This window comes from Paraburkholderia sp. C35 (assembly GCF_003121405.1).
In the GTDB taxonomy this organism is placed as follows: domain Bacteria; phylum Pseudomonadota; class Gammaproteobacteria; order Burkholderiales; family Burkholderiaceae; genus Paraburkholderia.
On sequence record NZ_QBUY01000058.1, the window covers coordinates 1 to 50,776 of the forward strand.

General features: G+C 61.5%; 48 protein-coding genes. 25 read left to right on the plus strand and 23 right to left on the minus strand.

Annotated elements, in window-relative coordinates; all coding sequences use genetic code 11:
* Positions 1 to 902: 902 nt before the first annotated feature.
* Positions 903 to 2,183: a DUF445 family protein gene (locus tag DK391_RS27405; protein ID WP_109481148.1), complete on the plus strand. Its 1,281-nt coding sequence runs from the start codon at positions 903 to 905 to the stop codon at positions 2,181 to 2,183.
* Positions 2,184 to 2,214: 31 nt separating this feature from the next.
* Here the strand turns inward: DK391_RS27405 and DK391_RS27410 are convergent, their stop codons facing one another.
* Positions 2,215 to 2,535 carry a hypothetical protein gene (locus tag DK391_RS27410; protein WP_109481149.1) on the minus strand — a complete coding sequence of 107 codons (321 nt, stop codon included), beginning with the start codon at positions 2,533 to 2,535 and terminating at the stop codon, positions 2,215 to 2,217.
* Between the two features lie 114 nt (positions 2,536 to 2,649).
* Between DK391_RS27410 and DK391_RS27415 the strand changes: the two genes are divergently transcribed.
* Positions 2,650 to 3,153: an MOSC domain-containing protein gene (locus tag DK391_RS27415; RefSeq protein ID WP_109481150.1), complete on the plus strand. Its 504-nt coding sequence runs from the start codon at positions 2,650 to 2,652 to the stop codon at positions 3,151 to 3,153.
* A gap of 30 nt (positions 3,154 to 3,183) precedes the next feature.
* On the opposite strand, the gene msrB is transcribed toward DK391_RS27415, so the two are convergent.
* The 3 genes from msrB to DK391_RS27430 all read right to left on the minus strand — a co-directional run bounded on the left by msrB (position 3,184) and on the right by DK391_RS27430 (position 5,626).
* The gene (msrB, locus tag DK391_RS27420) at positions 3,184 to 3,636 is read right to left on the minus strand and encodes a peptide-methionine (R)-S-oxide reductase MsrB (protein WP_109481151.1); all 453 of its coding nucleotides are present in this window, start codon (positions 3,634 to 3,636) and stop codon (positions 3,184 to 3,186) included.
* 398 nt (positions 3,637 to 4,034) lie between these two features.
* Complete coding sequence (locus DK391_RS27425) at positions 4,035 to 4,676, minus strand: glutathione S-transferase family protein (protein WP_109481152.1); 642 nt, start codon at positions 4,674 to 4,676, stop codon at positions 4,035 to 4,037.
* A gap of 287 nt (positions 4,677 to 4,963) precedes the next feature.
* Positions 4,964 to 5,626 (minus strand): gamma-glutamylcyclotransferase, encoded by a 663-nt coding sequence (locus tag DK391_RS27430; RefSeq protein WP_109481153.1) that lies wholly within the window; start codon positions 5,624 to 5,626, stop codon positions 4,964 to 4,966.
* A gap of 337 nt (positions 5,627 to 5,963) precedes the next feature.
* On the opposite strand from DK391_RS27430, the gene DK391_RS27435 reads away from it, so the two are divergent.
* Together DK391_RS27435 and DK391_RS27440 are read left to right on the plus strand one after the other, a co-directional pair.
* Positions 5,964 to 7,538 (plus strand): MFS transporter, encoded by a 1,575-nt coding sequence (locus DK391_RS27435; RefSeq protein WP_109481154.1) that lies wholly within the window; start codon positions 5,964 to 5,966, stop codon positions 7,536 to 7,538.
* A 39-nt stretch (positions 7,539 to 7,577) separates the two neighbouring features.
* Positions 7,578 to 8,540 carry a LysR family transcriptional regulator gene (locus DK391_RS27440; RefSeq protein ID WP_109481155.1) on the plus strand — a complete coding sequence of 321 codons (963 nt, stop codon included), beginning with the start codon at positions 7,578 to 7,580 and terminating at the stop codon, positions 8,538 to 8,540.
* A 62-nt stretch (positions 8,541 to 8,602) separates the two neighbouring features.
* On the opposite strand, the gene DK391_RS27445 is transcribed toward DK391_RS27440, so the two are convergent.
* The 7 genes from DK391_RS27445 to DK391_RS27475 form a co-directional block, all read right to left on the minus strand.
* Complete coding sequence (locus tag DK391_RS27445; RefSeq protein WP_109481156.1) at positions 8,603 to 8,821, minus strand: hypothetical protein; 219 nt, start codon at positions 8,819 to 8,821, stop codon at positions 8,603 to 8,605.
* Positions 8,822 to 8,894: 73 nt separating this feature from the next.
* Positions 8,895 to 10,439 (minus strand): efflux transporter outer membrane subunit, encoded by a 1,545-nt coding sequence (locus DK391_RS27450; protein WP_109481157.1) that lies wholly within the window; start codon positions 10,437 to 10,439, stop codon positions 8,895 to 8,897.
* 11 nt (positions 10,440 to 10,450) lie between these two features.
* A complete protein-coding gene (locus DK391_RS27455) occupies positions 10,451 to 13,723 on the minus strand; it encodes a multidrug efflux RND transporter permease subunit (protein ID WP_109481158.1) in 3,273 nt (1,090 codons plus the stop codon).
* An 18-nt stretch (positions 13,724 to 13,741) separates the two neighbouring features.
* Positions 13,742 to 14,917 carry an efflux RND transporter periplasmic adaptor subunit gene (locus DK391_RS27460; RefSeq protein ID WP_109481159.1) on the minus strand — a complete coding sequence of 392 codons (1,176 nt, stop codon included), beginning with the start codon at positions 14,915 to 14,917 and terminating at the stop codon, positions 13,742 to 13,744.
* A gap of 192 nt (positions 14,918 to 15,109) precedes the next feature.
* Positions 15,110 to 15,898: an alpha/beta hydrolase fold domain-containing protein gene (locus DK391_RS27465; RefSeq protein WP_109481187.1), complete on the minus strand. Its 789-nt coding sequence runs from the start codon at positions 15,896 to 15,898 to the stop codon at positions 15,110 to 15,112.
* 129 nt (positions 15,899 to 16,027) lie between these two features.
* The gene (locus DK391_RS27470) at positions 16,028 to 17,059 is read right to left on the minus strand and encodes a LysR family transcriptional regulator (protein WP_109481160.1); all 1,032 of its coding nucleotides are present in this window, start codon (positions 17,057 to 17,059) and stop codon (positions 16,028 to 16,030) included.
* A 9-nt stretch (positions 17,060 to 17,068) separates the two neighbouring features.
* Entirely contained in the window at positions 17,069 to 17,332 is a 264-nt protein-coding gene (locus tag DK391_RS27475; RefSeq protein ID WP_109481161.1) for a gamma-glutamylcyclotransferase, read from the minus strand.
* A gap of 850 nt (positions 17,333 to 18,182) precedes the next feature.
* On the opposite strand from DK391_RS27475, the gene DK391_RS27480 reads away from it, so the two are divergent.
* A complete protein-coding gene (locus DK391_RS27480; RefSeq protein ID WP_275426835.1) occupies positions 18,183 to 19,976 on the plus strand; it encodes an ATP-binding protein in 1,794 nt (597 codons plus the stop codon).
* A gap of 30 nt (positions 19,977 to 20,006) precedes the next feature.
* The gene (locus tag DK391_RS27485; protein WP_239482969.1) at positions 20,007 to 20,492 is read left to right on the plus strand and encodes a response regulator; all 486 of its coding nucleotides are present in this window, start codon (positions 20,007 to 20,009) and stop codon (positions 20,490 to 20,492) included.
* Between the two features lie 23 nt (positions 20,493 to 20,515).
* On the opposite strand, the gene DK391_RS27490 is transcribed toward DK391_RS27485, so the two are convergent.
* Positions 20,516 to 21,202, minus strand: a complete 687-nt coding sequence (locus tag DK391_RS27490; RefSeq protein ID WP_109481163.1) for a response regulator transcription factor — start codon at positions 21,200 to 21,202, stop codon at positions 20,516 to 20,518.
* Between the two features lie 249 nt (positions 21,203 to 21,451).
* Here DK391_RS27490 and DK391_RS27495 point away from each other — a divergent pair, with 249 nt between their 5' ends.
* The 7 genes from DK391_RS27495 to DK391_RS27525 all read left to right on the plus strand — a co-directional run bounded on the left by DK391_RS27495 (position 21,452) and on the right by DK391_RS27525 (position 30,338).
* The gene (locus tag DK391_RS27495) at positions 21,452 to 22,579 is read left to right on the plus strand and encodes an NADH:flavin oxidoreductase/NADH oxidase (protein ID WP_162600919.1); all 1,128 of its coding nucleotides are present in this window, start codon (positions 21,452 to 21,454) and stop codon (positions 22,577 to 22,579) included.
* Positions 22,580 to 22,839: 260 nt separating this feature from the next.
* Complete coding sequence (gene fliD / locus DK391_RS27500; RefSeq protein WP_109481165.1) at positions 22,840 to 24,336, plus strand: flagellar filament capping protein FliD; 1,497 nt, start codon at positions 22,840 to 22,842, stop codon at positions 24,334 to 24,336.
* A 124-nt stretch (positions 24,337 to 24,460) separates the two neighbouring features.
* The gene (flgK, locus tag DK391_RS27505) at positions 24,461 to 26,446 is read left to right on the plus strand and encodes a flagellar hook-associated protein FlgK (RefSeq protein WP_109481166.1); all 1,986 of its coding nucleotides are present in this window, start codon (positions 24,461 to 24,463) and stop codon (positions 26,444 to 26,446) included.
* A gap of 23 nt (positions 26,447 to 26,469) precedes the next feature.
* Positions 26,470 to 27,165 (plus strand): flagellar hook assembly protein FlgD, encoded by a 696-nt coding sequence (locus DK391_RS27510; protein ID WP_109481167.1) that lies wholly within the window; start codon positions 26,470 to 26,472, stop codon positions 27,163 to 27,165.
* Positions 27,166 to 27,191: 26 nt separating this feature from the next.
* Positions 27,192 to 28,427 (plus strand): flagellar hook protein FlgE, encoded by a 1,236-nt coding sequence (flgE, locus tag DK391_RS27515; protein ID WP_109481168.1) that lies wholly within the window; start codon positions 27,192 to 27,194, stop codon positions 28,425 to 28,427.
* Positions 28,428 to 29,122: 695 nt separating this feature from the next.
* A complete protein-coding gene (locus tag DK391_RS27520) occupies positions 29,123 to 29,455 on the plus strand; it encodes a transposase (RefSeq protein WP_109481169.1) in 333 nt (110 codons plus the stop codon).
* A gap of 172 nt (positions 29,456 to 29,627) precedes the next feature.
* Positions 29,628 to 30,338, plus strand: a complete 711-nt coding sequence (locus DK391_RS27525) for a DNA-3-methyladenine glycosylase I (RefSeq protein WP_109481170.1) — start codon at positions 29,628 to 29,630, stop codon at positions 30,336 to 30,338.
* A 20-nt stretch (positions 30,339 to 30,358) separates the two neighbouring features.
* Here the strand turns inward: DK391_RS27525 and DK391_RS27530 are convergent, their stop codons facing one another.
* A complete protein-coding gene (locus DK391_RS27530) occupies positions 30,359 to 30,799 on the minus strand; it encodes a zinc-finger-containing protein (RefSeq protein ID WP_109481171.1) in 441 nt (146 codons plus the stop codon).
* 240 nt (positions 30,800 to 31,039) lie between these two features.
* On the opposite strand from DK391_RS27530, the gene DK391_RS27535 reads away from it, so the two are divergent.
* On the plus strand, positions 31,040 to 31,984 hold the full coding sequence (locus tag DK391_RS27535) for an alpha/beta fold hydrolase (protein ID WP_109481172.1): 945 nt from the start codon (positions 31,040 to 31,042) through the stop codon (positions 31,982 to 31,984).
* 7 nt (positions 31,985 to 31,991) lie between these two features.
* On the opposite strand, the gene DK391_RS27540 is transcribed toward DK391_RS27535, so the two are convergent.
* From DK391_RS27540 to DK391_RS27555, 4 genes are all read right to left on the minus strand, one after another.
* Positions 31,992 to 32,276, minus strand: a complete 285-nt coding sequence (locus DK391_RS27540; RefSeq protein ID WP_109481173.1) for a hypothetical protein — start codon at positions 32,274 to 32,276, stop codon at positions 31,992 to 31,994.
* 153 nt (positions 32,277 to 32,429) lie between these two features.
* Positions 32,430 to 32,717, minus strand: a complete 288-nt coding sequence (locus tag DK391_RS27545; protein ID WP_109481174.1) for a hypothetical protein — start codon at positions 32,715 to 32,717, stop codon at positions 32,430 to 32,432.
* 131 nt (positions 32,718 to 32,848) lie between these two features.
* Complete coding sequence (locus tag DK391_RS27550; protein ID WP_109481175.1) at positions 32,849 to 33,556, minus strand: glycine zipper 2TM domain-containing protein; 708 nt, start codon at positions 33,554 to 33,556, stop codon at positions 32,849 to 32,851.
* 150 nt (positions 33,557 to 33,706) lie between these two features.
* On the minus strand, positions 33,707 to 34,051 hold the full coding sequence (locus DK391_RS27555) for a cupin domain-containing protein (RefSeq protein ID WP_109481176.1): 345 nt from the start codon (positions 34,049 to 34,051) through the stop codon (positions 33,707 to 33,709).
* Between the two features lie 240 nt (positions 34,052 to 34,291).
* On the opposite strand from DK391_RS27555, the gene DK391_RS27560 reads away from it, so the two are divergent.
* The gene (locus tag DK391_RS27560) at positions 34,292 to 34,609 is read left to right on the plus strand and encodes a DUF4148 domain-containing protein (RefSeq protein ID WP_109481189.1); all 318 of its coding nucleotides are present in this window, start codon (positions 34,292 to 34,294) and stop codon (positions 34,607 to 34,609) included.
* A 259-nt stretch (positions 34,610 to 34,868) separates the two neighbouring features.
* Positions 34,869 to 36,692, plus strand: coding sequence for an FAD-dependent oxidoreductase (locus DK391_RS27565; protein WP_109481177.1), 1,824 nt, complete (start codon positions 34,869 to 34,871; stop codon positions 36,690 to 36,692).
* A gap of 6 nt (positions 36,693 to 36,698) precedes the next feature.
* Here the strand turns inward: DK391_RS27565 and DK391_RS27570 are convergent, their stop codons facing one another.
* A complete protein-coding gene (locus tag DK391_RS27570; RefSeq protein WP_109481178.1) occupies positions 36,699 to 37,301 on the minus strand; it encodes a phosphatase PAP2 family protein in 603 nt (200 codons plus the stop codon).
* Between the two features lie 233 nt (positions 37,302 to 37,534).
* Between DK391_RS27570 and DK391_RS27575 the strand changes: the two genes are divergently transcribed.
* The gene (locus DK391_RS27575) at positions 37,535 to 38,542 is read left to right on the plus strand and encodes an AraC family transcriptional regulator (protein WP_109481179.1); all 1,008 of its coding nucleotides are present in this window, start codon (positions 37,535 to 37,537) and stop codon (positions 38,540 to 38,542) included.
* Here the strand turns inward: DK391_RS27575 and DK391_RS27580 are convergent.
* Positions 38,497 to 39,006, minus strand: coding sequence for a hypothetical protein (locus DK391_RS27580; RefSeq protein ID WP_239482971.1), 510 nt, complete (start codon positions 39,004 to 39,006; stop codon positions 38,497 to 38,499). The genes DK391_RS27575 and DK391_RS27580 overlap by 46 nt on opposite strands.
* A gap of 332 nt (positions 39,007 to 39,338) precedes the next feature.
* On the opposite strand from DK391_RS27580, the gene DK391_RS27585 reads away from it, so the two are divergent.
* Both DK391_RS27585 and DK391_RS27590 read left to right on the plus strand, forming a co-directional pair.
* Complete coding sequence (locus DK391_RS27585; protein WP_109481191.1) at positions 39,339 to 40,040, plus strand: SDR family NAD(P)-dependent oxidoreductase; 702 nt, start codon at positions 39,339 to 39,341, stop codon at positions 40,038 to 40,040.
* Between the two features lie 166 nt (positions 40,041 to 40,206).
* The gene (locus DK391_RS27590; RefSeq protein ID WP_109481180.1) at positions 40,207 to 42,183 is read left to right on the plus strand and encodes an alkaline phosphatase PhoX; all 1,977 of its coding nucleotides are present in this window, start codon (positions 40,207 to 40,209) and stop codon (positions 42,181 to 42,183) included.
* Positions 42,184 to 42,285: 102 nt separating this feature from the next.
* Here the strand turns inward: DK391_RS27590 and DK391_RS44435 are convergent, their stop codons facing one another.
* Positions 42,286 to 42,711, minus strand: coding sequence for a hypothetical protein (locus DK391_RS44435; protein WP_162600918.1), 426 nt, complete (start codon positions 42,709 to 42,711; stop codon positions 42,286 to 42,288).
* 79 nt (positions 42,712 to 42,790) lie between these two features.
* On the opposite strand from DK391_RS44435, the gene DK391_RS27595 reads away from it, so the two are divergent.
* The 3 genes from DK391_RS27595 (at position 42,791) to DK391_RS27605 (ending at position 46,418) form a co-directional block, all read left to right on the plus strand.
* The gene (locus tag DK391_RS27595; protein ID WP_109481181.1) at positions 42,791 to 43,024 is read left to right on the plus strand and encodes a hypothetical protein; all 234 of its coding nucleotides are present in this window, start codon (positions 42,791 to 42,793) and stop codon (positions 43,022 to 43,024) included.
* A gap of 220 nt (positions 43,025 to 43,244) precedes the next feature.
* Positions 43,245 to 45,329 carry a bifunctional diguanylate cyclase/phosphodiesterase gene (locus tag DK391_RS27600; protein WP_109481182.1) on the plus strand — a complete coding sequence of 695 codons (2,085 nt, stop codon included), beginning with the start codon at positions 43,245 to 43,247 and terminating at the stop codon, positions 45,327 to 45,329.
* A 378-nt stretch (positions 45,330 to 45,707) separates the two neighbouring features.
* Positions 45,708 to 46,418: a lysophospholipid acyltransferase family protein gene (locus DK391_RS27605; protein ID WP_109481192.1), complete on the plus strand. Its 711-nt coding sequence runs from the start codon at positions 45,708 to 45,710 to the stop codon at positions 46,416 to 46,418.
* Between the two features lie 20 nt (positions 46,419 to 46,438).
* Here the strand turns inward: DK391_RS27605 and DK391_RS27610 are convergent, their stop codons facing one another.
* Together DK391_RS27610 and DK391_RS27615 are read right to left on the minus strand one after the other, a co-directional pair.
* Entirely contained in the window at positions 46,439 to 46,915 is a 477-nt protein-coding gene (locus DK391_RS27610; protein WP_109481183.1) for a hypothetical protein, read from the minus strand.
* 198 nt (positions 46,916 to 47,113) lie between these two features.
* Complete coding sequence (locus DK391_RS27615; RefSeq protein WP_109481193.1) at positions 47,114 to 47,353, minus strand: hypothetical protein; 240 nt, start codon at positions 47,351 to 47,353, stop codon at positions 47,114 to 47,116.
* A 277-nt stretch (positions 47,354 to 47,630) separates the two neighbouring features.
* Here DK391_RS27615 and DK391_RS27620 point away from each other — a divergent pair, with 277 nt between their 5' ends.
* Positions 47,631 to 48,683, plus strand: a complete 1,053-nt coding sequence (locus DK391_RS27620) for an FUSC family protein (RefSeq protein WP_109481184.1) — start codon at positions 47,631 to 47,633, stop codon at positions 48,681 to 48,683.
* Positions 48,684 to 48,873: 190 nt separating this feature from the next.
* Positions 48,874 to 49,074, plus strand: a complete 201-nt coding sequence (locus DK391_RS27625; protein WP_109481185.1) for a hypothetical protein — start codon at positions 48,874 to 48,876, stop codon at positions 49,072 to 49,074.
* A 34-nt stretch (positions 49,075 to 49,108) separates the two neighbouring features.
* Here DK391_RS27625 and DK391_RS27630 read toward each other — a convergent pair whose 3' ends face one another.
* A complete protein-coding gene (locus DK391_RS27630) occupies positions 49,109 to 49,363 on the minus strand; it encodes an IclR family transcriptional regulator C-terminal domain-containing protein (protein ID WP_109481186.1) in 255 nt (84 codons plus the stop codon).
* Positions 49,364 to 49,773: 410 nt separating this feature from the next.
* Here DK391_RS27630 and DK391_RS45395 point away from each other — a divergent pair, with 410 nt between their 5' ends.
* Positions 49,774 to 50,193, plus strand: coding sequence for a rubredoxin (locus DK391_RS45395; RefSeq protein ID WP_109481194.1), 420 nt, complete (start codon positions 49,774 to 49,776; stop codon positions 50,191 to 50,193).
* Positions 50,194 to 50,776: the final 583 nt, after the last annotated feature.

The following is a 50,776-nucleotide window of genomic DNA, read 5'->3' on the forward strand; positions in this document are numbered from 1 at the left end:
TCTAAGGACAGCAGATCACAGCAGTTGAGAGCGGAGTCGATGAGTTCGGAGCAGAGCAGAGCAGAGCAGAGCAGAGCAGAGCAGAGCAGAGGCGTCCAGGACTGCGCCGACCACAGGCACACGCCGCGTGTCGTCGACCAAATTCCAAGATTGATAGCCCGACAGTTTCTCTGCACCCCAGCGCTGAATAAATCACACCAGATACGCGAAAGTCCCACCGTCCCCCATCCGTCACGCGCGATGCGAACGCCGAAGTTGAACCCATACAGCATTCCAGTGTCCATCTCAAAATTCAATCAGTAATACTGAAAAATAACGCTCCGCTACAATTTCAGCGCTCCGCGCCATCACCCCGATTCACCCACAGAAACCCGCTCCCAGCCGCCCAACCGCCTTGCGACGTCCAAAGGCATACCCACCGCCCAACAACCCGCCTATCGCCCCTAAAAACCGTCCAAAGCATTTGTTTACCCAAAAACCATTTGCTAGCAAAGACTTGCAGCGCAATCCGTGAAACAACCTTAAGAAATCCACGCAAGCGAAGAAACCTTTATAATGCAATGAGTTAGCAGATCCTTCGACGAATGTTTCACGCATTACCAGCCTCGGAGTGAGATATTTCGCGTCCAGCGCCGGTTTTGCCGCTTTTCCAAACGAAACGCATCAATCCGTATCATTCGATACGTAGCGTGTCGTATTTGCTACGGTTTCACGTCGAAAAAGACGTCGATCCAGCATAAACACCGACAAACAGCCATGTCGGCTATCTTCAAGCTGGAGCCGCGCCGCAAAACCCCATCGTTTTTCACCTGACGACGAAGGCATCGCGCCCAGTCAACGCGTCAGGCATAAAACGCACTGCACTGCGTCAACACGCTGATCCTCAATCACGCAACCTCGCAATGAACAAGGAAGTCGAACTTAAACGCGCCAAACGCCGCGCGACGCTCCTTCTGCTGATCGCCACGGCCGTTTTCGTTGCAACGGTGCTCATGCGGCAGGATGCCTGGATCGGCGCCATCAAGGCCGTGGCCGAAGCCGCGATGGTCGGCGCGCTCGCCGACTGGTTCGCCGTCGTCGCGTTGTTCCGTCGTGTGCCGATTCCCGGCGTCGCCGCGCACACGGCGATCATCCCGCAGAACAAGGACAAGATCGCCGACAACCTCGCGCTGTTCGTGCGCGAGAAGTTTCTCGACGAATCGTCGATCGCCGGCCTGATCCGCAAGCACGATCCGGCACAGAGCATCACCAACTGGTTGAGCGTCGAAGCGAACACGCAGCGACTCGGCGGCTATGTGGTGAAACTGACGGGCGGCATCCTCGGATTGCTGGACGATGCCCGCATTCAGAGCTTCATGAAGGATGCATTGGATGCCATGCTCGACAAGGTCGATCTGTCGAAGGCGACGGGTTCCGTCCTCGATACGCTGACGCGCGACGGTCGTCACCAGCAATTGCTCGACGAAGGCATCGACCATCTGATGGCGCTGCTGCGCGAACCGGGCGTGCGCACCTTCATTGCCGAACAGATCGTCGACTGGTTCAAGCGCGAATATCCGACGCTCGAAAAGTTCATGCCGTCCGACATGCTCGGCGAAACCGGCGCGAATATCGTCGCGGACACGGTGAACAACATGCTGCTGCGCGTGAGCGAGGATCCCGGCCACAAGCTGCGGCACAAGTTCGACGACGCAGCCGCGCGTCTGGTCGTCAAACTGAAGTCCGACCCGGCATTCCTGCAGAAAGGCGAGGAGATCAAGCGCTACATCAAGGACAGCGAGAACCTGTCGCTGTACGTGAAAGATTTATGGGGCCAACTGCGTGACTGGCTGCGGCGCGATCTCGAGCGCGACGATTCCGTGCTGCGCGCAAAGGTGGCCGCGATGGGGCAGTGGATCGGCCGGGAACTGGCTCAGGACGAATCGCTGCGCCGCTCGCTGAACCAGCACATGGAAGACGCGGCGCGCGCCATGGCGCCGGATGTTTCGGGCTACCTCACGCGCCACATCAGCGATACCGTCAAAAACTGGGACTCGCGCGACATGTCGCAGCAGATCGAACTGAATATCGGCAAGGATTTGCAGTACATCCGCATCAACGTGACGATCGTCGGCGGATGCATCGGTTTGCTGCTCTACGCAAGCTCGAAGCTTTTCGCGCTCGTGCCCTTGCATATCTGGTAGCAGGACATGAACGCCAGCGCGAACGCGGCGACTATTGCGCGCCCGTCGGCTGCTTCTGCTGCGCGCACTCGCGCGTGAACATCATTTCGGCCTGATCCGGCGTCATCGGAGCGCCGCTGTACACGCGATCGATCACCGCCGTGACCGCCTGACGATCCGATGCATCCTTGTAATACGTCTGCGCCTGCGCGAGCGCCTGCTCTTTGGTCTTCTTGTGACGTCGCCATGAGGCGACCTGTCCCGCTATATCGCCGATCGCAAAACACTGGTCGGCGACCGTCTGCGCAAACGTCGGCATGGACGGTTGCGCGAGGCAGACGGCGAGTGCCGCCGCGGCTACTGCTCGTTTCATTTCCGGTTCCTGTGATCAGATGGGCGATAGTATAAAGACGGACGCGGCCGCGACCCATCCAGACGCGCACGGCTGTCGGCTCGAATCCACTCCACACGAATTCGCGGGACACCTATGCCGCTCAACCCTTCGTCGCCGCTCGCGCGCCTCCTCAACGGGCCGGTTCATCCCGGCAAGGTCGTCTGGATCGGTGTCCGGCCGCGGCGAAAAGTCGCGATGTCGGCCGTCGAGCGCGCGCTGATCGACGCTGGGAGCGGGCTGATCGGCGATCATTACACGAGCCGCGCCGGCGCGCGCCAGGTGACGCTGATTCAGGCGGAGAGCCTGCGCAGCATCGCCAGCCATCTGGGCCGCAGCGATGTCGCCGCGCTGGACTTGCGGCGCAACATCGTCACGGAAGGAATCAATCTGATGGCGCTGAAAGACCGCCAGTTTCGAATCGGCGATGCCGTGCTGCAAACCACTGGCGAATGTCACCCATGTTCGCGCATGGAGGAAGTGCTGGGCGTGGGTGGATACAACGCGGTGCGCGGCTTCGGCGGCATTACGGCGCGAGTCGTGACGGGCGGCACGATCGGGATTGGCGACGTGATCGAAGCGCTGCCCGTGGCGGGCTAGCGCTTTCGATATCGTCAGAAGTGACGTGCGTTATTTCTTTGCTACTTCGAACAGGCTGCGGTATTGGCCGTAGCCTTCCGCCTCCAGCTGCGACACAGGAATGAAGCGCAGCGACGCCGAGTTGATGCAATAACGCAAGCCGCCCGTTTCACGCGGACCGTCCGGAAACACGTGGCCGAGATGGCTATCGCCATGCTTCGAGCGGACTTCCGTGCGGATCATGCCGTGGGTCATGTCGCGCAATTCGACGACGTGTTGGTCTTCGAGCGGTTTTGTGAAGCTCGGCCAGCCGCAGCCGCTGTCGAATTTGTCCAGCGAGGTGAACAGCGGCTCGCCCGACACGACGTCGACATACAGGCCTGCGTCTTTGCTGTCCCAGAACTCGTTGTAGAACGGACGTTCCGTCCCGCTTTCCTGGGTCACCCGACGCTGTTCGGCGGTGAGTCGGGCCAATGCTTCCGGTGTTTTTTCATACGCGGCCATGTGTGCATCTCTCCTTGATTGGCGCAGCCAGCGATGACGCTGGCCGAACAAGTCTGACGGCCCGTTTCCAGCGCTGCCGGTGACGGGCACTCGTATATATGGGCGGTGTCGACAGGCACAAGGATACGCAAATGTTCCGCTGTTTGCAGCGGGCGCGAGCGGAGAGAATCGGGTTGCAGGTCGGGTGCTGCTTTCAACCCGCCGACGTGCACAGATCCGGCTCAATTGGACAAGGCAAGATTCGATTTGCCATCGTGGTTTTTAGTCGCTGAACGGTAGCGTTAAAAATTAGTTCGGATTGCAAAGCGAATGTATAAACCTATACGTCAATAAAAATCGAGCATAAAAAAAGCCGCAATTGCTTTCGGCCTCGATGTCGAGCGATATCCAGCCTGCGATTACGCCGCGAGCAGTTCCTCATGGCGAGCCACAACTTCAGCTTCGTCCTTGAGCGCTTTCTGCGCAGACGGACGCGCTTCGACGCGCGCAACATACGCCATCAGATTCTTCAGATGATCGAGCTTGACGCCTGAGCGCTCGTGCCACATCGTCGCCCACACGTAGGCATCGGCGACCGTGAACTGGTTACCCGTCAGATACGGTCGGCCGTCGGCGAGGCGTTTGTCCAGCACGCCATATGCAGTCAACAGCTTGTTCGTGTGGAACGCGATGCCTTCCGGCGTCATCAGCTTGCGCATCAGCGGAATGTGCTTCTGTGCGATTTCGGTTGCGAGGAACGTCAGCAACTGATCCATGAACACGCGTTCCATGGTCCCGCGAAGGGGAATCAGATTCGCGTCGGGATGCTGGTCGGCGAGGTAAGACGTGATCGTCACCGTCTCCGTCAGGATGTCATCGTCCGCGTTCTCCAGCGCCAGCGCCGGAACGTAGAGCAGTTCGTTCACATCGGCGAACGTCGAGCCGTTCGACGTGGACTTGCCGAAGACATCGAAATGGATCAGTTCGGGCGTGAGGCCGAGTTCGTTCGCAATGGTCTGGGCTGCAAGCGAGCACGTTGCTTTGGCAATGTAGAGCTTCATGGTTATCGTTCCTTGAAAGTGGGCGAATCAGGCCGGCGGTGAATCGAGGCATCGTTTCCGCCACCGTTGAACGAAGTATGTTGATTTTCTGTGGCGCGATAAACGCTCGCTCCGGCGTCAATCCGTCGCTTCAGCGGAGACAATTGGCGCGAGCTTTTTGAGCGTGAGGAAGCAAGCGAGCCGACAGACGCAAGCAGGCCGCGTCAACGCGGCCCGAGTCGAAGTTGGCAATTGCTACGGTTTCGGGGAGGAAGGGAGTGCGGTGTCAGTCCGACGCGGATCGACGCTCAGGCTTCGCGACACTGCAGCCCAAGTTCTGCAACGATCTCGTCGATGTAAGGGTCTTGCATCTGGCAGTCGAGAAGCGCCTGCTGCAGCTTGAACACATAATCGGCATTCGATCCGATCGACCCGTGCGCGAGCGCGATAACAGGCGCGATGTCCGATGCCCGCGAGTTTCGCTCGTATTGCGATTGCGCCGGATCGGCGACGAAAGCGAGCGCCGTCTTTTGTTCCCCCGTGCGCAGTGTGACGGTTTGCCATGTGGGCGTATAAGCGCCCGTGACCATTTCGCGCGTCCAGAGAATCCGGAGTTCTTCGTCGAGCGTCGCGGCCGGCAGGCGCAGCGCCACACCTTCCGTGGTTCCGCCGGGTTCGAGCGAAAGCATGCGGCCGGGCTGAGACTCGCTTCCTCTGCCCGCAATCAGCCGGATGCAGAAGCTGCGGTGCCAACCCGACAGCGTAGCCGCGACGCGCTCGTCGAAAGCGGAAATGGGATTCCACATCAGCGAACCGTAAGCAAAGACCCACACATCGCCCGAGTCGGGCCGCTTCGCCATCGTCGACGCAAGCGACGCGTCGATCTGGGCCTGTGTCCAGAGAATGTCGCGCGGCAGCGAATTGAAGCTTTCGAGGTAAGCCCCTGAACAGATCGCTTCGCGGTTTAGCATGGGTGTTTCCCGGTGCGAGTGAGCCACGTTTCACGCTGGACTGAACCAGTCAACGAAGGCTCGAACATAAATGCTGGAATATCCAGTCCGATAGTTCGAGTATGGGCCGGTCTGCGCGCGGGATAAACCCGCGGTTTGGAAACTGAGCGTCCGTTAAACAGCGACAATCGGCGACGCCACAGCCGTGGCCGCATTGTCGCCCGATGGGAGACGCACTGAACACTGGAGCGCTGTTTATCGAGAGGTTTGCCGGCGACACAATGGCGCACCCACTCAATCTGATGAGGGCGTCCGCTATGGCGCCCTCGGTTCTCCTGTTCACGGAAACGGCTTACCCATGAATCTCGCAAGTCCAAACGGCGCGCAGAGCAACAAGCTGCCTATCCTCGCAGCGGTGTGTCTTGCCGCACTCGTATTGCCGCTATCATTTTCGGGCGGCGCTGTCGCCACACCCGCCATCGGACGCGACCTCGGCGGCGATGCCACGTCGCTCACCTGGATCACGAACGCGTTCATGCTGACCTTCGGCAGTCTGCTGATGGCAGCCGGCGCACTCGCCGACCAGTTTGGCCGCAAGAAGCTGTTCGTCTATGGCCTGGGCGGATTCATTCTCACTTCGGCGGCGATGAGCTTCGCGCCTTCCGTCTTCTGGCTCGACATACTGCGTGGCGCGCAAGGCGTCGTCGCGGCTGCCTCACTGTCGAGTGGCGCTGCTTCCCTTGCTCAGGAATTCGACGGTCATGCGCGCACGCGCGCGTTCAGCATGCTCGGCACCAGCTTCGGCATTGGCCTCGCGTTTGGTCCGCTGATGGCAGGCGCGCTCATCGAACACTTCGGCTGGCGCTCGATTTTCATGGTCATCGCGGCCATCGGCGTGGTCGCGTTCGTGTTCGGCGTGCCGCGCATGCGTGAAACGCGCGACCCTGGCGCGACGGGTCTCGACTATCCCGGCACGATCACTTTCACGGCAACGCTCGTGTTGTTCACGTTCGGCGTCATTCAGGCGCCCGGTAGCGGCTGGGGAAGCCCGCTCGTGGTGACGCTGCTGGTCTTGTCGGCGGTGTTTCTGGTCGCGTTCGTGGTGATCGAGAGTCGCGTCAAACGCCCGATGCTCGAACTCAGCCTGTTTCGCTATCCTCGCTTTGTCGGCGTGCAGATGCTGCCGGTTGGAACCTGCTATTGCTACATCGTGTTGATCATCATGCTGCCGCTCCGGTTCATCGGCGCTGAAGGCTTGAGCGAAATCGATGCGGGCCTGTTGATGATCGCGCTGTCGGCGCCGATGCTCGTCGTCCCGATGCTGGTGGCTTCCTTTACGCGCTGGCTGTCAGCAGGCGTGCTATCGGGTATCGGTTTTCTGATTGCGGCAGCAGGACTCTACTGGCTGAGCCTTGTCGACTTTGGCGGCCCGAGAGTCGCCCTCATCCTGCCGATGCTGGTGATCGGCGTCGGTGCAGGCATGCCTTGGGGGCTGATGGATGGATTGTCGGTCAGCGTCGTGCCGAAAGAACGCGCAGGCATGGCGGCGGGCATTTTCAGCACGACGCGCGTAGCCGGTGAAGGCATTGCGCTCGCCATTGCGACGGCGGTGCTCGCTGCGCTGGCACACACCAGCCTGCAACGCGTCGTGACGGATAGCAGCACGGAGGTTAGCGCGCGAATTGCCCAGGCGGCGCAGCACATCACGGCAGGCGATATGACGCACGCCGCAGCGATTCTGCCCGAAGCCTCGAGCCGAGCGATCTCGTTGAGCTATGCACAAGCTTTCACGAGCCTGCTGCATGTGCTGATCGTCATCACCTTGTTGTCGGCGGTCGCGACGTTCGCATTTCTCAGCCGCACACCGAATCACGATGACGACCAGGATGCCGGCGCCGGCAACAAAAAGGTCATGGACGCCGTCAACGCGTAGCGGGAGCGTTCGCGCACGTCTACCGTGAGGACACGAAAAATGTCTGATTCACCCATCCCCGGCCAATACGGCCGTCCGACAAGCGAGCGCACCGATGCGCCCATCAACGAGATCGCGGTCTTCGTTGCCGTCGCACAAGCCGGAAGCTTCACGCGTGCTGCCGAGGAAATCGGCAGCAGCAAGTCCAACGTCGGGAAAGCGGTGCAGAGGCTGGAAGCCCGCCTGGGAACCAGGCTCTTTCAGCGCACAACGCGCGCGGTCCGCCTCACCGAAGATGGCGAGACCTATCTGCACGCTGCACGACAGGCAATCGATGGTCTTCGTGAGGCGGAGCAGCAGCTTGCGACGCGGCGCTCCGAGCCGGTTGGACGCGTGAAGATCGATCTGCCGGCGGGGTTTGGCCGGCTTCTTCTGCCCAGCTTCATCGAGCTGCGAGAGAAGTACCCGAAGATCACACTGGAAGTCGCGCTGACTGACCGCATGTCGGATCCGATCGGCGAAGGCTGGGATGTCGTGGTGCGGATCGGCGCGCTTCCGGATGACAGTGAATTGACTGTTCGCAAGCTGTGCGATCTTCGTCTCGGTCTGTATGCGTCGCCCGACTACCTTCGACGTCGAGGCGACGTAAAAGACATCGGCGCACTGGCTGCGCACGATGCCATTGTCTTTCGTGGTCCGACGGGCCGCTTGCGTTCGTGGTCGCTGCAGGACGGCGATGCCGTGCGCGAATATTCTCCGCAGCCTGTGCTTGCATTGACCGACGGGCAGGCACTCGTCGAAGCGGCCGTGGCAGGCTTTGGCATCGCCCAGATTCACGACAGGGTCGCGCTTCCCTACGTGCAAAGCGGCAGGCTCGTTCATGTGTTGCCGGGTACGGATGTCGACGGGCCGCCCGTTCACGCGATCATCTCGCTAGGTCAGAAGATGGCCGCGAAAACACGGGCCGTCGTCAATCATCTTGCAGAAACGTTGCAGCGAAACGATCGCAAGGCGCACGCCTGATGCGGGTCTAGAAATCCATTCGACTGATCTTCCTTTAACGCCTTGCGTTCGCGCAGGCGCCGCTAAAAGAAGCACATCCTGCCCAGTGCGGTCGTCAGCGATAGCGCAACAGCAATGACGACACCGACAAACGCCAATCCAAAGTAAGCAAGAGAAGCGAGAAACGCGACGCGTGCAATATGCGCGATGCTGCTCTCTTCGAAGTCGAGCAACTGTCTGCTGACAACGCGATAAAACCAGCTGATCAACGCCGTGAGAGCTTCGTTTAACGCGCGGTTCATCGTACTTCCCTGAAAAAAGCCCGCCCAAAAGTTCTTTTGGAGCGGGCTTTTTGATTGCTTGCAAACGATGCCGTTACTTTTGCAGTGCCGCTGTTGGTGTCGCATTCGACGATGAAGATTCGCCGATAGCAGGCACTGCGGTCTGAGGCACGACGTCACCCCACCCACCACCCAGCGCACGAATCAGATTGACGGTCGCAGCAGCCTGCACGCCCTGGAGTTGCACCGCAGACCGTTTCGCCTGCAAGACGGTGCGCTGCGCGTCCAGCACATCGAGATAGTTGATCGCGCCTTCCGCGTACTGTCGGCTGGAAAGGTCGGCAGCACGCTGGGAAGCCTTCACGGCGTCGTCTTGTGTCCGGGTTTGCGTCTCCAGGATGCGCATGTCGGACAGGTTGTCCTCCACTTCCTGAAACGCGACGAGTACCTGCTGACGATACTTCGCGACATCTTCCTCGTAGATCGCGCGCGCATTCGCGAGGTTGCCCTTGCGTCGGCCGCCATCGAAGATGGGGATGTTCAGCGCAGTGCCGGCAAGCGGCCCCAGCAGAAATGCCCGGCTGCTCCACTTGAAAAGATCGCCGATCGTCGCCGATTCAAACCCGCCTGTGCCCGTGAGCGTCAGCGAAGGGAAGAAGGCCGCTTTCGCGACGCCAATGCGCGAGTTGGCGGCGGCCATGGCCCGCTCGGCTGCGGCAATATCGGGACGGCGTTCGAGCAGCGCAGACGGCAATCCCGGCGGCACGCGCAGATTGACCGGCCGCAACGGATCGGCCGTCATCGAAAACTCGGCTGGTGCCTTGCCGAGCAGCACCGCGAGGCTGTGCTCGGACGCCGCGCGCAGGCGCTCGACCGTCATCGCGTCCGAACGCGCGGAGGCGAGGTCGGCCGTCGCGCGTTGCACGTCGAGTTCCGTGATTTCGCCTTCCGTAAATCGGCGGCTCACGAGTTTGAGCGCCTGTTCGCGCAGTGAGATGGCCTGAGCGAATACATCGGCCTCGGCATCGAGCTCGCGCAGCGCGAAGTAGTTCTGCGCGACGTCGGCCTGCAGCGCGAGCAACACCGAGCGATACAGCGCCTCGCTTTGCTGCGTGTCGGCTTTCGCTGCATCGACGCTGGATGCCACCCGGCCAAACAGATCCACTTCGTACGATGCACTTGCCTGCGCACGCCAGAAGGTCTGCTGCGGCACACTCGTGCCATCCGGCTCGAACAGCGAGGCCGCCGATACACGCTGGCGCGTCGGACCGAAGCCCGCGTCGAGACTCGGGAACAACCCGGCGCGCGCCGCCTGGTTGAGCGCGCGCGCTTCCTTCACGCGCGCGGCGGCCGCCTTGAGGTTCTGGTTGGCGTCGAGCGCCTGCCGTTCGAGATCGTTGCGCTGGGCATCGTCGAACACTTTCCACCATTCGCCGCGTGCCATATCTTCGGACGGCTGTGCCGTCTTCCACGTGCCCAGTTCTTCGCCCGTGAGCGGCAGTAACGGTGTTTCCTTGAAGGCTGTCGCCGGTGTCGTCGGCACTTCGTACTTCGGCGCCAGCGAGCAGCCGGCGAGCACCAGCAGCACGCCCAGCAGCGCCGAACCGCTGAATCCGTTCTTCCAGAACGAGGTTGTCATGTTTGTTCTCCTTAGTCCTGGAGCGCGGGTTCACGCGCAGTCGCGTCCGTCACTGCGCGGCCAGCACCCGTTGAGCCACTTTGACCGCCACGTCCGCCGCCGTCGTGATCGTCGGGACCGTGAATGTGCGGGTGATGACCGTGTTTGTCCGTCAACTGCTTGCCGCCTGCGAGCTTGCGCAGCAACACGTAAAACACGGGCGTGAGCAGCAGACCGAACAACGTGACGCCGAGCATGCCGAAGAACACGGCGATACCCATCGCGCGACGCATCTCCGAGCCTGCACCCGTCGAGATGACGAGCGGCACCACACCCATGATGAAAGCGATGGACGTCATCAGAATGGGACGCAGGCGTAGACGGCAAGCTTCGATGGCGGCTTGCACGATCGATCGGCCCTGCATTTCCAGTTCGCGCGCGAACTCGACGATCAAAATGGCGTTCTTCGCCGACAGCCCCACCAGCACCATCAAACCGATCTGCGTAAAGATCTTGTTGTCGCCGCGTGTGAGCCACACGCCGAACAGCGCAGACAGAATGCTCATCGGCACGATCAGCAGAATCGCGAGCGGCAGCGTCAGGCTTTCGTACATCGCAGCCAGCACGAGGAACACCAGCAGCACGCTGATCGGGAATACCCAGATTGCTGCGTTACCCGTGAGAATCTGCTGGTACGTCAGGTCGGTCCATTCGAACTTGATACCGCGCGGCAGGGTCTGCTTCGCGATGCGCTCGACGGCTGCCATGGCCTGACCCGACGAATAGCCGGGCGCCGGGCCGCCGTTGATGTCGGCAGCGAGGAAGCCGTTGTAACGGATCACCGTTTCCGGGCCGAACGTCTGCGAGACCTTCACCAGCGACGACAGCGGCACCATGTCGCCCTTGTCGTTGCGGGTCTTCAGTTGCAGGATGCTTTCGGCGTTGGCGCGGAAGGGCGCATCGGCCTGAGCACGCACCTGATACACGCGGCCGAATTTGTTGAAGTCGTTCACATACAGCGAACCCAGATAGATCTGCATCGTGTCGAATACGTCCGTCACCGACACACCCATCTGCTTGGCTTTCTCGCGGTCCAGTTCGACATTCAGTTGCGGAACATTGATCTGATAGCTCGAGAACGACGGCCCGAGTTCGGGCGCCTTGGCCGACGCTGCGAGGAAATCCTGCACGGCCTTGTTCAGCGCTTCGTAGCCCAGCGCGCCACGGTCCTCGATCTGCAGCTTGAAGCCGCCAATGGTGCCGAGACCCGACACGGGCGGCGGCGGGAAGGTCGCGATTACAGCGTCTTTGATGCCTGCGTATTCCTTATTCAGATTGGCGACGATCTCATTCGCCGATTCGCCTTTGCCGCGATGCTTCGACGGACTCATCACCGGGAACACCAGACCGCTGCTCGACGAGTTCATCAAACCCGTCACATTCAGGCCCGGGAACTCAGGCGAATGAACCACGCCAGGCTGGCTGCGCGCCATTTCGCCCATCTCCGCGACCACTTTTTCGGTGCGATCGAGCGATGCGCCCGGCGGCAATTGCAGGATGCTGACGAGATAATCCTTGTCCTGAGCGGGAACGAAACCACCCGGCACGATCTTGCCAAGCAGCACCGTCGCGCCGAGCAGCACGCCGTACACCACCACCATGGCGAGCTTGCGGTTGATGATGCTGCCCACGCCCTTGCCATAGGCTTCCGAGCCGCGATTGAAGACCTTGTTGAACACGTTGAAGAACGGTCCGAGGATGCGGTCCATCATGCGCGTGAGCCAGTCTTTCGGTGCATGGTGGCTCTTGAGCAGCAGCGCGGAGAGCGCTGGCGAGAGCGTGAGTGAGTTGAACGCCGAGATGACCGTCGAGATCGCAATCGTCATCGCGAACTGCTTGTAGAACTGCCCGGTGAGGCCGGACATGAACGCGAGCGGCACGAACACGGCCACCAGTGTCAGCGCGATGGCGATAATCGGACCGCTGACCTCGCGCATCGCTTCATACGAGGCTTCGAGCGGCGTCAACCCTGCGGCAATGTTGCGCTCGACGTTCTCGACCACCACGATGGCGTCGTCGACCACGATACCGATCGCGAGCACCATGCCGAACAGTGACAGCGCATTGATCGTGAAGCCGAATGCGAGCATCAGCGAGAACGTGCCGACAATCGAAACAGGCACGGCCAGCAGCGGAATCAGCGAAGCGCGCCATGTCTGCAGAAACACGATCACGACAATGACAACGAGCACGATCGCTTCGAACAGCGTATGCACGACGGCGTCGATACTTTCGCGCACGAACTGCGTCGGGTCGTAGACGATTTCCGCTTTTACGCCTTCGGGCATGTCCTTTTGCAGTTCTGCCGTGATGCGGCGGATGTCGTCGGAAATCTGCAGGGAGTTGGCGTTGGGCTGCTGGAAGATGATGAGCTGCACGCCCGGCTTGCCGTCGAGACGCGCACGAAGCGCGTATTCGGCGGCACCCATTTCGACGCGCGCGACGTCACTCAGATGCGTGACGCCGCCATCGGCGGAAGTCTTCAGGATGATGTTGCGGAATTCCTCTTCCGTCTTGAGGCGTCCCTGCGCATTCACGCTTAGCTGCATCGGCACGTTCGTCATCATCGGCGCACCGCCGACGATGCCCGCTGCAACCTGAACGTTCTGCTCGCGGATCGCCCGGATGACGTCGGTGGCCGTCATGTTCTGACGCGCGACCTTGGTCGGATCGAGCCAGATACGCATCGAGTAGTCGCCCGCGCCCCACATCGCCACTTCACCGACACCCGGCACCTGCGCGAAGCGGTCCTTGATATTGATGAGCGCGTAGTTGCGCAGATAAGTCAGGTCGTAGCGGCCATTCGGCGACACGAGGTTCACGCCCATCGTGAGTGTGGGCGACGATTTGATCGTCGTCACACCCAGCCGCTGCACGTCTTCCGGCAAGCGCGGCATGGCCTGCGTCACGCGGTTCTGCACGAGTTGCTGTGCCTTGTCCGGATCGGTGCCGAGCTTGAATGTGACAGTGGTCGTCATCGCGCCGTCGCTGTTGGCTTGCGACTGCATGTACAGCATGTTTTCGACGCCGTTGATCTGCTCTTCGATCGGCGACGCAACGGTTTCGGCGATCACCTTCGGATTCGCGCCAGGATATTGCGCACGCACCACCACGGAAGGCGGCACCACTTCCGGATATTCTGCCGTTGGCAACTTCGTCAGCGCGATAAAGCCCGCGAGCAAAATCACCACCGACAGAACGGCCGCAAAAATCGGCCTGTCGATGAAGAATTTCGAAATGTTCATGATGATCTTCCCAGGCGATTACGTGGCAGACTTCGCGGCGTCAGCCATGTTGACCATGTGGGGTTGCACGGTGTCGTTCGGGCGCGCTTTCATCATGCCGTTCACGACGATGCGCTCGCCTGCCTTGAGGCCGGCGCTCACCACACGCAGGTTGTCGTGCAGCCCACCCAGCTTGACTTCGCGATACTGGACCTTGTTCGCGCCGTCCACGACGAGCACGTATTTCTTGGCCTGATCCGTGCCGACGGCGGCGTCATCGATGAGAATCGCGGCGTGCTCATCACCGCCGCCCACGCGGACACGTGCATAAAGCCCAGGGACCAGCGCGCCGTCCGCGTTGTCGATGGTGGCCCGCACGCGGATCGTCGCCGACGATGTGTCGAGCCGGTTGTCGACGGAGGCAATCACGCCCTTGCGCGAGTAGCCGTCTTCATTCGCGAGTCCGAGCACGACGGGCACGCTGGTGTTGCGGTCGCGGCCGAGATATTGCAGATAGGTTTGTTCGTCGACATCGAACGATGCATAGATGGGCGACACCGACACCAGCGTGGTGAGCAGCGGCGCGTTGGCACCCGCCGATACCACGTTGCCCACCGTAAGTTCGGCGCGCGACACGCGGCCCGTGACAGGTGCCGTGATTGCCGTGTAGCCGAGATTGACCTGCGCGGCTTCGAGGGCGGCTTCCGCTGCCTTGACGGCCGCCGTCGCTTCGCGGGAAGCGTTCTGCTTCTCGTCGTAGTCGCGCTTTGCAATAGCGTTGTCGGCGAGCAGACGCTCGGCACGGGCCGCGTCCGTGGACGTATAGGTAGCGCGCGCTTTCGCCGCCGCCAGTTGCGCAGCGGCGCGATCGACTTCAGCCTGGTAAGGGCGCTGATCGATTGTGAAGAGCGGATCGCCCTTCTTCACGAGTGCGCCGTCCCTGAAGTGCACCGCGACAATGGTGCCGGACACGAGTGGACGCACATCGACATGATCGACGGCCTCAAGGCGTCCGGAATAGCTCTGCCAGTCGGTAATGGACTGCGAAAGAACCGTTGCCACGTCGACACCGACGGCGGGCGGCGGCGCGTCAGCCGCACTGGCCGTATTGACGGGACCGGTATCGGAGCCGCGGAGATGGCCAAAACCTGCAATAGCGCCCACAACGGCAAAAGCACCTAGCGCGACGGTCAATCGTTTGCGATTGGTGTTCATATGTTTGCATTCCTTAATGATTCAAAGTGGTCTTTCAGGAACCGGATAGATTGCGTGTCTGTTCATGCCCGCCTGTGCTTCGTGGCCCGTTGGGGACATCAGCGTTGACGGGAGTATGGACTCCGTGATTCTGGTTATAAAGGTGGGAACAGCGGTTTCTTTGTATCCTTCGGAGCGACAATGTCCGATGTGCTAACGCGTCTGCAGCTTCTTTCGCAGGAACGTCATGACATCGTCGAGCGCCGGTGCGTGAGAGATGATCTGTCCATGGGTTACCCCGCCATGGCGCGTCACTTCGACTGGAATGCCGGCTGTGATGAGTTCGCGCGCATAGGCTTCGCCGTCTGCTCGCACGAGGTCGCGTTCGGCGCTCGCAATCAACGTCGCGGGCAACGAAGCCATCCGTCGCGATTCGAGTGGCGCCGCGTATGGATGCACTCGCTGGGTTGCGCGCGGAAGATAGGCGCGGTACGACCGCGAACACTCTTCGAGCGCCAGGTCGTCCATTACGGAATGGCCGGCCTCGTTCAGCCTCGTCATGGAGGGATCGAGCAATGGCGCGAGCAGCGCCTGCGCAGCGAGCCGATGGCGGCCGCGGTCGCGCGCCAGGGCCGCCAGCGCGGCGACAATGTTGCCGCCTGCATCGTGTCCGACGGCAGCAATGCGGTGCGGATCGGCGTGATAGTGATGCGCGCGGTTTGCAGCCCATTCGAGCGCGATATAGGCGTCTTCGGTGGCTGCAGGAAAGGGAAAATCAGGAGCGAGCGAATAGCCCACTGCGATGACCCATGCGGGAATCCTGGCCGCAAACATCGATGCGGGCTTCGATGTATCCAGAAGACCGCCTTTGACGAAGCCACCGCCGTGAAAATACAGGACGACAGGCAGTGCGGTCTGCGAAGACGGCAGATAGCTGCGCAACGTGATGTCCTGCGCGTGTCCTGCGACCGTGACGTCCGTAATGTCCAAAGCGTGCTTCATCAGAAGTTCTGGGTTTTGCGAATGAATGGTGAGCGTGATGCTGTCGAACCCGGATTGTCCGTAACGCGTTCGCGCCAATAAATACCGGCGTTTCGATAAGACAATTCGCTAGTGGCGAATTGTCTGCAGCTACATCTGCACGACGTCACGGTTGCGCTCGCTGTCGCTCGCTGGCGGGATCGCGTGAATGGACGCGTAGCGTTGCTGGGCGGTGTCGGGAGCGCTGATGCGTTCGTGATTGGCAGGCGCGCTGGCGCCTTTGCGCAGCAGGCGGCAATCTTCGAACAGCTCGGCGATCCATTCGACAAACACACGCACCTGCGGCGACAGATGCCGGTTCTGCGGATAGACGGCCCATATGGGAAAAGGCGTGGGACGCCATTGACCCAGCACCTCGACGAGCGCACCCGTCTGGATGTGGGGCAACGCAAAGAAGTACGGCACCTGGATGAGTCCCAGTCCTTGCAGGCCGCATTGCAGATACGCGTCGCCGTCGTTCGCTGCAAGCTTGGAACGGATGCGAACGCCAACCGGCTTGCCGTCCACCACGAAGTCCATGTCGATCACTCGCCCGTTTCTGCTGGAGAAGTAATTGACGGCGATATGTCCATCGAGATCGGCGAGCGACTGGGGCTCGCCGTACCGCGACAGATATTCCGGACTCGCGACGGTCGCGAATTCCGATGCGCCGATCCGTCTTGCGACCAGCGTCGAATCGGGCAGGTGGCCCATGCGTATCGCGCAATCGACCCCTTCCTGGACGAGATCGACGGGTTTGTCGCTGACGCCCAGCATCAGGTCGATATCAGGGTAGCGTGCGTGGAAGTCGTCCAGCGCGGGAACGATCACGAGCCGGCTGATCGAGCCCGGCATATCCACCTTCAGTTTTCCGCGCGGCGAGATCGCCGTGGAAAACGACGTTTCCGATTCTTCGACATCGGCGAGAATCCGGGAACATCTTTCGTAATACGCTGCGCCGTCCGGCGTCAGACTGATGCGCCGCGTCGTGCGATTCAGCAACCGCACCTTGAGATGCGATTCGAGGTTCTGGATGATGGTCGTCACCGACGACCGGGTCATCTGCAACGCGTCGGCGGCCCCGGAAAAACTGTGGCAGTCCACCACTCGCGTAAAGACCTGCATCGCTTGAAGTTTGTCCATGATTCCTGCTCAGGCATCGAGAATAGAGTGCTGCCCGGCTGGGCAAACCGCTGCGCCGTGGGAGACATGCGGCGCCGGCGAGGCACGGCGCGTGATTCTCTCGACGATATCGGCGATATAACGGTCGTCGAGTTCGAGCGTCAGGACGTAATCGGCATTCGTGCCGGAATGTCCCGCTGCCTGTTCGATCAGCGGCGCCACGGTGCTGGCGGAAGCGTCCTGGGTGAACTGTTGCAGGTACGCTCCCGAATCAATCGTCTGTCTGGTCACCATCTGTCGTCGCCCGCCATGGGTCACTATGAAAGAAGGGGCGGGCCCGCGACGAGGCAACCCCAGATTGGGCGACAGTATGAAGACGGCGACTGTTCGGATAAACCGCTCTTGTGGAGACGCTTTGGCTACCAAAAAGCGACAATCAGGACGGCAGAAGTCTGTTATTTGCAGCTTCAGCTGGAAAGCCGGGATTAACCGGCTCACGCGAACCGTTATTGCAAACAGATGACAGACAGAGGCACGGTGCGCCGATACACATTCCTGCCGAGCCACGAAACGAACGTGTACTCGACATAAGCATTTGCGCCGATGAATATCCAGGTGTGCAAGACATGTGACATGTACGTCCTCGTTCAACGTTGAGATTGTTGGATCAGCAACCAGGTTGATGCGCTGTGCGAAAACCGCGTTGACGCAGGCAACCAATGCATGTGCGGACGCCTGGCGCCTGTATCCGGAATTCACAGGCGCTGCGTTGACTTAAGCGTAGGAAGTGCGAGGACGAGAATCCATTCTACGGTCCGGTATGGCGATGGTCAGATGGAGTCGGACGTTTATACAGCGGTATAACCGGCGCGAAATGAGTCGGCTTGTGCGACGCAGACCAACCAAGGAAAACCATTAACCTTGACGGGACGGCAGATATACGCCCGTATATGATGGAGGTTCAGATCATTTCCGACCTCTTCATCGATCGTCTTTCGGAAGCGTTACATCGGGATCTGGCTGGTGCTTGAGCGCGACGTCACGAATTGGGTCGAGACGCTGGCTACAACAGTCGTTCGACCGCAGGGAGACCAATGTGGGAAGCCTGGGTTCGTCCGAACGAAGAAGCGAGTGGCCGTATCTGGTGACGCTCTGGACAGGCGGTTGCGCCTTCCTGTGTGCGATTGCCTGGGCATGCATGAGTTTGCAACTAAGGCTCGCTACTACGGGCTTCTGCATGCTCATTGCCATCGTGCTGCTGTCGTTGCTGGACAGCTTTGTGTCGTCGGCTATTTTTTCGCTGTGCGGCGCAGGTCTGTTGAATCTGCTGTTTACGCCGCCCATTTTCAGTTTCGCGATTGAAAAGCGTCAAGACTATCTACCGCTGGTGGCGTTTCTGGTCACCTCGATCGCCGTCACTTCCCTTGTCAGAAAGATTCGCCGCGCCGAGGCTGTTCAACGCGAGCAGGCGAGGCTGCTGAACCTGACGCACGACACCGTGTTCGTGCATGACAACAACGACGTCATACGCTTCTGGAACCGGGCGGCCGAAGATCTGTATGGATGGACGGGACAGGAAGCGATAGGCAAACCCGCCGATTCACTGCTGAAAACGATTTACCCGACCGATCGCAACGAACTGATGCGCGAGCTCGCGCAGAACGCCTACTGGGAGGGCGAACTGGTTCATACCAAGCGGGACGGCGCGCAGGTCATCGTGTCGAGCCGCTGGACGTTGCAGCGCGACAACCGTGGGCAAGCCGTAGCCATACTCGAAACCAATAACGACATCACCGAGCGCAAGCGGGCGGAAGAACTGGTGCAGCGCAGTCAGGCCCAGTATCTTGCCGAGGCGCAGCGCCTCAGCCACACAGGAAGCTTCGGATGGAACGTGACGACGGGCGACGTGTTCTGGTCGGGCGAAGCCTTTCGGATATTCGAGCAGGACGTGGCGGTCGCGCCAACCATCGCACTCGTGCGCGAGCGCATTCATCCCGACGACGTGCAGATCTTCGAAGGCATGCTCGCCAGTGTGAAGACGGACTCGGATCGCTTCGACATCGAGCATCGGCTGCTTTTTCCTGACAATCGCGTCAAGCATCTACATGTGGTGGGCCACGCTGTGGAGGCGGGGCCGGGTAAGCGTCAGTTCGTGGGTGCCGTGATGGATGTCACGGAGACGAAAGCGACCCAGGCGAAGCTGCGTCACATCGAAAGCGAGCTGGCGCGAGCGAGCCGCGTTTCGGCACTGGGTGAACTGAGCGCGTCGATTGCACACGAAGTGGGACAACCGCTGGCGGCTGTCGTGACGAACGGCGAGGCGTGCCTGCGCTGGCTACGCCGGACGCCACCCAATTTCGAAGAAGTCGAAGGCTGCGTCGTTCAGATCACGGATGAAGCGAATCGCGCTGCCGGTATCGTCCAGCGGGTCAGGCGGCTGATGAAGGGCGCACCGCCCGAGATGGTGCCCATCGAAGTCGCCGATCTCGTGCAGGAAGTCGTGGCACTCGTGCGTCTCGAACTCGAACGGCAATCGTGCTCGCTGACTACGCGGATCGAATCCGACGTGCCCGCCGTCATGGGCGACCGCGTTCAGCTGCAGCAGGTGCTCATCAACATCGTCATCAATGCCGCGCAAGCGATGTCGGCAAATCCGGGCAAACATCAACTCGTGATCGGCGCCGTACGGGACGATAGCGACCACGTCATTCTCTCTGTGCGCGACAGCGGTCCCGGTATTCGCGAGGAAAGCCTTCCGCGTCTGTTCGACGCCTTCTTCACGACGCGCTCAGATGGAATGGGCATGGGACTCGCCATCTGCGCGTCGATCGTCGAAGCACACGGCGGCCGCATCTGGGCCGCGAACAATGCCGACGGCGGCGCCACCTTCAGCTTCAGTCTGCCCGCCTGCGTGAGCTCTGGCATGAGTCAGACGTAGCGCCGTGACCGGGTTAAACCGCATATACGTTTGTATCATCGCGGCAATCAGGTCAGTGTTGTAATCTGCGATAAAAGCGGGCGGCTGAAGTTTGACCGCGACCAGGGAGCAGATCAGAGGGCTACAATTTTGCAGAGCGTTCCAGTTGTCTCTATCGTCGACGACGACCAGGCCGTTCGGCGAGCCCTCGGCAATCTCGTCAGGTCGTTTGGCTGGGAAGCTCGCATGTTCGAATCGGCAGAGGCGTTTCTCGCGTCGGGCGAAGTTGCCGATACGGCTTGCCTTGTTTCGGACATCAAGATGACGGGCATGTCCGGAATCGAAATGCACGAGCATCTGTTAGCGCAAGGCAATGCGCCCGCTACCATCTTCGTGACCGCCTATCCCACGCCAGCACTCGAAGCAAAAGCCACGGTCAACGGTGCGTTAGTACTGCTGCAAAAACCTTATAGAGCGGCGGATATGTCGTACTGGTTGTCCATCGCAATCGGCAGCGGGCCAACACCTGTTCCTTAAAAGCGCAGCATCGCCTGCGCGCTTCAATATCGCAGACCTTCAAAGCCATGCGGCTTGATGCCGAGGCTCTCTGCTTTACGCACGAGATCCGGTATCGAGCGAGCGTTCATCTTGTGCATGATATGGCCGCGATGCACCTTGACCGTGATCTCACTCAGCTTCAACTCCGATGCAATCTGCTTGTTGAGCAAGCCGGCAAGCACATAGGGCATCACTTCTTTCTCGCGGCTCGATAGCGAGTCATACGACTCGCGCAACGCGGTGATTGCCCGCTCGGCATCGAGTCGCGTGGCGTCTTTGGCGAGCGCCTGTCCGACGGCATCCAGCATGTCCTGGTCGCGGAACGGCTTGGCGAAGAAATCGACGGCGCCTGCCTTCATTGCCTTCACACTCATCTCGATGTCGCCATGCCCGGTCATGAACAGCACAGGCATGCGCAATCCCAGCCCGACAATCTCCTGATGAAAAGCCATGCCATTCCTGTTGCGCAGTCGGACATCGAGAATCAGGCACGACGGTCCGGTTGGCCGGGGCGCGGAAAGAAACTCTTCGGCGCTGCCGAATATTTCGGCCTTGAGATCGACGGAGCGCATGAGTGTCGCGAGCGCCCGACGGACGGCGGCATCGTCATCGACGATATAGACGACTGCATCATGCAGACTCGACATCCCCGGTTTGCCCGGAACAGGTGTGGAGCTTCCACTGGACATCTGGTCACCTGGCTGACGTGTTGGTCCATCACCATCTTAGTGCGATATTTCGAACCGTGCGTAGCGAGAGCATGCACGGCGGCTTTGAATGCGTGCGGTTGGGAAGCGATGCTCGCGCCTCGGCATTCTACGAGCTTCGCCTGGCATGATTATTCGTTTCGGGCGAAATAATAATTCGCCATAGACTGCATCCCTCTCGAAACAGAATCGCTTAGATTCCGGCAGGTAATTGGACTGTCGAATCTGAACGTGAAATCCAGGCTCTTTTCTCCTCTCAAGCTGCGCACGGTACTCATTCCAAACAGAATAGTCGTCACCGCCATGAATCAGCATTCCGCCATCGAAGGCCTGGCGAACGACTGGCACATGGTGAACTACGGCAAGTTCGCGCAATCCGGCGCTGCCATGGTGATGCTGGAGACGGCGGCGATCGAGGCGCGCGGCAGAGCAACGTACGGTGACCTGGGTTTATGGTCGAACGACCACGTTGCGCCGCTTGGCCGCATCGCTACGTTCATCCGTTCGCAGGGGGCGATTGCTGCCATTCAGCTTGGACACGCGGGACGCAAGGCGGGCCTGCAAAGGCCGTGGGAAGGTGGCGGCCAGTTGAGCGAAACGGAAGCGATACGCGGCGAGACACCGTGGCAGACCCTGGCGCCTTCGGCCATTCCCGCGGCGCCGAACTGGCCGGTTCCATCGACCATGAGCGCCGTGCAGCTGGAAGAAGTGGCATCGGCGTTCGAGGCTGCCGCACGCCGTGCGATCCGCGCGGGCTTCGATGTTCTGCAGATCGACTGCGCACACGGGCATCTGCTGCATCAATTCCTGTCAGCGAATGCAAACCTCCGAAGCGACGCCTATGGCGGCAGTGCCGACCGGCGGCGCGCGTATCCGCTGGCCATCCTCAAGCGCGTGCGGGCAATCTGGCCTGCTGACAAACCGTTGATGTGCAGCGTGCCTACGCTCGCGAGTGTCGACGACGGATACGGCATGGATGAAGCCATCGATTTTGTCCGCGAACTCAAGGCCATCGGCGTCGATCTCGTGGAATGCGCGGCACCCGATCTGCTGGAGAACACGGGCAACCCGCAGCGCGCCGGACGCAACATGGAAAGCACGTTGCTGCACGCGGAACAGTTCCGGCGCAACGTCGTGATACCGACGATGGCAGTGAACTGCGGCGGCGACCCGGCCCGGTTCGATGCGTTCGTGTCGGCGGGCCGCGCCGACTTTATCGGCGTGACCCGCGAAGCTGTGCACAACCCCAATTGGCCACTGCACGCGAGAGCACAACTCGAAGCCGACGCTTACGACGGATGGCCGCGCCAATATAGCTGGCTGCTCGCAAGAACAGGCGCATCAGCCGAGAACGTCTAGTTCTGGATCGCGCTATCACGACTTCAATCTCTGCGCGCGGTTTTCGCCAAAAATATTTCGATCCCGCGTGTCGCGCTTGAGATTCACGATTTCCCGCGTCCTGCATTGTAATAATAAAGAAAGGCAAGCGTAATGCTGTGAAAGCGTTCCGTGAGCTGTCATCGGCCATGCAGGTGGCCATCGCTACGCGAACGGGGCGCAAGCGATGGCGCAGTCCGCCCACTGGCCGGCGCATAAAAATCAGGCCAACGGACAACACCATGTCATCCATCTACGACACGCCAGGCTTGCAGTCTGCGGTTCAGTCAATCATCAGCGGGTCGACCAGTTCGGGCACCGACGTCGCCGCGATCGTCAATGCGCTGGTCACATCGAAGGTTGCCGGGCAGGGCAGCATTCTGGCTTCGAAGCAGGCACTCGCCAAAACGCAGACGTCGGCAATCGGCGCGCTCAAAGGCGCGCTGTCTGCCTTGCAGGACGCCGCCAGGGCGCTCAATAGCGGCGCGATGTCGAGCTACGTCGGCAAGGCCGATGGCAAGGGTCTGGCCGCGACCACGGGCAAGGATGCCGTAGCGGGCAGCTATTCCGTCACGGTGGACGCCATCGCCACCGCGCAGAGCATCAGTTCCGGCGCCTTCGACGCGAAAGCGCCGCTCGGCGAAGGCACGCTGAAGCTCACCGTGGGCGGCAAAGACATCACGGTCGCCATCGACAGCACGAACAACACTCTCGCCGGCATCGCTACTGCCATCAACAAGGCAGCGGGCGGCACGGGTGTCACGGCGACCATCGTGAACGGCACCGACGGCGCGCACCTCGTGCTGCGCTCCACGGAAACGGGTGTGGAAAAGGGCATATCGGTAGCGGTGACGCTCGCCAATGGCAGCACGGACGCGGGTCTGTCGCGTCTGAATGTCGCGAGCTCCGTCAGCACCGTCGATCCGCGCGATCCGGGCAAGACCGTTTCGCCTCACACGGCCATCGATCCCGCGTCGGGCTGGACGCAAAGCGTGGCAGGCCAGGATGCGTCGCTCGTGATCGCCGGCATGCGCGTGACCAGCGCGAGCAACAAGGTCGAGAACGCGATCAATGGCGTGACGCTTTCGCTGGGCGCGGAGGCCGTCGGTACAACGCAAACGTTGTCCATCGAGCGCGATATCGCTGCGCAAAAGGCCTCCATCACGGCCTTCGTCGACGCGTACAACAAGTACATCGGCACAGCCGCCGCACTGACGGCCTTCGATCCCGCGGCGGCGGCAGGGTCTCAGGCCGGCCCGCTACTCGGCGATTCGATGATGAACACCATTCGCGGCGACCTGGCCAGCCTGATCAGCAAGGGCGTGGCATCGGGTACAGGCACGGTGAGCCTTGGCGCGATCGGCGTGTCGTTGCAGGCGGACGGCAAGCTGGCCATCGACGATGCCGCGCTCACGTCCGCGCTGACCAATAGCCCGGACAAGGTGGCGACGCTTTTCAATGAGTCGACGGGTGTGGCCGCGATGGTCGCGGGCCGGGTCGAGACATTCGTCAAGAGCAATGGCGTCATCGACAGCAGGCTGCAATCGATCTCCGCTGAGGTCAAGAACTACACCGAGCAGCAAAAGCGCCTGGCGAGCTACGCCGAAACATTGACGAACCAGTACAACGCGCAGTTCACCGCGCTCAACAACCTGATGGCGCAAATGAATAACAACGCGCGCTATCTGACGCAACTGTTCGGCGGCGATCACAGCAGCGGCACGCTGAACGCGCGCTAAACCATCACGACACGACACGGAATGCCCTGCGCCACGTTGACTGGCGCAGCGGCCCCGTCTCGTCATTCGTCGCCATTCATCGTCATTTTTCCAAGGCTCGAAAAGAGCCGCCTGGGAGCAGCACATGTCGAACAGCCTCCTGAACGTCGGCCTCAGCGGACTCAACGCCGCCATGTGGGGCATGACAACCACGGGCCAGAACATCAGCAACGTCAATACGCCTGGCTACTCGCGGCTACGGCCTGTGTATCAGGAAAGCGCGAGCCACTACACGTCGTCGGGCTACCTGCCTCAAGGCGTGACGACCGCGACCATCCAGCGCTCATACAGCCAGTTTCTGAACACGGAACTCAACAGCGCTCAGGCGAAAAGCAGTTCGCTCACCACGTACTTCGCCCTCGTTGCCGAGTTGAACAATCTGGTGGGCAATCCGACGGGCGGAATCGGCTCGGCGATCACGGGCTACTTCACCGGTCTCCAGGAAGTGGCGAACGATCCCACCAGCACGGCCACGCGGCAAAGCGCGATCAGCAAGGCGCAGATGCTGGCCGACCAGTTGCATGCGGCAGGCGAGCAATATGACCAGTTGCGCGCCAGCACCAATACGCAAATCGCAGGCACGGTATCGGACATCAACGCCTACGCGAAGCAGATTGCCCAGTTCAATGCGGAGATTGCGAAAGCGTCGGCGGGTGGCCAGCCGCCTAACGATCTGCTCGACCAGCGCGACCTCGCTGTATCGAGGCTCACGCAGTTGACGGGCGGCCAGATCGTCAATTCCAGCGATGGCGTCAGCGTCTTCATGTCGGGCGGTCAACCGCTCGTGGTCGGCTCGGCCAGCTATGAACTGGGCGCCGTCAGGTCGGCGGCGGACCCGACGGAACTGTCGGTCGCGTGGCTTGGACGATCGGGCGCGAACCCGGCGCCGACACCCGTGGATCTCGCCGATGCGAGCATCAGGGAAGGCGTGCTTGGCGGGCTGCTGCGCTACCGGCGCGAAACACTCGATCCCGCCCAGGCCGAGCTTGGCGCGATTGCCGTGAGCTTCGCGGAACAGGTGAACCGGCAGAACGCGATGGGCCTCGACCTGAACGGACGCCAGGGCCAGAACCTGTTCAGCTTCGGCAATCCCACGGTTTATGCCAACGCGAAGAACACGGGCAACGGTGCGCTGTCGGTCACATTCGGCGATGCCGTCAAGCCGCCCATGGGTGACTACACGCTCTCGTTCGATGGCACGACCTACGCGCTGACCGATCGTGCGACGGGCAATGTCGTCGGGACATCGAACAGCTTGCCCGCGACCATCGGCGGACTCGACTTCGAACTGACGGGCGCAATGGCCGCAGGCGACAGCTTCACCGTGTTGCCCGCGCGCGGCGCACTCAACAGCTTCGGCCTTGCCATCACGGATGGATCTGCGATTGCCGCCGCATCGCCCGTGCAGGGCAGCGGCGCGACCAGCAACACGGGCACGGCAAAAATATCGACGGGTGTGAGCGATCCGGCGTTCTCGGTTCCCGCGACGCCCACCACGCTCACTTTCGCGGCGACACCCGCGCCGGGCCAGCTCACAGGTTTTCCCGTTGGCTCCACGGTGACGATCGACGGCAAGCCGCCGACCACCATCACCATCACCGATCCCGACACGCCCGTGCCGTACGACCCGGCAAAGGGCGCGTCGATGACGATTACGTCGACGGATCCTGGCGGCATGAATGCCGTCACGGTCCAGCTCACGGGCAAACCCGCCGACGGCGATTCGTTCGTGATCGGCCGCAACGACGGCGCGACGCGCGACGGCAGCAACGCCCAGGCGATCTCCAATCTTCTGACCGGGCATGCCTATCACGGCGGACAGACGCTCACGAGTGCTTTCGGCAAGTACGTGAATCACATCGGCAACACGGCCAACGAACTGAAGGCCGCCGCCGTGGCGCAGAACGCGACCGTCAATCAGATATCGGCGGCGCAGCAGTCGGTGGCGGGCGTGAACATGAACGAAGAAGCCGCCAACCTCAAGTACTACCAGCAGCTTTATCAGGCGAACAGCAAGGTCATCCAGGCGGCGTCGGAGATGTTCGACACCGTGCTGGCGATCCTGCGATAGAAGAACCACGACAGGTATTCAACATGCAAACCCAGAACACGTACTACCGCGACAAGGCGCCTGCGACGGATCTGCTCGGGCAAGTCGATACGGCAAGCCGCAAGGAAGCCGCCCCGGCGGGCGCGGATCTGCAAGCCACCTTTCTGCGCCTGTTGATCGCGCAGATGCAGAACCAGGACCCGACCAACCCGATGGACAGCTCGCAGATGACTTCCCAGCTTGCGCAGATCAACACGGTAACGGGCATCGGGCAGCTCAATACGCAACTCTCGGCGCTGGCGGCGCAACTGGGCGCGAATCAGCAAATGGAAATGTCGATGCTGATCGGTGCGACGGTGCTCGCGCCCGGCAATACGACAGCCGTGGTCGAAGGCAAGTCGACGGGCTTCGGCGTGCAGCTCGATCACGATGTCGACAATCTGGACATCGTCGTCAAGGATTCGGCAGGGCGTGTCGTGGACACCCTGCATCTGGGCAAACAGTCGGCGGGCACGATCCCGCTTGGCTGGGAACCCAAGGGGCCGAACGGAGAAGACCTGCCCGACGGCACCTATACGTTCACCGCCACCTCGACGACCCGCAGCGGCAATAGCGAAACACACAAGACGCTCGCTGCGTCGGTCGTGCAGGGCGTGGTGAAGCAGCCCGACGGCTCATTCCGGCTCGCGCTGTCCAACGGCGTATTCGCGCAACTCGGCGACATCTCCGCCATCGTCTAACTGATCAACGAAACAGGGTAACCAACATGGGATATCAACAAGGTCTTAGCGGGATTTCGGGTGCTGCGCGTGATCTCGACGTGATCGGCAATAACGTCGCCAACGCCAACACCATTGGCTTCAAGCAGGGCGTCGCACGCTTCTCCGATATGTACGCCAATTCGATCGCGACTGCCGTCAACAACCAGATCGGCATCGGTACGCGGCTTGCGGCTGTCCAGCAGCAGTTCACGCAAGGCGGCATCATGAGCACGGGGCGCGAACTGGATATTGCCATCAACGGCAACGGCTTCTTCCAGATGGAAAGCAACGGCGTGCTGACCTACAGCCGCGACGGTTCGTTCGAAATGCGTGACGGCTATCTCGTGAACTTCGCCGGGCAGCGCCTGATGGGCTACGCGGCGAATGCTTCCGGCGTCGTCAACACGGCTTCAACCGTGCCGCTAAAAATTCCGATGGGCAACCTGCCGCCCAAGGCGACGACATCGATCACCGCCGGGCTGAATCTGAATGCGCAGGATGCGTTGCCGAAGACGACGCCTTTTGCGAAGGACGATTCGTCGAGCTACAACTATGCGACGTCGGTTCCCGTGTACGACTCGCTGGGCGGGTCTCAGGACGTCAACATGTACTTCGTGAAGACGTCGGCGGGCAACTGGGATGTCTACGCGGGCACGGCGAACGGCACCATCGCGCGGGTGGGCAGCGCGCAGTTCGACACTTCCGGCAACCTGCTCACGACCACGGATGCAGCGGGCGCTCCGACCGCCAGGCCGTTCGCGTTCAACTTCACTGTTCCGACCACGGATGGTTCCGCTACGCCTCAGCCGCTCACGCTCGACATTGCCGGCACGACACAATATGGCGGCAAAAGCGGCATCAACGCACTGGATCAGGATGGCTTCGAATCGGGCCGCCTCGCGAGCTTTTCCGTCGATTCCGATGGCATGCTGATCGGCACATACACGAACAAAAAAACGCAGGTGATCGGGCAGGTTGCGCTGGCCACCTTCGCCAATCCGAACGGCCTGATGAACCTTGGCAACAACCAGTACGCCGCTACGCAGGTGTCCGGTGTGCCGCAGGTGTCCGCGCCCGGTTCGACCAATCACGGCAGCCTGCAAGGCGGCGCGCTCGAAGCCTCGAACGTCGATCTCACCAGCGAACTGGTGCACATGATTTCCGCGCAACGCAACTATCAGGCGAATGCGCAGACGATCAAGACGCAGCAGGCCATCGACAACACGCTCATCAATCTGTAGGTGCAAAGGAAAAAAGCGCTGGATGTCAGCGCTCTTCGCGTTCCGCCATTGGCGGCGCGCAGAGTAAAAAAGGCGAGGCTGATCGCCTCGCCTTGCGTCGAAACTGAATCCCAACCGGTACGAAAGGACTCAGGGCTCGTGACGCAGATAACCTTCCCTGGCGGTATCGCGCGTTCATCCTGAAGCGAGCGGGGAAGACATCGCTTCTTTCAATGCCGAAAGGGTAGTCAAGTACGCGCCTTCAAAAAAGCGAGCGGCGGCGAAAACACAAATCGTTGCTTTCGAACAATAAGGCGCACGCAGCTGTGCATGCGGTTTTATTGCCATGCGTTTTGTCGAGCGTACGTTTGATTTTTAAAAATACGCGTAAGACTTCCGATTAAATCTCCTATTTATTCGCCGCTGGATCGATTTTTTATCTATGAATAATAAGTTTTTATTTGGCTTGCCATTACTTTTAAAATCATGTCGGGAAAATTTTCCTGATTAATTATGAGGTCGTTTAAGGCAAACGTTTGCGCCCCGTCTAATATGTCCCGCATTTTGGAAAATTGCGACAACTTGAATGTGGAAGCGATTTCTCTGTTGAAATTATTCAGAAGAAGTGCATGATTGACGTGCTGGAGCAGTCAACTACGAAGATTCGCGACACGCGAACGAACTGAGAGAAACCCTTCAACAAATGGGGGGCCAACATGAATATCAACGGTGGTGCACATTGGCAGTTTGCTTTACTGGACGAAGACTGGAAACTCGTCGAAACGCTGTTCACGCAGGATGAAGTGCAAAGCGTGGGCAGACGGCGCGGCGATCCACGTCAGATTCTTAATGCCATTCTCTGGATTGAAACGACAGGAGCCAGCTGGAAGCATTTACCAGCGAATTTCCCGCCAACGCAAACCTGTTATAAAAAATATCTGGAATGGCGTCGCGATGGCACGTTAAGCAAGGTGCACGAGTTACTCGCAATAGGTAATCCATTGCCTGTGATCGACAGTGCCGGGTGCACGGCGCAACTGGCCGCCTGAGCCAACCACACGCCGATGAAGCCGGCGCGGTTCGAGAGAGCCGCGCGGTAGCGCCTGTCTGCGGCGATGGGCTTTGTGGCCGGGGTGCTTGCGAAGGGTTGGCGTGCGAGACGACAATAGTCGCGCTCCTGCACACGAGCCGCCGACCCAACGCCCGCCATGGCTATCGCCAATGAAGAAAGCACCTGCCGCCAAGAAACCCGCCGCCAAGAAAACTGCATCGAAGCCCGCTGTCAAGACAGCGCCTGCTGCCGCAAAAAAGACAGCACGCCCAATCAGGCCGCAACCGCTCGACGCAATCATCGGTGCTGACGGTCTTGCCCGTCCGCCGTGGGCCGCCGTCGATCCGTTGCTCAAGCATTACTACGACACCGAATGGGGTATGCCTGTACGCGACGAGCGCGGCCTGTTCGAGCGCCTGAGTCTCGAAGCGTTTCAGTCGGGCCTTTCCTGGGCGACCATCCTGCGCAAGCGCGACGCGTTCCGTGACGCATTTGCCGGCTTTGATCCCGACGTGGTGGCGACCTTCGGCGAGAAGGACATCGAACGCCTGCTGGCCGATGAGCGCATCGTCCGCAACCGCGCGAAGATTCTCGCGACCATCACCAATGCTGTCGCGACGATCCGCCTGCGCGAAGACGGCGGTCTCGCTGCGCTGATCTGGTCGTTCCAGCCGCACGCGACCCCGGCGCCGCGCACGATCGCCGAGATTCCCACCACGTCGGATGAGTCTGTTGCGTTGAGCAAGGCCTTGCGCAAGCGCGGCTTCGTCTTCGTCGGACCGACCACGATGCATGCGCTGATGGAAGCGACGGGTATCGTGGATACCCATCTGGTCGACAGCCATCGCCGCGGCAGTTCGGGCGTCTGGCCGCGTGACTGAATCACGCTGCCGGATGCGGCTCAACTGCCGCGTCGCGCAGCCATGAATGCCTCGACATAGCGAAGCGCCTGATCGCATTGATCGGGTGTGAGCATGTGAATCGAATTGGGCAGCGGATCGAAACCCAGCTCGCTTGCGACCCACCGGATCGCCTTGGAGCGCGCTTCGAACGCATTGACGCCGTCGCGCCGCACCTTGCCGGCGACGAGCGGTTCCAGCGCGTCGTGCAGACGGCTTTTCGCGTCGCGCAGTGCGGCATCGGCGAGACGTCCGAGCGGCACGTTGCGCGTGCTGCGCGCGTGAATGCCGATCCACGCCTGACACGGCGCGCATACCCAGACGGGACCATGATCATCGCGATAGGGATAGGGCTCGTCGCCTGCGCGCGCGAGCACGGCCTTCGCGCCGCAGTAGTCGCATAGAGGCTGCGGCAGCGCCTTGACGGGTTTGCCTACGCGCATGGCTGCGCCCCGGTCGGGTTGACTTGCTTCATGCAACGCTCAATGGTGAGTGGTTGATACGGACTACGATACCAGTTGTCGATCCTGAAGCAATGTCTGGATCGCGCGCCATGTGCCGATGCAAGGCAGAAGGAAAAGCGCTGCCGCGCCCGGCATGACCGTCGGGAACTGCGCGTGCGATGATGCAGTTTTCTGGACCCGCGCCGCGCATCAACCTCACGTGAGCCGGACCTGGCCGACATGCGTTCACACAACACGATGCATCGAACGATTGCGCTCGATGGCCACACCATCGCCTGGACCCTGCATGGCGACGAAGGCGGCGTGCCGGTCGTGATGCTGCACGGCGGCCCCGGCAGCGGCAGTCAGCCGGGCATGCTGCGTCTCTTCGATCTCACGCGCTTTCGCGTCGTGATGGTGGATCAGCGCGGCACGGGCGCATCGAAACCGCACGGCAGTGTGCGCCACAACAGCACACAACGCCTGATCCGCGATCTCGAAGCGATACGTGTGCAACTCGGTATCGAACGTTGGGGCGTTGTGGGCGGGTCATGGGGCGCGGCGCTGGCGCTCGCTTATGCGGGAACGCATCCCGCGTCTGTTGGCGGCGTCGCGATACGCGGGCTGTTTCTGACCTCTGGACGCGAAGTGCGACGCCTGTTCGTGACGTCGCGTTGCCGTGCGCCGGATGCATGGCGCGAGTTGATGAAGGCCACGCGATGTGAGCGGACGTCTGCGTTGCCATCGGTTTGCCTGCGCTCATTGCGTTCGACGCGATCGGGAACGCGCAAACATGCCGACCAGATCGCCGCCGCGTGGCGCACCTATGAAAACGCGGTTTTGACGCGCACGGATGACGCTCGCAGAAAAAGCCCATCGAGGCGTAATCAGCCGGTCACGGCGAAATACCGCATCCAGGCGCACTATCTCGCGCACGCCTGCTGGCTTGGCGAGCGTCGGCTGATCGCGTTGGCAAAACGGGCAGCGGAATCAGGCGTGACGGTGCGCGCAGTGCACGGCTCGCACGATCCCGTCTGTCCGCCCGATAATCTGCGTCGCCTGATGCGCGCGGTGCCTGACGTGCGTGGCCGCTTTGTCGATGCGGGGCATCTCGCGTCGGAGCCGCGTCTCGCAGAAGCGCTCGTTGCAGCGATCCGCGAGGCGTTCGACACGCGCGAGCGCTAGCGCCCGTTCAGCGCGCTTCGCTTTCCTGGTCGGCGAACAGATCGCCGAACAGATCCGGCGCGGGTGCGCGCTCACGTTCGCGCGGCGGCAAGGTGCCGTCGCGGACTTGCGCGAGGATAGTGGGCGGCAGCCAGTTCTCTTCCATCGCGGCGATGCCGTTCTCGATCATCTGCTGCAGAAAAAACGATTGCCGGCGTCCCGTGACTTCGGCCAATAACCGCAGCCGCCGTTCGATCGCCGGGTCTACGCGTACTGCTACCACCTGTAGCTTGTTTTCGGCGGATCTCTTCACCGCATGCTCCTGTCGATAAAACTTTGCGACGTGCTGCTACCATGGAGCCTACGTGCGTGGCAATGCTTTATTTGAATTCCGTGCTGGCTGTGACAGTTATCCACAACGCGTGATGACGTCGAGCGTGCCGATGAAGACAGGGATCGAACCGTCTCAATCGTCGTCGTCGTCGTGATGATGGTGCCAGCCGCGATGACGGCCGTGGTCGTGCCAGCCGCGATCGTCGCGGTAGCCATAACCGTAGCCGTCGCCGTAATACACGGGCGCGGGCGCATAGACGGCGGGCGGCGGCGGTGCGGCGTACACCACCGCGGGTGCCGGCTCGACATAGACGGGCGCGGGTATGCCGAGGGACACGCCCACATCGACATGAGCAAGCGCTGCGGTGGACGCGCACGCAGCGGCGAGGCCGGCAGTGCAGATGAGTGTCAGGCGTTTCAACGTGTTGCTCCGTTCAGCGCGTTGGCTGGAAATGCCATTCGATGGCGAGTGACGCGCATTGTAGAAATGCAGTCGTTCTCATGTTGCATCCATCGTGTTGCGGGTGTAACGCCAGGTAACTGCCCGCTGGCTCACGAAGCCGTCAACGAATCGCCCGAAACATGCACGCGTTGTCCAATCTGCACCTGCGGTTGCGTCGCATACGTGAAGTTGCGATAGCTGCCGTCCTGCATGCGCACCTGCACCTGATAGCTGGTCTGCTTGCGCACCGCGTGCTCGATGCCGTTACCAGCGAAGCCGCCGCCGACGGCGCCCGCCACAGTCGCAAGAATGCGGCCGCGTCCCGCGCCGAACTGGTTGCCGATCAGGCCACCTGCCACGGCGCCGCCCACGGCACCGAGACCTGTGGTCGGCTCGGACGTTTGCACGGGATTGATGGCGACGACTTCGCCTGCATAGGGATCGGCAACGACCTGTCGCGCTGGTGCCTGCGAGTAATCGCCGTTTGCATATTGCGGAGCCGGCGCGACATGCGGCTTGTACGTGTGATGCACGGGACGCGGCGCCGCGACGGGCGCGGGTTGCACGACGGGCTGTGCAGCCGTCGCCTGCTGGACCGCGCCGGTTTGCTGCGTGACTGCGAGGGGCGCGCTCGCCGGTTGTGCCGCAACGGGCGTGCTCTGCTCACTGGCCGATTGCTGTGCATGCGATACAGGCAGGATGCCGGTGATCGCCGCCACGCCCGTGACGCTGGCGAGTATCACGGACACTGCCGCGCCCGCGATCAAAGGATGAATACGGTTGCGTTGCGGCATGCTGTTCGTGACGTTGGTGTTCATTGCTGGCTCCACGGTGTGTGTGCCTGCAATAACGTCGCGCAGATGATGGCGGTGCACGCGTAGCCGCAACGGCTTTGTAAGCGTTTGTAGCGAGTGTTTCCGCGCTGCCAGCGTCGCGTTATCGCCGCGTTGCGCTCGCTCGAATTGCGCTCAGCAAAAGCGCTGCGCGAGATCGTAGATCAGCAGAAAAACGCAACCGGTATCGCTTCTGAAGCCCTCTTCAACGGTTCCTGTTTCCGCGATGCCAACCCATCCCGGCAGCAGACGCTCGCCGTTCTGAACCGCTTCGCCTTCGAGCATGTAGATGAACTCCGGCCCCGTATGCAGATGTCTGGGGAACACGGTGCCCGCATCGAAGCGCACGAGTTGCATCGCGCGGCCATTGGCCTTGCCGAGGTTCTTGATCTGCACACCGCTGGCACATGCCGATGGCGTCCACGGAAGCGCTTGCGCATCGACGGATAGAAAGCGCGGCGCGGCGGGTGGCTGGTTCATGTCGTCTCCCGTGTGTTTCATGCGCTATTGCATCATGTTTTCCGGGCGCAGCGCGCGCCCGGCCATTGCTCACGATCCGAAACGCATGACGCACCAGTTTCGGGCGATTTATCTCGTTTCCTGAAACTGTGAGTTGGTTGATCGGATGTTTATCTGCAAGTCCCACACTCCTAGAATGTTTTCAACGCAACGAACAAAACAGTTCGAAGCATCCGAAAACGAATCCTGGAGGTAATGATCATGAAATCGCTCATCAAGGCTGTCGCAGTTGCCGCTGTCCTCGCTGTTCCCGTCATGTCATTCGCCCAGTCCAGCCAGCCGGTGACCCGCGCAGAAGTCCGCGCCCAGCTGGTTCAGCTGGAAAAGGCGGGTTATGTCCCTTCGAACAGCAGCGATACGCAATATCCGGCCAACATTCAGGCTGCGGAAGCGAAAGTACAGGCTGCCAATGGCGTCGATAGCGGCGTAGGCGGCGTAGCAGACGGTGCATCGCAAGCCGGTCAACGCGCTTCGTTTGCGCCCAGCTCGTACTCGGTGCCGGTTTTCGTGCATCACTAAGCTCTAAGGCGCCGGCGCGATAGCCGGCGCAGTTGTCTGACCCTGTCGACCGCGACACGCGCCGTCATCCGACGGAACGCCTGTCGCGGTTTGTTTTTCTGGCAAGCGATCTGACTTCATTTGCCTTCATTTGCCATCTGCGGGATCCGTGGTTAATCTTTGGAAGCCCGTGCGCTGCACACCGCTGTAAATCTGTATCCGAAAGCCATCAATCGCGCCGCACGGCCTCTTCCAACGTGCTCCACATAAAGGCGCGCTCATGGGCAGCGACGACGGTTCATCGAAGGACGCAACGGACGATCCGCAAGCACGCGCCGCAGAGAGCGCGCGTGCACTGTTTGGCCGCTTCCGTCTCGGCGATGCGCAGAACGTCGTGTCGCACCATAGCGCGCAGGAAATCGATTCGATCGAATCGGACGCCGCCTTTTCGCCGCTATCCAGCCGTATCCATCAGATGTTCCCGTCGCTGTCCGCGCGTGAAGTCGAACGAATGCGCGCGTTCGGTTTCGAAGCGACATGGAAGGCGGGAGAAGCACTGTTCACGATGGGCAAGCCGAGTCCCGGACTCGTCGTGATCCTGAGCGGACTGGTGCAGGTTGCGCGCCGCGATGCCGTGGGCAAGCTGCATCGCGTGACCGAGCAGCACGCCGGCCATTTTCTCGGCGAGATCGCGCAGCTGTACGGCCATCCCTGTCTCGGCGATGGCCACGCGCTGGAAGACACGACCGGGCTCGTCGTGCTGCCCGCGCGTTTGCGGCATCTGCTGGTGGCTGAAGCCGAACTGGGCGAGAAGATCATGCGCGCGCTGATCTTGCGGCGCGTGGGTTTGATCGAAAGCGGCAGCGGCCCGGTGCTGGTCGGCGATACGACCGACGCACGCATGATTTCGCTGCAAGGGCTGCTTCGGCGCAACGCCTACCCTTATTCGATCATCGACGCGAACAACGAACCCGATACCGTCGCCTTGCTCGAGCGCATTTCCGCGTGCAAGGCCGATTTTCCCATCGTGATCTGCCCGGACGGCACCGTTCTGCGCGCGCCGGATGAAAACCGCGTCGCAGCGCATCTGGGCTGGCTGCCTGAATTCGATCCCGTGCATGTGTATGACGTCGTGATCGTCGGTGCGGGACCGGCGGGGCTGGCGTCGGCCGTGTATGCGGCGTCGGAGGGATTGTCGGTGGCCGTGTTCGATAGCCGTGGTCCGGGCGGGCAGGCGAGCGCAAGCGCGCGCATCGAAAACTATCTCGGCTTTCCGACAGGTATTTCCGGCCAGGCGCTGACGGGTCGCGCATTCGTGCAGGCGCAGAAGTTCGGCGTGCATATTTCCATTCCGACGCACGTGCGCGCGTTGCACTGCGACCGGATACCCGTCGAAGTGGAATTGACGGACGGCAAGCGGATCGCCTCGCATACCGTCGTGATCGCTTCGGGTGCGGCGTACCGGAAGCCTGCCATCGATGGCCTCGACCGGCTGACGGGGCATGGCGTGTTCTTCGGCTCGTCGCCCGTCGAAGCGAAGCTGTGCCGTTCGCTCGATGTGGTGCTGGTGGGCGGCGGCAATTCAGCGGGACAGGGCGTCGTGTATCTCGCCTCGCACGCGAATCATGTGCATCTGCTGGTGCGCGGGCCGGGGCTGGAGGCGAGCATGTCGCGGTATCTGATCGATCGCATTGCGCGGCTGCCTAACGTCACGTTGCACAGGTTCACGGAGGTCGTCTCGCTCGACGGCGACGACACCGGGCTGACGGCAGTGAATTGCCGTTCGCCACAAGGCGATGTGACATTCAGCGTGAAGCATCTGTTTCTCTTCACGGGCGCCGTGCCGAACACCGACTGGCTCAAAGGCTGCAACGTCGTGACGGACGACAAGGGTTTTATCCGCACAGGCTCATCCGTGCACGACGGCTACGAAGACGTCGATCTCACGCTCGAAACCAGCGTGCCCGGTGTGTTCGCGATCGGCGACGTGCGTTCGGGATCGACCAAGCGGGTGGCCGCCGCAGTCGGTGAAGGCGCGGGGGTGGTCGCGCAGATTCACGGCGTGCTGCGTGCGCGTCAGCAGCTTGCGGCGGGTTCGCGCTGAAACTCGTTACTGCGCAAGCCATCCACGTGCAATCGGCCACGCCAGCATCTTGCGATACAGCGCGACCGACAGGTCCGTGAGCGAGTCGCCCATCAGCGACCACATCGGCGTCACGACGGCATACGCGAAGCACGCGACCAGCACGGCACCCGCCATATCGAACGGAAAGTGCACGCCGACGAATACGCGCGCCCACGCGACGGCCAGCGCGGCAATCAGCATCATCGCGCCGTGCCGGCGCAGGCGCGCGAGCAACAACGTCAGCGTGATGGACGCGAACACCGTGCCGTGGTCGCTGGGAAAGGACGAGTCGGGCGCGTGTTCGATAAACGTGTGGCCCAGGCCGATCATGAAAGGCCGTGGGTGCGGCCACATCAAGCCAATGAACTGATTGAACGCCAGCGCGAGCAGCGTGACGCTGCATGCGCGCAGCGCCGTTGCGCGCGCCTGCTGGCTGCCTGATAGCCAGAGCGCGGCGAGCACGAGTGGAACGAGATAGATCACATAGTCGGCGATGAAGGACGCGAGATCGATCTGCCAGTCGGGTGTCGACGGTGTCGCGTTGATCGCGAGAAAGAGCGTCTGGTTGAACGCTTCGAGTGTGTTCATGCGGCAATCGTGGCGTGATGCTTACGCGGCTGGAATAGGTCCGGCCGATCGTACCGGGTCAAGCTTATGTCACCCTTAGCTCATGTTCAGGACCGCGAATCCACGCGTGCTGCGACGTATGCGGCAGCGCAGCCGCTTCCGCGGAGCGAACGGAGTATCCTTTCGTTGAACTTGCAAAAGGCAGCACGCAAGCCGTCTTTTAGCAGATTGCCGAAGACGAAGGGCGGTGTTTCATGGATGCGGTCTCCGACGTATTGCGCGTCGTGCGCCTGGGCGGCGCGGTCTATCTCCAGGCCGAGCTGACGGCGCCGTGGGGTTTGCTCGGCCACACGGATCAGGCGTTGTGCGCCGCCTATCTGCCGAAGTCCGAGCGCGTCGTCTCCTATCATCTGATCACGGAAGGGACGTGCTGGGCGCGTTTGCCCGATAGCGACGATCCCGCCATCTGCGTGAACGCCGGCGAACTGCTGGTGGTGCCGCAAGGCGAAGCGCACATCATGGGAAGCGCGGTCGATGTCGTGCCCGTTCCCGCCGGGCCGCTGCTCGCATCGCAACTGGCCGCCATGCCGGGCGACGTACTGAACGTGTCGTATGGCGGTGGCGGCACGACGACGCGCCTGCTGTGCGGCTTTCTCGCTTGCGACGATGCGCTGAGCAATCCCGTACTCGGTTCGCTGCCGCGTCTGTTCAAGGTCGATGTGCGCAACGATCCGCAATCTGCGTGGATCGAAGCATCGTTGCGCTACGCTGCCAGCGAAGCGGCGCAACGCCGCGCAGGCAGCGCGATCGTGCTGTCGCGTTTGTCGGAACTGCTGTTCGTGTGGGCCGTGCGGCGCTGCATCGACGATCTGCCCGCCGATCGCAAGAACTGGCTCGCGGGCGTAAAAGACCGCTTCGTTGGCCGTGCATTGGGCATTCTCCACGCGCAACCCGCCTACAACTGGACCGTCGATGAACTGGCGCGCAAGGTCGGCCTGTCGCGCTCGGCGTTCGCGGCGCGGTTCAGCGACCTGCTAGGCCAGCCGCCGATGCAATACCTCGCGCGCTGGCGTTTGATCGTTGCCGCGCAGGAACTCTCGTACAGCAACAAGGCGATTGCGGCGATCGCGGAGGAAGTCGGCTATGAATCGGAATCGGCGTTTCATCGTGCGTTCCGGCGTGAGTTCGGGCAGCCGCCCGCTGCATGGCGCAAGCGTCATAGCCAGGTGACGGGCGCGGAGGCGCTGGCGGCGAGCCAGTAAGGCGGCAGGGCTAGCCATTCGCGCTTGCGCAGCGGGCGGCTGCGTCGAACCGAACCCATGCGCACTAGTTGCGCGCGACGTAGTGGAGAGGCGCGCGCATGCCGCGAACGCCACGCGTGAAGCTCGCTCGACAATGCGTGCATCACGCGCCGCGCCACGGCGTGCCATACGAGCGGATCGAGCACGCGCGTGCCGCGCAGCGTTTTCAGCATCGAGAGTGCCGTGCTGAGTTCGCGCATGTGGCGGCCGTGATCGTGATTCAACTGCCGCGCGACGGCGAAGCACGCGTCCCAGCCGAGATGCGTATGAACGTGCAGCAGCGCGATCAGCATGACTGACGGCAGCAGTGTGAGGCTCTCGCGCAGCAACGGATCGTCGTGCAGATGTGCGAGCAGGCGTGCATGGGACACATCGCCGATACGGCGCTGTTGCGAGTCGGACAGTTGATGGATGAACAAGCGCATGACAAAGCCTCCTGTGAAGAGAGGCCGTGAATTCCCGATGCCGTCTCGAGAACCACTATGCGGCAGAGCGGGTCAATGACTCTTGTCCGCGCGTCGCCGCGCTTTGTCCGGGCGTCCTTTTTTGATGGGCGTGCCGTGCGGACTTTGCCGTGCGTCCGGCGCGTGTCGCCGGGCGTCCAGCGAGCATCGGCATGTCGCTCGCGCTTGTGTCGATTGACGTCGGCCAGCCTTGCGACAACACTGTCTTCGAATGCGCGCCCTGCGCCGCGATCCGTCGCGTGACAGGGCGCGCGCGTTTTTGGGCCATGACCTGCGTTGGGAGCGCGTACTTCATGAACAGTCTGGATGGAACCATCGTCGCCATTACGGGCGCCTTCGGCAATCTCGGTCTCGTCACAGCACAAGTGCTGGCGGAACGCGGTGCAAAGGTCGCATTGATCGGCCGGGGCAGGGCGCCTGCCGGTCTGCCTGCATCGCTCGCACAGGCGTGCATCGTGGGCGGCGTCGATCTCGCCGAACGCGATGCCGCGCAACGCGCCGTCGATTCGATCGTCAGTCAGCTAGGCGGCCTGACCGCACTCGTGAACGTGGCGGGCGGCTTCAGCTGGGAGACGGTTGCCGATGGCAGCGCCGACACTTGGGAACGCATGTTCGACGTGAACGTGAAGACCACGCTCAATGCGTCCAAAGCGGCGCTGCGTCACGTGACGAAGAACGCGGGCGGACGGATCGTCAACATCGGCGCGATGGCGGGATGCAAGGCGGGCATGGGAATGGGCGCCTACGCGGCGTCGAAAGCGGGCGTGATGCGCCTGACGGAAGCGCTTGCCGAAGAACTCAAGGACAAGGGCACCACGGTCAACGCGATTTTGCCCAGCATCATCGACACGCCGCAGAATCGCGCCGACATGCACGACGCCGATTTCACGCGCTGGGTGACGCCGGAGCAGATCGGCGGGGTGATCGCGTTTCTGCTGTCGAAGGAAGCGCAGTGCATCACGGGCGCGCTGATTCCTGTCGCCGGACGCGTGTGAGCATGTCCGCATGAACTTCTTAATATTACAAATGCCTGTCAAATAGATTTCATAATCTTTCATTAAATTGGCGCGTCATGAACGGCGCGCCATGGACCTGCTGATCCACGGCGTGGGCTGATTGTTAAAGCCAACCCACTCTTCCCCAACAATGGATCACAAGAACATGGCGCAGCCACTCGATTACACACGCCGCAAGGCCCTCAAGATCATCGCCGGCGCACCGATGCTGCCGCTCGGCAGCGCGGCCGCCGCCTCCCTGCTGGCGGCCTGCGGCGGTGGCAACAGCCACCCTGGCGATACGCCGACGGCGGCAACGCCCGTTCCCTCGACGGCTACGTTCACGGCTGCATCGTTTGGCGCGATGGCTGCGCCGTCGCTGGCCAACCCGGCTGCGATGGCCACCACCACGGTCGCCTCGACGATGACCGCGCAGTTCAGCGACGGCAGCAGCCGCACGTACAAGCTCGCGTATCAGCCGTTCTTCATGACGGGCGACACGGTGCCGAACACGACGGGCGGCACGATCGTCGCGGGCGGTTACTTCGACATCAACAACCAGCCGATCATCGATCAGTCGGTGGCGGGCAAGGAGCGTCAGTTCTATTCCGACTGCCCGGACGGCACCTCGCTGATTCGCCTCGACAAGCCGACCGTGAAGGGTGTGAAGGGCAACCCGGTGTTCGCCGTGGTGCAGTTCGAATACACGACACGCGACCAGAATGCCGTCGACATGTACGGCAAGCTGCCGTCGCCGATCGCCGTGCTGACGCTCGATCAGGATCCCGCCACCGGCAAGCTCACGCTGGTCAGCTATTCGAACGTCGATACGTCGGGCGCGCACGGACTGTGGATTACCTGCGGCGCGAGCCTGTCGCCGTGGAATACGCATCTGTCGAGCGAAGAGTACGAGCCGGACGCCGCGACCATCGCGACCAACACGCAGTTCCAGGCGTACAGCCAGAACCTGTACGGCAGCCCGACGACGGCGAATCCGTATCACTACGGGCACTTGCCCGAAATCACCGTGAACCCGGACGGCACGGGCACGGTGAAGAAGCACTACTGCCTCGGCCGCATTTCGCACGAACTGATTCAGGTGATGCCCGACAAGCGCACCGTGCTGATGGGCGACGACGCGACCAATGGCGGCCTGTTCATGTTTGTCGCTGACAAGGAAGCGGACCTGTCGGCGGGCACGCTGTATGTGGCGAAGTGGGCGCAAACCTCGTCGGCGGGTGCGGGCAGCGCGACGCTGACGTGGCTGAACCTGGGCCACGCGACCAGCGCTGAAATCGAAGCGCTCGCCAACTCGCTGACGAACGCCGACATCATGGACATCGTCACGGCAGCGCCGGCGCCGACTGATCCGAAGTACACGCAGATTCACGTCGGCGGCCAGTTCAACTGGATCTATGTGAAGCCGGGCATGGAGAAGGCCGCGGCGTTCCTCGAGACGCACCGCTACGCCGCGCTGATGGGCGCGAGCATGGGCTTCACGAAACTCGAAGGCACGACGGTCAACGCGAAGGACAAGATCCTGTATTCGGCGATGTCGCAGATCGTGTCGTCGATGGTGCGTGGCAACGCGCATTCCACCGACATCGCGCTCGACAAGGCGATTACGTCAGGCGCCGTGTACGCGCTGAACATGAAGGGCGGCCAGCGCGACCTGGGCGGCGCGGCGATCAACAGCGAATGGGTGCCTGTCGATATGAGCGCGCCTGCTGCGCTGGTCGGCGAGGACATCGCTGCCGATGCCCTCGGCAACACGGCGAACCCGGACAAGATTGCTAACCCGGACAACGTCAAGTTCTCCGAGAAGCTGCGCACGCTGTTCATCGGCGAAGACAGCAGCATGCACGTCAACAACTTCCTGTGGGCGTACAACGTCGATACGAAGTCGCTGGCGCGGATTCTGTCCTGTCCGGCGGGCGCTGAATCGACAGGCCTGCATGCCGTCGACGAAATCAACGGCTGGACCTACATGATGAGCAACTTCCAGCACGCGGGCGATTGGGGCAGTGTCCACGCCAAGGTGCAGACGACGCTGGATCCGCTGGTTCGTGCGAATTACAAGGATCGCTTTGGCGCGGCGGTCGGATATCTGACTGCCGATCCCGCCGCCATCAAGCTGGCCTGACGGTCGCGCTTGCGGCGATCCCCACCGGTCTCATCGCGGGGAATTTGATGTTGCTGCGCGCTGGTTGAAAGGCCCGGTTCGCAGTCGATTCATCGACCCCTCTCAGGAGGGGTTTTTTTCTGGGCGTCTGGTTTCGTGGCGCCGCCGCTGCTGATAGATCCGATACTGCTTCCGCCATTCGGCGACCTTGACCACGACACTCGCCAGAATCCCGAGCGCCCCAACCGTTTCAACCAAAGCGGAAAGCATGCTGTCTCCTATCGAATGCGAGAGCGGAAGATCGACATCGGCAAACGTTTGAGTGGAGCGTAAGTCCACGGCTTGCCTGCCACAATCTGGAAGTTCCGTATCCAGATTTCGCCCCTGCCGAAGCATGAGGTTCACGCGCCGGCAAACAGAAGAACGATCCATTCCGGATGAATTGAAGCGCGCCTTTCGCTTCCTCACGGCTTCTTTCACGCCGCGCAACAGGACAGCCCCGTCTGTCACTATTTGCAGCGATGCAGCGCAAACGCTGTGTGCATGCATCAGACGCGCCGCAGCAAGACCGGTAGCCCGGCGGGCAAAATCAGACAGAAACAATCGCGCAGAAAAGGATTCTGCCTACGTGGAAGCGTTTTTCGTATCGAGAGCGAGTGCCGTCGAACGCATCATGCTGGCGCGACGCGCACTGATGAAAGAGATTGAGGGAGCCGATGCAGGCGCGTATGCGCTGAGTCAGGGACCGTCACTGCTCGACAAGCTCGAGCAACTGCTGTTCGACGTGCGCGCGGGGCGCATATCGGATTTCGTCATGCCGTCGCTGAGCAGCAAGGTGCGGATACTGGTCACGGCTAACTAGCGCCCGGCGCCAGAGAATCGTTGCAATACCCGAGACACCGAACGACGCCCGATGACCGGGCGTAAAACCGAGCAGTCTCTCGGAAATTTACATTTCACACTTAACATTTACGGCCAACTGTCGATAAAGCGTACTTCACAGGCCTCTTCCCACAGACAACGGACTGCTTCAATTACCAAAGTCCGGCTTTGGGTCGAGGGCAACATTCTGAGGGGCTCTCATGTTACAGGGCAGCTACAACAGTCTTCTGGTGCTGTTCTCGCTCCTTGTCGCGGTTCTGGCTGCGTACACGTCGCTTGAAATGGCGGGACGCATCACGACTGCGACGGGCCGGTCCGCGCGCTTGTGGCTCGCGGGCGGCGCGTTTGCGATGGGCGTGGGCATCTGGTCGATGCATTTCATCGGCATGCTCGCGTTCAGCCTGCCGATCCGGCTCGGCTTCGATCCCGTCATCACGCTGCTGTCCCTGTCGATTGCCGTCGCGTCGTCGGCGTTCGCGCTCTGGCTGGTCTGCCAGGACGAACTGCCGGGCGGCCGGCTGGCGGGCGGTGCGGTGCTGATGGGCGTCGGCGTGGCGGGCATGCACTACACCGGCATGGCCGCCATGCGCATGGAGCCGGGCATTGTCTACGACGTGCCGCTGTTCGCGCTGTCGATCGTGATTGCCATCGCCGCGTCTGGCGTCGCGCTGAAGACGGCGTTCAGCCTGCGCCACAACTCGCGCCGCACGCGGCCGTTGCGCGCGGGCGCTGCCGTCGTGATGGGACTCGCGATTGTCGGCATGCACTACACGGGCATGTCGGCGGCGAGCTTCCCCGTGGGCAGCATCTGCATTGCCGCCACGGACGGCGTGAACAGTGCGTGGGTCGCCGTCGTCATCATTATCGTGACGCTGTCGGTAACGGCGGTTGCGTTGTCGATTTCGGTGCTGGAAGAACTGCGGCTCGAATCGGAAAATGCGGCGCTTACGCGTTCGCTCGCGCAGGCCAACGAGGAACTCGGCTATCTCGCCTTGCACGACGCGCTGACCAAGCTGCCCAACCGCGTGCTGCTCGAAGGCCGGCTCGAAGGCGCGCTGGCCAAAGTGCGCGCGGACGGCGGCGAGTTCGCTCTGATGTTCATGGATCTCGACGGCTTCAAGGTGGTCAACGACGCTTACGGCCACCAGGTCGGCGACAAGCTGCTGGCGCAGGTCGCCGCACGGCTCGCCATGGCGGTGCGCGGCAAGGACACGCTGGCGCGCGTGGGCGGCGACGAGTTCGTGCTGATCGTGCCCGACGAAGACCGCGCCGGCGCGACGGCTATCGCGAGCCGGCTGCTGGCAGCCATCGATACGCCGTTCGAGATCGACGGCCATGATCTGCGCATCTCGACCAGCATCGGCATCGCCATGTGTCCTGGCGACGGCGCGCGCGGCCACGAAGCCCTGACCCATGCCGACGCCGCGATGTACCACGCGAAATCGCTGGGCCGCAACGCGTACAGCTTCTTCGACGCGTCGATGAACGAGAACATGCAAGGCCAGCTGCAACTGACGCAGGATCTGCGCGCGGCTATCGAGCGCAATCAGTTGATCCTTCACTATCAGCCGCAATTCGCTGCACCCGACGGCCCGATCACGTGCGTCGAGGCGCTGGTGCGCTGGACGCATCCGAAACGCGGCCTGATCGGCCCTGATGAATTCATCCCGCTCGCGGAGAAAACCGGACTGATCGTGCCGATCGGCGAATGGGTACTCGACGAAGCGTGCCGCCAGATCCGCGAATGGATCGATACGGGTGCGTGCGACTGGAACGTTGCCGTCAACCTGTCGCCCGTGCAGTTCAGCCACCCGCAATTGACCTTGCTGGTGCGCGACACGCTGGCCCGGCATCGCGTCGATCCGCACCGCCTGACGATCGAAGTGACGGAATCGGCGGCCATGCGCGATGTCGACGCGAGCCTGCGCATTCTGCAAAGCCTGCACGACATGGGCGTGCGCATTTCCATCGACGATTTCGGCACCGGCTATTCGAGCCTGATGTATCTGAAGCGCCTGCCCGCCAGCGAACTGAAGATCGATCGGGGTTTCGTGCGCGAGTTGGCGCATGACGCGGAAGATGCCGCGATCGTGTCGTCCGTGGTCGCGCTCGGTCACACGCTGGGTATCGAGATCGTCGCGGAAGGCGTCGAGACCACCACACAGAAGGAGTTTCTGACGCGGCTCGGCTGCAATTCACTGCAGGGTTTTCTGCTCGGAAGGCCGGTTCCTGCTGCCGATCTCGACGTGATGACGCGAGCGTGCGTGCAGCCGAGCCTGTCCTGACGCATTCATCCGGACGTCTTTCGTCTGAATGTTCGGTGCGCCACATAAGGGCGCGCGCGACTCGGCGATACTCTGCCTGCGCACGGGGGAAGTTTGCGTGTAACGCGATAATCAAAACAGGCAAAAGGTTGAACGGTCGGCAAAGCGTGAGCGTCGAGATGGCGCAAAACTTTGCCGAATGTGTAACCTTGCGGCGCCGTGAGGCGACCTCAGCCTTTAAAACGACAGCATGAACGCCGGCTTAGGCCGGCGTTTTCTTTTGCGCGCACCCACCGCGGAAGCGAACCGCCTTGCAGGTTTGCACGATGCGATCTTTTCTTCGCCGGTAGTATCTGGGTTTGGCCTGCGCCAATCCACAATCTGCCGATGCCACACAACATGCGCGCTGCAATCAACAAATGGTTTTTCATCGTCTATCTGCTGGGTAGCGGCACGATCTGGTCCACCGTGATGCTGCTGCTGTATCCGTTTATCAGCCGCTCGGCGCGCTACCGGCTCGCGGCGTTGTGGTGCAGCGCACTCGTCAAGGTGATGCGCGCGGTGTTCGGTATCCGCTGCTCGATCGAAGGGCTGGAACATTTGCCGCAGGAACCGTCGATCATCCTGTGCCGTCACGAATCGACGTGGGAGACGCTCGCGTTTCTCGCGCTCTTTCCGCGCCGCATCAGCTTCGTGTTCAAGCAGGATTTGCTGCGCATTCCGTTCTTCGGCTGGGTGCTGAAGGGGCTGGACATGGTGAGTCTCGACCGCGGCTCGCCGCGTCAGGCGCACGTGGCCGTGACGCGCGAAGCGGCTGAGCGCCTCGCCAAAGGCGATATGGTGGTGATTTTCCCTGAAGGCACGCGCGTGCCGCACGGCGCGCCCGTCAAGCTCACGTCGGGCGGCGTGCGTCTGGCTTGCGCGACCGGCTCGCTGATCGTGCCCGTGGTCCACAATGCCGGCGCCGTATGGCCCGCGAAAGGTTGGCCGACGGGTGCGGGACATATTCGCGTGGTGATCGGGCCGACGCTGTCGCCGGTGGAGCGTTCACCGCAGGAGCTCAGCCATCAGGTGCATGACTGGATGCAGGCGGAACTGCTGAAACTCTAGTCGAGACGCTCGCGCCGCACTTACGCCGCGACGGCGTGCACGATTTCCTGCTCGGTGCGCATCAGGCCTTCGATCATGCGCGCTTCCGCCTTCGCGATATCTTCCAGCGAAGCATCGGCCAGCTGGCGTTCGAAGGCATCGAGCGCGATGGTCAGCCACGCGTAGTTGTCGCCTTCCACCGTCCATTTGCCGGTCGCCTTCTCGGTGCCGTCGATATCCGTCATCGCGATCTGCGCTTCGGCGATGTCGTCGATGGCTTCGGGCAGATGGCCGATGCGGCTCAGTTCCTCGGCGACCAGCAGTTGCCGGCCGAGCGTGGTGAACAGTTCGCGCGAACCTTGTCCGCGGCGGAATGCGTCGAGACTGGCGTAGCCCTGCAACAGCATCGCCTGCGTGATCGGCTCATGGGCGGCGCGGCTGAACGTCAGTGCGCGCAGCAGCGGCGACATGGCGGGAGCAGGGCGGTTCTGTTTGCGGCTCTTCGACTTGTTCGACATGGTGAGGTACCTCTTTTCTTCGTTTCCGGCGAGGCGCATGGGCTTGCTTGGGGGTCGCTCGGAAAAAGGTGCCGCCGATGTTCTGGCGGCACGACAGGGGATCAATGACAAGCTTGCGAACGGATCATGAGCCGACAGAATTAAGACAGACTTAAATCGCACAGGCCGTTGCGATCAGCGTACGCAAGCGCGTCGGTCTTACTGATACTGGGCGTGCATTGCCTGCTGCTGGGCGGCCTGTTCCTGCGCGTGCTTTTTGGCAAGATGGTGTCCGACGATGCAACCGCCTACCGCGCCGACAACAGCGTGGTGGCCTGCATAGTGTCCCGCGACGCCACCCACCACGGCGCCCTTGATGCAGCCCGCCGCATGCGCCGTCCCGGTGACGGCAAAAAAGAGCGTTGCGGCGGCGAGTGTGGCTTTCCCGAAAGCGGTCATGCTGATATCCATTTGTTTTGATCGAACCGATGTTGCGCCAGCGCAGCCGATTTCAATAGCGTGAAGTATCGGGATTTGCACTGGTGACTGTGAGCGCAGTGTACGCGGCGGCCCATGCCGAAGGTGCAACATGTGTGCGAGTTTCGTAACAAGCAGTTAGACGGTGCGCAGCGGGCCTGCGCGGATTGAGAGAGTCACGAAAATCGACCATATTCCACAATAGCGGCAAATTGCGCCCGCTTGACCGCATTTCACGCGTTTTGATGGGAACAGCCGAATGACCGACCAACCGAAAGACTGGCTCACGAACCTGCTGCGCGCGCCCGAAGCCCGCCGCTTCGCGCGCACGCTGACGGGCTGCATACTCAGCTACGGCGCGGCGAAGCTGGCAGGATTGCCTGAAGGTTTCTGGGCCTTGATCACGACGATGATCGTCGTGACGCAGCCGAGTCTTACGGCGGCTATCACGACTTCGCGCGATCAGATCATCGGCGCGTGTATCGGTGGCGTGGTGGGCGGTATCGGCCTTGTCGTGATGGATCATGGTGCCGACGCGCTCACGGTGTTTTCTGTCGCGCTGCTGCCGCTCGCGGCGCTGGCGGCTGCGCGGCCCGGCTTACGACTTGCCTGCGTCACGCTGGTGATCGTGGTGCTGGTGCCGGGCGACAGCGGATCGGCATTCGTGCGCCCCTTGCATCGCGTGGCGGAAATCCTGATCGGCGCGGCGGCGGCGTTCATTGCCACCGTGCTATGGCCGAACCGCGCGTTGAAGAGCGCGCACCGCAATGCGCGCGAATGCCTCGCCATGCTTGCGCAGATGATCGAGCACAAGCTCGCGTTCTCACGCGACGATGCGCAGATGCTGCGTCTGGAGCAGAGCAGCCTCGCCGCGCAGACGGCACTTGCCGAAGCGTTGCAGGAGGCGGGACGCGAGCATGTCTGGGTGCCGATCCTGCGCGACAGTTCGGATGCGATCGACAAGGTGCCGCCGTTTCTGAGCCGCCTGCATCGCGACGTGCTGGTGTTCGGCCAGGCGCTCGCGCATACGTGCGCCGACGGCGAAGTGCCGCACATCGACCCGGCGTGGTCGGCTGTTCCTCGCGCGCTCACGCAACTCTCCGACGCCATCGGTTCGATGCCTCTGAACAAACCGAAGCTGCAGGACGCGCACGACACACTCGACCCTTTGCTCAAACGGATCAACGAGCGCGCGGACGACACGCACGCCATGCTGGCGCCGGGCGTCGGGCTGGTGATGGCGTTGATCGTCAAGGATACGGATGGACTCGTGCAGGTACTGACGCCGGTGGGAACGGCGAAATCGATGTGAATGTTCGCTACGCCTCACCTTGGCTAACGCCTCTCCTTCGCAGCGACTATGCTTTTTGATGAGGCTTTCATGGTTCGTCAAACAAACGACTGACGAAACGCGCGTTTGCAAACCAGTGCGCCTCGTCGGCTGTCGCGTGTTGCCCGTTGTTGTCTGTTGTTGCCGCAACGATCAAAGAAGGAGTTGAACAATGAAGACGCTTGCGTTTGTTCTGGCTCTTGCGGGTCTGGCTGGCCTTGCTGCGCCCGTGGCCTCGTTTGCGAAGATCGATCAGAACGCCGCGTACTATCGTACGGAAGACCGCGTGCGCGACACGGGTGGCGATGCACGGGAAGCGAAGCGGCAAAGCAATTGCCAGAGCCGTGGCAATTGTGCACCCGTCGACCGGTAGGCGCGGATCGAGCCAGGTAGGTCGAGCCTGATTGCTAGCCGAGTCGTGACGACAGTTGCCACGTCGCCTGAATCAGCGGCGTGACGTACGGGCGAATGTCCTTCTGCGACGCAAAGCAGACGCCCATTGCAGCCAGCGGCTCGCCGCGCCGGTTGAGCACGGGCGCGGCCAGGCTGTGGACATCGGGCGAGATGGACGAGCGTGTCGACGCGTAACCGACGCGTTTGATTTCCGCCAGATCGTGCAGCCATGCATCGAGCCCTCGTATCTTGAGCAGCAGTGCGCACACTCACCACATACGCGAAACAGTCAATTAACCAACTGAAGGTAATAAGCGGCGTCTGGCCTTGCGATAATCACGGGGTCTCGAGCCAGTCAACCTTCCCGCATGCAGCGCTTCGATCAGCGCAAGCCGATGGCGAAAAAAAGGCTACCGGGCGAATGAGCGTTTAAAATCCCGGCTCGCCTGTTTTCTGGACTGGGCGCTGTGTCCCGGTTCATCGTCAATCAATTTGTTCAAGCCCATGTCGACACCCAATCGTGCCAACACCCGCCGTTCGCTGACGCTTCTCGAAACTCTTGGTCTGATCGGCGTCATTGCCGCGCTGTGCAGCGCACTGCTGCGTCACTTCTTCTGACGCGGCGTTCGGGCTATTGCCCGATGTGCGGCAGCATGCGTTCGTTCATCTGTCACTTCACATGTACAAGAAAGCCACTGCCGTCGAATTACAGTTTTCACCCGAGCGCCTGAACGATGGGGCAGGAGATCCTTTCTGGATTGACCTGAACCACAGCGAGGCCGTCGAACTTCATCAGGCGCTGCAGCGCTATCTCGATGCGCCTGCTGCCGAGCGGCCCGCGCCGTTTGTCGTATCGCTCGACAAGGATAGAAGTGCTGCTGTTTCCGATGCAGCTTCGAACGAGGTGGCGCAAGTGCCGTCATCTGCATCTGAATTCAAGCAATGGGTCTGCGTGATCTGCGGATGGGTGTATGACGAAGCCGCCGGCTTGCCCGAAGAAGGTATCGCGCCTGGCACGCGTTGGGCCGATGTGCCGGGAGATTGGCGGTGCCCGCTGTGTGATGTTGGGAAGGAAGATTTTGCGCTTGTTGAGTTTTGAGTTTTTTTTGCTTGGTTTGGTTTGGTTTGCTTTGCGCTGGCGTCCGCTCATTGTTAGTGGTCTGCTAGCGTCGCCCCTGTGCGGGGCAGCACCTACTTTTCTTTGCCGCGGCAAAGAAAAATAGGCAAAAGAAAGCCGCTGAACACCACCCACTACGGTCCTTGCCTGCGGGTCCCCAGCTGTTCTTATCCTTCACACGGCGTCACTCTTCTTGATGCCCGCTGCCAGCGCTCTTTAAGGGCGCATCACCCTCTTCAAACACCCGCGTCTCAGCGAGCCTTACCAGTTCGGCGCAGGCCGCCCAGGTGGCAAACTGTGTGTTGGTTGTCGCGCCTTATACGCTCCACTCCGGACTGAAAAGCAAAGGCGGTGTGTCTTGTAGGATCGCCGACGCAGAATGCGCGACAACCTACACACCGTTTGCCACCTGGGCTGCATATGCGGGTCGCTGCCGCTTGGGGCGCTACGGGCGGATGAAGTGGGGTAGGCGAATATGTGAGGCGATGGCAACGGGCGGTGACTGAGAGGTTGCCGTGTGAAGGATAGGAACCGTTGGGGGCCCGCAGGCAACAACTAGCATTGG

Excerpts from the sequence above, each read along its gene's own strand:
- DK391_RS27450 (WP_109481157.1), bottom strand. The coding sequence starts at position 10,439 with ATGACAACCTCGTTCTGGAAGAACGGATTCAGCGGTTCGGCGCTGCTG.
- DK391_RS27565 (WP_109481177.1), top strand. The coding sequence starts at position 34,869 with ATGGGCAGCGACGACGGTTCATCGAAGGACGCAACGGACGATCCGCAA.
- DK391_RS27510 (WP_109481167.1), top strand. The coding sequence starts at position 26,470 with ATGCAAACCCAGAACACGTACTACCGCGACAAGGCGCCTGCGACGGAT.
- DK391_RS27560 (WP_109481189.1), top strand. The coding sequence starts at position 34,292 with ATGAAATCGCTCATCAAGGCTGTCGCAGTTGCCGCTGTCCTCGCTGTT.
- DK391_RS27600 (WP_109481182.1), top strand. The coding sequence starts at position 43,245 with ATGTTACAGGGCAGCTACAACAGTCTTCTGGTGCTGTTCTCGCTCCTT.
- msrB (WP_109481151.1), bottom strand. The coding sequence starts at position 3,636 with ATGGCCGCGTATGAAAAAACACCGGAAGCATTGGCCCGACTCACCGCC.
- DK391_RS27590 (WP_109481180.1), top strand. The coding sequence starts at position 40,207 with ATGGCGCAGCCACTCGATTACACACGCCGCAAGGCCCTCAAGATCATC.
- fliD (WP_109481165.1), top strand. The coding sequence starts at position 22,840 with ATGTCATCCATCTACGACACGCCAGGCTTGCAGTCTGCGGTTCAGTCA.
- DK391_RS27575 (WP_109481179.1), top strand. The coding sequence starts at position 37,535 with ATGGATGCGGTCTCCGACGTATTGCGCGTCGTGCGCCTGGGCGGCGCG.
- DK391_RS27460 (WP_109481159.1), bottom strand. The coding sequence starts at position 14,917 with ATGAACACCAATCGCAAACGATTGACCGTCGCGCTAGGTGCTTTTGCC.
- DK391_RS27475 (WP_109481161.1), bottom strand. The coding sequence starts at position 17,332 with ATGGTGACCAGACAGACGATTGATTCGGGAGCGTACCTGCAACAGTTC.
- DK391_RS27520 (WP_109481169.1), top strand. The coding sequence starts at position 29,123 with ATGAATATCAACGGTGGTGCACATTGGCAGTTTGCTTTACTGGACGAA.
- DK391_RS27570 (WP_109481178.1), bottom strand. The coding sequence starts at position 37,301 with ATGAACACACTCGAAGCGTTCAACCAGACGCTCTTTCTCGCGATCAAC.
- DK391_RS27410 (WP_109481149.1), bottom strand. The coding sequence starts at position 2,535 with ATGAAACGAGCAGTAGCCGCGGCGGCACTCGCCGTCTGCCTCGCGCAA.
- DK391_RS27555 (WP_109481176.1), bottom strand. The coding sequence starts at position 34,051 with ATGAACCAGCCACCCGCCGCGCCGCGCTTTCTATCCGTCGATGCGCAA.
- DK391_RS27620 (WP_109481184.1), top strand. The coding sequence starts at position 47,631 with ATGACCGACCAACCGAAAGACTGGCTCACGAACCTGCTGCGCGCGCCC.
- DK391_RS27605 (WP_109481192.1), top strand. The coding sequence starts at position 45,708 with ATGCGCGCTGCAATCAACAAATGGTTTTTCATCGTCTATCTGCTGGGT.
- DK391_RS27455 (WP_109481158.1), bottom strand. The coding sequence starts at position 13,723 with ATGAACATTTCGAAATTCTTCATCGACAGGCCGATTTTTGCGGCCGTT.
- DK391_RS27585 (WP_109481191.1), top strand. The coding sequence starts at position 39,339 with ATGAACAGTCTGGATGGAACCATCGTCGCCATTACGGGCGCCTTCGGC.
- DK391_RS27405 (WP_109481148.1), top strand. The coding sequence starts at position 903 with ATGAACAAGGAAGTCGAACTTAAACGCGCCAAACGCCGCGCGACGCTC.
- DK391_RS27610 (WP_109481183.1), bottom strand. The coding sequence starts at position 46,915 with ATGTCGAACAAGTCGAAGAGCCGCAAACAGAACCGCCCTGCTCCCGCC.
- DK391_RS27535 (WP_109481172.1), top strand. The coding sequence starts at position 31,040 with ATGCGTTCACACAACACGATGCATCGAACGATTGCGCTCGATGGCCAC.
- DK391_RS27425 (WP_109481152.1), bottom strand. The coding sequence starts at position 4,676 with ATGAAGCTCTACATTGCCAAAGCAACGTGCTCGCTTGCAGCCCAGACC.
- DK391_RS27525 (WP_109481170.1), top strand. The coding sequence starts at position 29,628 with ATGAAGAAAGCACCTGCCGCCAAGAAACCCGCCGCCAAGAAAACTGCA.
- DK391_RS27440 (WP_109481155.1), top strand. The coding sequence starts at position 7,578 with ATGTCTGATTCACCCATCCCCGGCCAATACGGCCGTCCGACAAGCGAG.
- DK391_RS45395 (WP_109481194.1), top strand. The coding sequence starts at position 49,774 with ATGTACAAGAAAGCCACTGCCGTCGAATTACAGTTTTCACCCGAGCGC.
- DK391_RS27625 (WP_109481185.1), top strand. The coding sequence starts at position 48,874 with ATGAAGACGCTTGCGTTTGTTCTGGCTCTTGCGGGTCTGGCTGGCCTT.
- DK391_RS44435 (WP_162600918.1), bottom strand. The coding sequence starts at position 42,711 with ATGCATGCACACAGCGTTTGCGCTGCATCGCTGCAAATAGTGACAGAC.
- flgK (WP_109481166.1), top strand. The coding sequence starts at position 24,461 with ATGTCGAACAGCCTCCTGAACGTCGGCCTCAGCGGACTCAACGCCGCC.
- DK391_RS27470 (WP_109481160.1), bottom strand. The coding sequence starts at position 17,059 with ATGGACAAACTTCAAGCGATGCAGGTCTTTACGCGAGTGGTGGACTGC.
- DK391_RS27580 (WP_239482971.1), bottom strand. The coding sequence starts at position 39,006 with ATGCGCTTGTTCATCCATCAACTGTCCGACTCGCAACAGCGCCGTATC.
- DK391_RS27465 (WP_109481187.1), bottom strand. The coding sequence starts at position 15,898 with ATGAAGCACGCTTTGGACATTACGGACGTCACGGTCGCAGGACACGCG.
- DK391_RS27550 (WP_109481175.1), bottom strand. The coding sequence starts at position 33,556 with ATGAACACCAACGTCACGAACAGCATGCCGCAACGCAACCGTATTCAT.
- DK391_RS27615 (WP_109481193.1), bottom strand. The coding sequence starts at position 47,353 with ATGACCGCTTTCGGGAAAGCCACACTCGCCGCCGCAACGCTCTTTTTT.
- DK391_RS27415 (WP_109481150.1), top strand. The coding sequence starts at position 2,650 with ATGCCGCTCAACCCTTCGTCGCCGCTCGCGCGCCTCCTCAACGGGCCG.
- DK391_RS27445 (WP_109481156.1), bottom strand. The coding sequence starts at position 8,821 with ATGAACCGCGCGTTAAACGAAGCTCTCACGGCGTTGATCAGCTGGTTT.
- DK391_RS27530 (WP_109481171.1), bottom strand. The coding sequence starts at position 30,799 with ATGCGCGTAGGCAAACCCGTCAAGGCGCTGCCGCAGCCTCTATGCGAC.
- DK391_RS27490 (WP_109481163.1), bottom strand. The coding sequence starts at position 21,202 with ATGTCCAGTGGAAGCTCCACACCTGTTCCGGGCAAACCGGGGATGTCG.
- DK391_RS27430 (WP_109481153.1), bottom strand. The coding sequence starts at position 5,626 with ATGCTAAACCGCGAAGCGATCTGTTCAGGGGCTTACCTCGAAAGCTTC.
- flgE (WP_109481168.1), top strand. The coding sequence starts at position 27,192 with ATGGGATATCAACAAGGTCTTAGCGGGATTTCGGGTGCTGCGCGTGAT.
- DK391_RS27435 (WP_109481154.1), top strand. The coding sequence starts at position 5,964 with ATGAATCTCGCAAGTCCAAACGGCGCGCAGAGCAACAAGCTGCCTATC.